The organism is Paraburkholderia sp. SARCC-3016, from assembly GCF_031119615.1.
Taxonomy (GTDB): Bacteria; Pseudomonadota; Gammaproteobacteria; order Burkholderiales; family Burkholderiaceae; genus Paraburkholderia.
In genome coordinates this window covers 1-57,671 of the sequence record NZ_JAVHZD010000007.1, presented here as the reverse complement: position 1 = coordinate 57,671, position 57,671 = coordinate 1, and the positions used below count along the sequence as shown (strand labels likewise).

Below are 57,671 nucleotides of genomic sequence, written 5' to 3'. Positions count from 1 at the left end.
GCACGCCGTAAACGTTGCCCGTGCAACTTGCGCGACGCGCGAGCGCACCCGGGCCGTGCGCCGCGGCGCACCGGTCAAGCGGGTAAGGAAAGGGAGTCGCGCCGTCCGCGCGTCGACTGCGCGGCATGGCAATGGAGCACGGCGCACGCGCCGTCTGCATCGAAAACAGTCTACGGACGGGCCGGCGTGTTTAGAACGATTTTTTCGAGCTTAGGTTTTGCGCATTCGTGATTTGACGCATTCGCACGGTATGTCGAGTGTCGATGACGACAGCCCGCCGCACGCTTGCATTTATGCAACACCACGCGCCGCAAATCGCGTCGAATCGGACCGGATAGCGAGGCACCGTCTATATAATGACGCTCGTTTTGCGACGATCCCGCTGGTCCCGCTCGCTGTTTCCGCTTTCAATACCGCCTGGCCGCACCGGCCTTGCGTTTCGCGCGTGTGCGATAGATGCAAAAACTCATACTGCCGTTCGTGTCCGGATTTCTCGCCGCGCTGTTTTTCCATGACGCGACACTGGGCCTGCTGCACGCGGCCGGCGTGATCGACCTGAGCGGTTTTTCGACCGCGCCGTTCGCGCCGCTCGACATACCCGAATTCATCGCCAATGCGATCTGGAGCGCCGTATGGGGCGTACTGATGGCGTGGCTGCTGCGCGTCTCGCCGGAACGCACGGCGCCGTGGGTGCCCGCGTTCCTGTTCGGCGGCATCGTGTTGACGGCGGGCAGCGTGTTCGTCGTCGATCCGATCCGCGGCATCTGGCCCGCCGGCAATATGCTGCCGCGCCTTGCGGTCGGCTTTGCGGCCAATGCGATGTGGGGCTGGGGCGCGCTCGTTTTCATGCGCGCGTTCATGGCCCGCGACAGCGAATCGTAGCGCGAGGCTCGCTGGCTCGCGCTCGCCGCTTCGCTTCAGCCGACGAGGTCGCGTAACGGATGCTCGTTCGCCGGCCACGGGCTCTCGAACATGCCTGCCACATACTCGGCCGGTACATCCTCGACCCGCGCGAAACGCCAGTTCGGCCGGTTGTCCTTGTCGATGATGCGCGCGCGGATGCCTTCGCTGACATCGCCGCGCTCGAACGTCGAGCGCGTCAGATCGAGGTCGCGGCGCAGGCAATCGGCCATCGTGCCTTCCGCGCGCGTGACCACTTCGAGCGAAACCGCCATCGCAAGCGGCGAGCGCTCGCGCAACACGCCGCCGATCTGCTCGGCCCAATCCGCATTCGCGCAATCGCCTTCCGCATCGAGCGACGCGATGATTTGCGCGACGTCGGGCAGCGCGAAGTGCCGGTCGATCAGCGCACGCGCGTCGGCGATCGGCGATGTATCGGGCGTCGGCACAACCCTGTACGCGGCCGCTTCGCGCGCGACGCAACTCACGACGTCTGCGCCGCGCTCGAACGCTTCGGTCTTCAGACGGTCGACGAGCGCGGCTAGCGCCTCATCCTCGAGATAGGCATCGGCCAATCCCGCATAGAGCGCGTCGGCCGGCCCCAACGACTCGCCCGTGACTGCGAGATAACGCCCGATCGCACCCGGCGTGCGGGCGAGAAACCAGCCGACACCGACATCGGGAAACAGCCCGATGCGCGTCTCGGGCATCGCCATGCGCGTCGACGCGGTCACGACGCGCAGGCCGCCCGTGCGATATGCGCCCTGCGAAATGCCCATGCCGCCGCCCATCACGATGCCGTTCATCAGCGCGATATACGGCTTCGGATACGTGAAGATCGCATGGTTGAGCCGGTATTCCTCGATGAAAAACGTATCGAGCGCATCGCGCTCGCCGCGCTGCTGCGCGTCGTACAGGAAGCGGATGTCGCCGCCCGCGCAGAACGCGCGCGGGTTCGCACTGCGCACGACGATCGCGAGCACCTCCGGATCGTCGCGCCAGCGGTCGAGCGCGGCGTGCATCGCGCGAATCATGGCGGTCGACAGCGCGTTCAACGCCTTGGGACGGTCGAGTTCGATGAAGCCGATGCGATTCGCGACATAGGTCGCGACGTCTTCGCCAGCGGCTAGCGGTGAGTGAGTCGACATGGGAATAATGCAGATAATAGTGACAAGCGACAGGGTGAACGGTAACACGTACCGATGTCATGCAACGTGACGCGCGGCTTTCGGCGTTAGGTTTTACGCGTCGCGCGTTTGCGCGCCGGCTTCGCGATTTCCGCAGCGCGCGCAGAGCGTTCGCCGAGCCATGCATCGAGCGCCGCGTCTACCACCGTATCAAGCGACGTGCGGGGAAAAACCGGACAGGTCAGCCGTAACGCGACAATGCCGTGCATCGTCGCCCACAACGCTTCGGTCCACACGTCGCTATCGGCCGACGCGGGCAAACGGCCCTGCGCCTTCATTTCGTGGAGCGCATCGGCAACGAGCCGGAACGTGGCTTCGCCCGTATCGTCGCCGGCCTGTGCGGCGCTTTCGAAGGCGGCGCCGACGTAAGTCGGATCTTCCATGAAAATCAGCCGGTACGTTTGCTGATGTTCGATGCCGAATGCCACGTATGCGCGCCAGATCGCCTTCAGGCGTTCCGCAGGATCGGTGACGGACATATGCGGCTTGAGCGTCTCGATCAGCTGCGCAAAACCTTCCATGCACAGCGCCCGCGCGATTTCGTCGCGATTCTCGAAGTGCAGATAGAGCGTGGCCGGTGAATATTCGATCGCGTCGGCGATCTTGCGCATCGACAGCGCAGCAAATCCCTCGCGCATCACGATGCGGCGCGATGCCTCGAGGATGCGCTCGCGCAGTACCTGCTTTTCGCGGGTTTTTCGTTCGGCAATTCCCATGCGCTGCATTTTCGGATTGACAAACTGAAATGTCAAATTAAACTGAACATCGTTTACTGAACAGTGTTCACCGAAACCATTCCCGAGAGTTCTGATGGAAAACGATCGCACCCTTCCCGCTCGCATCGGCCTATTCGGCGCTGCCGGCGCGGCGGGCCGCAGCATCGCCGCGGCGCTGCGCGCACGAGGCATGCGCTTTCGCGCTATCGGCCGTTCGCGGCAGGCGCTCGAGGCCGCGTTCGGCAACGATCCGGGCGCGGACATCGTGATCTGGGATCCCGACAACCCGTCGTCGGTCGCAACGGCAGCCGCGGGACTGCAAGCCGCGGTCTATCTCGTCGGCGTGCCTTACGACCGCTTTGCGACGCATCCGCCATTGATGCGCAACACGCTGGCAGGACTCAATGCGGCCGGTGTCGAGCGATTGATCCTGATCGGCACGGTCTATCCGTACGGGCGCCCGCGGCAGCGACCGGTTACCGAAGCGCATCCGCGCGAACCGCATACGTTCAAGGGCCGCATGCGACGCGAGCAGGAGGATCTCGTGCTCGATGCGCACGGGCGCAACGGCCTGTCGACGCTCGTATTGCGCCTGCCCGATTTCTACGGCCCGGGTGTCGAACGCAGCTTCCTGCACGGCGTTTTCGAAGGCGCGGCGCGCGGCGGCCGCGCTCAGATGATCGGGCCAATCGACATGCCGCACGAATTCATTTTCATGCCCGACCTCGGACCCATCGTCGCCACGCTTGCGCAAACGCCGGCAGCCTATGGCCGCGTGCTTCATCTCGCGGGTGCAGGCACGATCACGCCGCGCGAGGTCGCGACGCGCGCGTATGCGCTGGCGGGCCGCGAACCGAAGCTGATGGTCGCCGGCAAGACAATGCTGCGCGCGATGGGCCTCTTCAATCCGCTGATGCGCGAGCTGGTCGAAATGCACTATCTGCTGACGGACCCGGTCATCCTCGACGACTCGGCGCTCGAGGCGCTAATCGGTCCGATCAGCAAAACGCCATATGACGAAGGGATTCGACTGTCTTTCGAAGCCGCGCAGCGGGCACTGGATCTGCAGGGCCGCATGCCGCAAGGCCGATGAGGAAGTCGCTTGGGATCCATTCGCTCAACGCGATGTCTCGCGACGCGGCGCAAACGAATCGATCACACGGCGATCACGCGGCGCGTGAAATCTGCCTGCGCCCCCCGCCTGCACCCCGGTACGCGGGGCAAGACCCGCATTCACGACCGCACGTTGTCGCCGGGTGGAAAATGACCGCTCTTGAGCAGCACCGGCGTGCCCTTGCTGATCTGCAAGTGCTCGCGCGCAACCGCCTCGATGCGTGGCCGGCCATTGTCGAATGCGCGCATCCAGCCGTCGCGATCGTAAGACGGCGCACCGAAGTGATCTTCGAGCGCTTCGACCGAAATCGCGCACGGCACGGGCTCGCCGTCCACCAGCGCGCGAAAGACGACGGTCAGATTCGAATCGCGGTACGCGGGCGCGTCCGCGGGAAAGCGGATGTCCATGTTCGCCTCATCATCTGAATGATCGTGCAAAAGCCGACACGGCCGCACGGCGACGCAGCTCGAGCTGCTTGGGCCGATCGGGCATTGTCGGGCTGATGGGGAGCTATGGTACTCGTCCCCGCAATCGTCAGTCCAGCCGGGCGCCGCGACCGCGCCCACCCGCGCCCGGCCGCTCGGCGCCCACAGCCGCTAGCCATTGCGGCTAAAGCGTATTTACGCCGACGATACCTGCAACAGACGATCGATATAGGCACGCGCGGCTCGCTCGACGTGCTCGAGGGCGGCCGCTTCGGTCGCGAATCGCTGTCCGTCGCCGAGATCGAGCAAGGTCTCGATGCGATGCACGTCGTCCGGTCCGCGCTGCGACAGACTGACCGAGCCTACATAGATTCCGCCCGTGCTTCCGGCGGCCGTACCCGGCGACGGCGCCGATTCGTTCGCATGGACGAGCCGCGCGGCCGCGCTGATGTAGTAGCCGCGATAGGGTCCGCTGACGCGTTCTGCCATTTCAACCTCCGTGTGACGCTCTTGCATCGACGCTCGTGCGTATGGATATAAGGCGCCTGCAAGGAAAATTAGTTCTGTGGACCTGCTTGCGCCACCTGCGCGCCGCTGTCACGCGACGCGCAGGCCGGGCCGCGACGTGTCCGTTGCGCAATGCACTTATTCGCCGCACATCGGTCGAACCCCGCGTGCCGATCCGGCATACGACAATTCAGCGCCGCACGGCCGACCAGCAACGTCAGTCGTGCATATTCGTCAACCGGAACTAGCGATATGGGAAAATATTTCCTTCGGAACACGGAAGTGGCCGAGCCCGATGCGGCAAACGCGTGGTTTTCCTATGCGGGAGAACACGGCATCGATATGCCGAAAGCGATCAGCATCTGGGAAGACGCGTCAAGCGAAGAAGGCGGCGACAGCCGGCGGGCGGTCGGAAAGGCGGGTATCCGCATCGAACCGGGCGTGGGCTGATGCGCGACGCGATCTTTTCCCCGCGGGCGCAAATCGTCGACCCGTCGACATACACGTTTCGATGCTTGCCGATCCGTGCATCGGCTCGAGGCATCGCGTTGTCGCCAGCCACGAATTCATCACAAGAGGACATGCCATGAAGTACCTCACGACGCGCTTGCGTTCGTCACGATCTGCGTTTGACCCGGCGCTTTCGCCGCGCACGGCATCGCACGCCACGCGTCCGAGTGCCGCGCACGTACGCGCCGCGCTGTTGCCCGGCATTGCGCTGGTCGCTGCGAGCCTCGCCGCGTGCGCGTCGTCGAACACGACGTCGTTGATCAATCTGCCGAACGGCGAGACCGGCTTCGCGGTCAATTGCAGCGGCGCCGATGCGGGATCGAGCTGGGCTTCGTGTTACGTGCAGGCGGGCAAGGCTTGCGGACCGACGGGGTACGACATCGTCTCGAAGGACAACGACGAAGGCGGCACGGCGGGCGGCGGTATCACCAATGTCGTGTCGGCCAACGTGAAGAACCGCTCGATGATCATTCGTTGCAAGTAAGGGCGACGCAGTGCAATGCGCCGCCGCGACGCCCGCGCGATGGCGGCTTTCGCTGCGTCCGTCGATCGGGATTCACGCGTCAGTGCATCTGCATCTTCGAAAACAGATTGAGCACGACCACACCGGCGACGATGAGCCCGAGTCCCGCCACCGCGGGCAGATCGGGCACCTGCCTGTACATCACGAGCGCCACGAGTGTGATCAGCACAATGCCGACGCCCGACCATATCGCATAGACGACACCGACCGGAATGCTTTTCAGCGTGAGCGACAGCAGGTAGAACGACACGCCGTACCCGAGCACGACGACGACGGCCGGCAACCATCGCGTGAAGCCATCGGATGCGCGCAGCGCGGACGTGGCGATCACTTCCGCGGCGATCGCAATCGCGAGTAACGCATAAGGCGGCAAGCGCATCGCTTCAGGCCTTCGCGAGCGCGAGCCTGCTATAGTCCTGATCGAGTTGAGCGCAAAGCGCCTCGACGACGAGCTCGTGATCGGAGCGTTGCGGCAAGCCCGATACGGTGACCGAGCCGATCACGCCGGCGCCTGTCACCGCCAGTGGAAATGCACCGCCATGCGTGGCGTAGTCGGCAACGGCGAGCCCATGTTTGTCGGCCAGTGTCGCGCCCGATTGCTGCAGCTTGAGCCCGACTGCGTACGAGCTACGCCGGAAGTGCGCAACGACGTTGCCTTTGCGGCGTGCCCACTCGACGTTGTCCGGCGTCGCGCCGTCGAGCGCACTGAAGAACAGCAACTGGCCGAACGTGCGTATATCGATGACAAGTGCGAGCCCGCGCGCCTTGGCGATTTCATGCAGGTACGCGCCGAGTTGCCATGCGCGATCGGGATCGAATTGCGCGAACACCAGCGCCTTTTCCTGAGCGGCGATCGCTTGCAGATCGTGAACGATGTCCATGTGCGATTGATTGGCAGAGAGAGGGAGAAAGAACGCTACGGCGACGAGGCGCCGCTGCACAGATCGAATAGCGATTCTAGCGCAGCCGCTTGCGATATCCGCGGTGTCGGACGCGAGATGGGCGCGGCGATATGTGCTTTGAAACGTGTGTGCAGATTGCGCGTCGCTCGATGCGCAAACATGTCGAAGCGAACAAAGGTGTTGCGCGGGAAGAGGGCTTGCCCTATAATCTTTTCTTCGACGGACGCGGGGTGGAGCAGTCTGGCAGCTCGTCGGGCTCATAACCCGAAGGTCGTAGGTTCAAATCCTACCCCCGCAACCAAGTGCAGTAAGGCTTCTAGTCCGTGGCAGTTGCCCTGATTTGTCGCTAGGACATTCTCAGGACAATGCCTGCGCATTTTAGGCGAACTGTCGCCGCTCTGGAACCCGCTACGGCGGGTTTTTTATTGCCCGCGTGCTTTGCGGCATCGTCGCGTGCCACCCTCTCCGATCAGTTCGCGATCCTTATGGATTGCGTTGCCTCGCGTCATCGCGCTAAGGCCTCGCGACGCACACCGTCGCGATCGTCATCACATACGCGCTCGCGAGACAACCGATACGCCCCCCTTTCGAATCAGAACGCCCCTTGCGGCGTCACACCGTAACGATCGCGCCCAATCCATCCCGATTCGCCCCGGACAGCACCTTTGCACGAACCAGAATTTCGCTTTGCCGTGCAAGGTGCAACCACCGCGCGCGGCGGCGTGCTGCGCGACGCGTGACATGTAATCTTGACGTTCAGGGCCTTTGTTGCCCCGCCGGGCGCGTTGGCGATTCCATCCAGTATCGCGACGGTACAAACGCGCGCATCGTTACGGGCATCGGTAAGCCGGGCGATAACGCAAACAGCTTTGTGATCGCGCAGCATGCTGGATAACGGCGACTGGTTACGGATAGCCCGCACCGCGAGGCCAAAACGATATCCGGCCATGTTGCCGTTAGCGAATGGCGGCGCATCGCTTAATTGTCTATGTCCCGGAAGACGGATTCGCTATACACCGAAGCGGATCACTCTCACGATAGCGCGCAATTCGTTGAAGACGCAACGAACGTACAGACGGGAACGGAATACCTTGCACTGTTAGTGAGAAACGCGCAGGGCACCGCCGCGACCGATGCTGTCGCAGCAGCATACATAAAGTATCGCGGCGTCTCTAACGGCATCTATTACAGGAAGATAAAGGCGTGCGCCGACAGGCTAAAGGATGACCCCGAAAACATGCAGCTTCTCAGGGACATGGTGAGATGAGCGCGTGTACCAGGAACATACTTTTCATGCTTGCGCTGGGTGTCTTTCATCACACAGCGTTTGGCATGGAAGTCGTTGCCGACTGTCGGCTTGGTACAGATCGAGGCCATAGCGTTCGGCTAATGCGCGATAGGCCGATTGGTAGCACCGCCCTCTACTACCTCAGCTACGACGGCAGTACGCCGCAACGCATCTATGAGGGTGAAGAAGAACAGGCGCGCGGCGACTCCGTCGAGACGGCATGCGCCGGCACGAGGGAGCGGGTTCTGGTGATATCGGGCGAATTCGGTTCTAACTACGTGCAAGGCGTCGCGCTTCGCTACAACACGCGGGCCCAGAGAAACGAGCGGATCGGCTTTGCCGAACGCTACCGCCCATCAGCTGTATATCTGTGCCAACCGCAACGATGGTCCTGATTCCAAACCCGGGGAGAAATGAGTCGGCCAGGCGATACATCATCTACCGGTATGCGGCTGGAAAAGGTGGTATTTCGGAACAGGCCTATTCGGATCGTTTGCCAGGCCCAACGTTCAAGCGGATTGCAGTTCCTTGGGGCGCGCCGATGGCGCACCAGGCGCAGTGAGCACGCATGTCCTTGCTTCGGCGGGGCTCCCCTGGCAACGCATTCAGGCCGCGCCACGATGGCGAACTGCATCGAATTGAGGCAGCAATGCAAGACCTCAAGCGTGATCCTGTGAACGTGTCGCGATAGGTACAGACAGCCAGCACCGCCTCCGCTCGACCGCTACACATACCTCTCGCAAGCACCGCGCGTCCCGGAATTTCGACCCGGTGATAAACTCCCATCACCGATTCCCGTCCCTGTTTCCATGAAATTCTGTTCTGTCTGCGGCCACGCGGTCAGCGTGAGCATTCCGCCCGGCGACAACCGCGAGCGCTTCGTCTGCGCGAATTGCGGCACCGTGCATTATCAGAATCCGCGCAATGTGGTCGGCACCGTCCCGGTTTGGGACGACAAGGTGCTGCTGTGCCGTCGCGCAATCGAACCGCGCTACGGTTACTGGACCCTGCCCGCGGGTTTCATGGAGATGGGCGAAACCACCGCGGAAGCGGCGGCGCGCGAAACGCTCGAGGAGGCCGGCGCGCGCGTCGAGGTGCAAAGCCTCTACACGCTTCTGAATGTGCCGCACGTGCATCAGGTGCATCTGTTCTACCTCGCGCGCCTGCTCGATCTCGATATCGCCGCCGGCGAAGAAAGCCTCGAAGTGAAGCTCTTCGAAGAACGCGACATCCCGTGGGACGACATCGCATTCCCCACTGTCGGGCAGACGCTGCGCTTCTTCTTCGCCGACCGGAATTCGGGCAGCTTCGGCCTTCACACCGGCGACATCTTCCGCTCGTTGCGCGAAGGCTGAGCGGCCGCATGGTCCCCTGGCTTGGCCCCGATGACCCGTTTCCCTCCGTCGACCGCGCGCTCGGCGAGACGAGCGGCGCGCCGGGCCTGCTCGCCGCGAGTGCCGATCTGCTGCCGTCGCGCCTTATCGAAGCGTACCGCCGCGGCATCTTTCCGTGGTACTCGGACGGTCAACCGGTGCTGTGGTGGAGTCCCGACCCGCGGATGATCCTGCGGCCGCGCGAATTCAAAGTGTCGCCGTCGCTTCGCAAGACGCTCAAGCGCGTCGTGCGCGACGACACATGGGAAGTGCGCGTCGATCACGACTTCGCGGCCGTGATGCGCGCCTGCGCGCAGGCGCCGCGCCGCGGGCAGCGCGGCACATGGATCACCGCCGATGTGATCGATGCCTATACGTCGCTGCACCGGCGCGGGGATGCACACAGCATCGAGACCTGGCGCAATGGCATGCGTATCGGCGGATTGTATGGCGTGTCGTTCGGCCGGATGTTCTTCGGCGAATCGATGTTTGCCGAAGCGACCGATGCATCGAAAATAGCGCTGGCCGCACTCGTCGCGCACTTGCAACGCCATGAAATAGAAATGATAGACTGCCAGCAGAACACGTCGCATCTGGCGTCGCTGGGCGGCCGCGAGATCGCGCGCAAGGCGTTTGTCGCGCATGTCCGCGCATCGGTCGATGCGCCGCCGATTCCCTGGCGCTTCGACAAATCGGTGCTGCTCGATCTCACCCGCCGCGAAGCGAATTCGTGACACGAAGCCGCGAAGCGAATTCGTGACGCGAATCAAGCCGCCACTCAGCGCCGCCGAACAGCGCAATCAGGTGCAACTGGAACACCGATGCGAAGAACACCCCGGCCCGCAATTGCGGATGTGCCCGTGATAGAGACGCTTCGAGAGCTGCCAACGTGACTCACCCGAACGAGCTGCCGCTTTCACCGCTTTCCGCGCTGCAATTTTATGCAACGGCGCCGTATCCCTGCAGCTACCTGGAAGGGCGCATCGCGCGCTCGCAGGTCGCGACGCCGAGCCACCTGATCAATTCCGACGTCTATACCGACCTCGTCAAGGCAGGCTTTCGCCGCTCCGGCGTATTTACCTATCGGCCCTACTGCGACGGCTGCCGCGCCTGCATTCCCGTGCGCGTGCCGGTCGAGCGGTTTGCGCCGAACCGCACACAGCGGCGCATCGGCAAGCTGCACAGCGGGCTCGTCGCGAAGGTCACGCCACTTCATTACGACGAAGAGCACTACGCGCTCTATATGCGCTACCAGTCGGCGCGCCACGCGGGCGGCGGCATGGATCGCGACAGCCGCGACCAGTACGAGCAGTTTCTGCTGCAAAGCAGGATCAACTCACGGCTCGTCGAGTTCCGCGAACCGGCGCCGGACCAGGGCGGATACCCGGGCGCGGGACAACTGGGCACGAGCCCGCACGAAGCCGGCCGCCAGGGCGCGCTGCGCATGATCAGCATGATCGACATCCTCGGTGACGGCCTGTCCTCGGTCTATACGTTTTTCGATCCGGATCAGCCGCGCAGCAGCTTCGGCACTTACAACATTCTGTGGCAGATCGAGCAGGCAAAAAGCCTGCATCTGCCGTTCGTCTATCTCGGCTACTGGATCCGCGAAAGCCCGAAGATGGCGTACAAGTCGAACTATCGGCCGCTCGAAGGACTCGTCGACGGCAACTGGAAGGTGCTCGATCCCTCGAATCCGGTTGAGTCGGCCATCGATGCCGCGACACACGGCCGCCGCGGCCCGGTCTACCTGTAGACGCCGGCGCCCGAAAGCGCCCGGCGCGTCGTCGTAAAATAGCGGGTTACCATCTTCGGCGCCGCCCTTTCGTGTTCAGTTCCCTTTACCCGCTCGTACGCGCCCAACTCTTTCGCATGGACGCGGAAGATGCCCACCATCTGACGCTTCGCATGCTCGGCGCCGCCGGCCGCACCGGCATGGCGAGCGCGCTTGCCGCGCGCGTGCCCGACGCGCCGCGCACCGTGATGGGCCTCGAATTTCGCAATCCCGTCGGTCTCGCGGCAGGTCTCGACAAAGATGGCGCCTGCATCGACGGACTTGCCGCACTGGGTTTCGGCTTTATCGAAGTCGGCACCGTCACGCCGCGTCCGCAGCCGGGCAATCCGCGACCGCGCATGTTCCGGCTGCCGCAGGCGAATGCGCTGATCAACCGCATGGGGTTCAACAACGCCGGCGTCGATCAGTTCGTGAAGAACGTGCAAGCCGCGCGCTATCGCGGCGTGCTGGGCCTCAACATCGGCAAGAACGCCGATACGCCGATCGAGCGCGCCGCGGAAGATTATCTTTACTGTCTCGAGCGCGTGTACCCGTTCGCGAGCTACGTGACGATCAACATCTCTTCGCCGAATACCAAGAACCTGCGCCAGTTGCAGGGCGCGGGCGAACTGGATGCGCTGCTGGCTGCGCTGAAGGACAAGCAGCAGCGCCTCGCCGATCTGCACGGCAAGCTCGTCCCGCTCGCGCTGAAAATTGCGCCGGATCTCGACGACGAGCAGATCAGGTCGATTGCCGATACCCTGCTGCGCCATAAGATCGAAGGCGTGATAGCGACCAACACCACGCTGTCGCGCAGCGCGGTCGCCGGTCTGCCGCACGCCGACGAGGCCGGCGGCCTGTCAGGCAAGCCGGTGTTCGACGCGTCGAATCAGGTGATCCGCAAATTGCGCAACGAGCTCGGCGACGCGCTGCCGATTATCGGCGTCGGCGGCATTTTCTCGGGCGCCGACGCGCTCGCGAAGATCGCGGCCGGCGCATCGCTCGTGCAGTTGTACACGGGCTTCGTTTATCGCGGGCCGTCGCTCGTCGCCGAGTGTGCGGACGCGTTGGCGCGAGTACACGCCGTGTAGCGCGGCAGCGAACGCGTCGCATCGAACCGCGCCCTACCCGCGCCGATCTCCATCGCCAGCTCGCTTGCCCCGCTCGCTTGCCCCGCTTATTCGCCGCGCTTATTCACCCGCAAAGCGCAATCCAAGCGCTTCGCGCGCCGCATCGGCCATCGCGATCATATGGCGCGACGTCGCGTGGGGCATCACCGGGCTTTCCAGTTGCCCCGCGCGGATCAGTTCGCAGAAGTGCGCGGTCTCGTAGTTGAGCCCGCCGCCCTCGAACGGCGCGTCCAGCTCGACGACCCGCCCATCGACATAACGCACGGTCGCCCGCACCGGATTCCACCAGTTCTCGTGAATCGTCACGTGGCCATCGCTTGCCGCGATAAACGCATCGCCCTTGCCGTGCAGATCGAGGCCGCAGAACAGTTGCGCGATACCGCGCTCGTGCCGGCAATTGAGGCTCGCGAACGTATCGACGCCAGTCGGCCCGAGGCGGCCGAGCGTCTGCACGTCGAGCGGCGCACCGAGCCAGTCGACCGCGAGAAAGAATTCATAGATGCCGATATCGAGCAGCGCGCCGCCCGCATGTTCGAATGAAAAGGCCGGATGATCGGCCGGCGCATTCGCAATCGAACAGCCGGCGCGCACGAAGCCCACCTTGCCGATCGGGTCCGCCGCAAGCTGCGCGCGCAGCTTGCGATAGAGCGGATAGAACGGCGGCTTCATCGCCTCCATGAACAGCCGCCGGGCATCGCGCGCAGCGCGCAAGACGTCGTCGAGTTGCGCCGCGTTGATCGTCGCGGGCTTCTCGCACAGCACGTGGCGCCCTGCCCGCAGCGCGGCGTGCGCGTATTGCGCGTGGCTGTCCTGCAGCGTGGCGATGTATACGGCGTCGATATCGCTGTCGAGCAATGCGTCGAGGCTCGCGCACGGCACGCAAGCCGCGCCGCCATACTCCCGCGCAAACGCTTCAGTCGCCTCGGCGCGCCGCGACCATAGCGCGCCCAGTTCGGCGCCCGGCACGAAGGCCAGGCTCTGTGCGAAGCGCTGCGCAATACGCCCCGCGCCCACGACGCCCCAGCGAACGACAGTATCGTGACTCATCGGTTGTTCGGATCCGGTCCGGTTGTGCGAAAGCGCTATTGTCGCGCACGCGCGGACGTTTGCCGAACCGGTCAGCCGGGACGCGACCTCTTCGTCACTCGTGACTGCCGTTCGGTGCTTTCCTGTCGCCCATCTCGTCAGCCGCGAACTCGATCAGGTCGCGCGAGGCCGCCTCGGCTTCGGCCGCATCGTGACGCTCGATCGCTTCGACCACACGCGTGTGCTTGCGGATCACCTCGTCCCACACTGCCTCGTCCGCGTTCACGAACTGGGTCGACGCCGATAAGGCGCCACGCACGATCGCAGCCATCTGCTGGAAGAACTGGTTGCCACTGGCAATGACTATCCGCGTGTGCAACAGTTCGTCGGCCGCCTGGTGACCCGGGTCGTCCGGCCGCATGACGCGGAAGCTCTCGAACGCCTCGCGGATCGCCGCGATATCCGCCGCGTTGCCGCGTTTGGCCGCCTGGGCGGATGCGCGCGGCTCGATCAGCATCCTGAACTCGATGACGTCGCGCAGGAACTCGGGATCGGGCTTCGCGCGAAACCGCCAGCTCACGACGTCTTCGTCGATCATCCGCCAGTCGCGCATCGGCCTGATGCGCGTGCCGATCTTCGGACGCACATCGAGCATGTGACGCGCGAGCAGCATCGACAGTGCCTCGCGCATCACGGTGCGGCTCACGTCGAACTCTTTCGACAGCACGTCTTGCGGAGGCAATACAGCACCGTATTTTTCTTCGACGATCCCCGTCACGAGACCGTCCATTACCTTGCTGACGAGCGACCGCTCCTTCGTTGCCTGTTCCATATCTTTCTCCCCGACTCGGCGTTTGGTACCCGTTGATCACGCGCTTCATGTGCCGTGTAGTCGTACTAATTTCGACACGTTGCTTGCTTCGATACGCATGCGCCAGTTAGGAAACTTCCTAACAGGGTTATCCCTCTTACGAATTGTTTCGTTCGTGCAACGCGAGATGAAGCGAAGCACGCCTGGCAGCGATACCACACACGCCGAGCTGGAAATTTTGCATTGCCTGGCGTCCCCGACAGCAAAGTTCATGCAGTACCCGCAATCGATTGGAACAGACGATTAACCGCAAATTCTGTGCGAGGGAGCACACAGCCAAGCGTGATTGCTCGTACAACCCACGTAACGTGTGACGTATTTCTCTCGGTGCTGTGCATGCGTGCGAATCGGACACTGCTCGTGAGTTCATGGCGCGCCTGAAAACCCGGCTCGTTATGCGCTACATACGCCACATCCGGCGTCTGAGAATTTATTCGTTATCCTAGCTATTCATGAGTTGTATGCGCAACGAGGGCGCCTGAAGGCCGGGCGAAGATACGAACCGGACACCCTCATTGCTCTGTTTAAAGTTGACGATACAAGTGCGACACCGCACGTCCGGAGGACTGCCGATACTGCCATTCGATGCGAACAGTGCGGCACTGAACGCCGGATACTCGCATGCAGCCGCAAGATCGGCCTGTGGTGAGCGTAGCGCCTCGCGTCGCACGCTTCGAGTGTCGTAGCGGGTCCAACAGCCGGATTTTTTCCGACGCTGCAAGCGCAGTTCGCGCCGCTGTTGTGTTCGCCAACGCACGCAAGCGATAGAACACAACTGAATCATTTCTGGCACAACCCGGTCGCGTGCGCAAAACCACTCGAATCACGCGCCCGGACCCGGCGCGGACTCTGCCTGCAAACACGATAAAGTTAGATAAATCTAATATTATCAATCACTTGCATCATACGAAATTGGATTCCGGAGCCAATATCACGCGCAGATTGCGTTTTACAGAATTGAAACAAAAACAGACATTTCGACCGCTCGAGGACACTCGCCTGGCTCGCTGCATCGCATCAGCGCTCGTTGTGTGACCGGTTGGCATAGTCCTCGCTAAAAGTGAGGCGCAACACACATGCACGGACGCAAATGGCGCTTGACGCTCGACGCGCACCGCATTACGGGGCCGTTCCCGCCCCCTCGGCCGCCCGCCAGGCGGCGCAGCGCGAGGCGACGGAAACGGAATACAACAGAAGCCGCAAGCGGCTTCGATGCGAGGACCGATTATGCTCACCCTTCAATCCGATCTGCACGGCAACCACCTGCTCGGGGCTCTTCCGTCGCATGAGTGGCAGGCGCTGGCGCCCCATCTCGAACTCGTTCATCTGCGCGCCGAGCAACTGCTGTGCGACTCCGCGCAGCGCATTCACCATGTGTACTTTCCGACCACCGCGATCATCTCGATGCTCTCGACGATGGAAGACGGCGGCTCGGTCGAGATCGCCGCTGTGGGCCGCGAAGGGATGACGGGCGTACCGATTCTGACCGGCGGCGAAACGATGCCGAGCCGCGTGCAGGTTCAATCGGCCGGCTTCGCCTACCGCATGACCGCACAGTGCCTCAAGCAGCAGTTTGCACGTTCGGACTTCCTGCGCCGCCTGATGCTGCTCTACATGCACGTGCTGCTCACGCAAGTCGCGCAAACGGCGGCGTGCAACCGGCACCATTCGCTGAACCAGCAGTTGTGCCGCTGGCTTCTCATCGAAGTGGACCGCACCGCGTCGAACGAGCTGACCGTCACGCAGCAGCTGATCGCGGACATGCTCGGCGTGCGCCGTGAAGGGATCACCGAAGCGGCCGGCAAGCTCCATAACGAAGGGCTCATTCATCACAGCCGCGGCCATATCAAGGTGCTCAATCGCCTGGGACTCGAAGCAAAGGCATGCGAATGCTACGGACTCGTGCGGCGCGAATTCGACCGTCTGCTGCCGCGTCTGCGCCAGGCCGAAGCGGTCAGCTGATCGGGTCGCGATAAGACCGTCGCAGCAGGCCGTCATGCGGGCCATCGCGTCGTACCGGTTCAAAACAACGACAACAGCAGTCTTCGACTTCCCAGGCACTGCGCGCCGCCTGGACGCACGCCGCCAGCGTGCGGGCGCGTGGATCGCGGCGTGGAAGCGCTTCTCGCAACAACGCAAGAACAGAAGAACGGGGAAACGGGCGGGCGGCGGCCGCGTGTGCGGCTCCTGCCTTGCCGGTCTGGCGCAGATGCCTGATCGCCGGCCACGTCGAATCACGTTGCGCACGCAACGTTTCACGACGCGAGATCAGGCCGCCGTCAGTTGAATCGAGGCTTTCCATGTCTGCTTTCCTGACACCGCCATCTGCACACGAAGTGCATGTCTGGCAGTGGCATCTCGATGTCGGCGATGACGATATCGACCGGTACTGGCAAACCCTATCGACGCAGGAGCGCGAACGCACCAACCAGTTCCGCTTCGACAGGCATCGCCGCCGTTACGTCGCAGGACGAGGCGAACTGAGGCAGCTGCTCGGCCGCTATCTCGGGTTGCCGGCGCATGCTGTCTCCATCGAATATGGTTCGGACGGCAAACCTTTCTGCACATCCGCGCCGCGCGGACGGGCGATCTGCTTCAATCTCAGTCATAGCGAGCATACGGCGGCGCTTGCCGTCTCGAGCGGTTTCGAAGTCGGCATCGATGTGGAGCATGTGCGCCCGATCGAAGCGTGCGTGCCGGTCGAAGTATTTTCCGTTCGGGAGCACGCGGAATTCAGCGCAATGCCGGACGCGCAACAGCAAGCGGTCTTCTTCGAAAGCTGGGCGCGCAAAGAGGCCTGCCTGAAAGCGCTCGGCACCGGCTTCACCTTGCCACCGGATCATTTCGAATTCGATCTCTCCGTTCGCGGCGATACCGTGCCGCGCTTCGTCGGCGGCGACGCCGGAGAGGCGGCGCATTGGCGTATCGGCGACCTCTCTTTGAGTCCGGCGTGCGCGGGAGCGGTGGCTGCCCGCCGCACCGACTGGTCGATTGTCAGGATGAATTGACCGTCGGCGCGGCGGCGCGGCGGCGCACTCGACCGGATGCGTGCGAACCGGCCGACCGTGCGCGGCATTCACGACCACGGCACTCACCGCGTTACACATGAAAGCTTCGGTACCCGCTCGAGCACGGCGGCCATTTTCCGCCCGGCATGCCGTGCTTCGTCCAACGCGGATAGACGCCCTGCGCACGGGCGTTCGCGGGTGTTGCGTTGTTGCATCGTTCGTGCGACGGCGTACGGATAGCGAGGCCGCGGAAGACTAACTTTCACTTGCGGCAGATTTCGCGCTCGAGACACGGGGGTCGGGCGCGCAAAGTCTCCTGCCGCTTGCCTCCCGTGACCGCCGCCGTTGTGTGTGCTCGCTGCGCGCTTATCGCCAGACGTAGCCAGGTACAAGGCTTTCATCGAAATAATTGGAGAGCGGCAAATGTCACACAGAGATGGATTTCCAGGCGACACGCCTGGCTGGGCCGCTCATGGACCTGGCGTCGCAGCGCGCTTCGATGCCGTATGTGCGGAATTTGGCCATCATCTTGCTGTGATCGACGCAACCGGTAGCGAAACGTATGCCGCCCTCGGCGTTCGTTCGGCCCGCATCGCAACGGTCCTGCGCGACATGGGTCTTGCGCGCGGCGATCGTTGCGCGATCATGGTTCCGCGCAGCGCGGACACGCTCGCATTGATGCTTGCGATCCTGCGTCTTGACGCGGTCTATGTGCCGCTCGATCCGGCCTACCCGAAAGCGCAGCTCGAATTCATCGTGGCCGATTGCGCGCCGAAGCTCGTCATCGCGCAAGCCGCGGCGCTCGCCAGCATCGGCGAGCTCGACGCAGCGGTGATCGATCTCGCCGATGTCGTCGGCTCGTCGCAGGCAGCCGCTCCCGCTGCGCTCGGGACGTGCAATGCCGACGACCCGGCCTACGTCATGTACACATCGGGCTCGACCGGCAAGCCCAAGGGCGTGATCGTGCCGCACCGCGCGATTGTGCGCCTCGTGCGCGGCCAGAGCTTCGCCGCGCTGTCGACAGGCACGCGCTTTCTCAATCTTGCGCCACTCGCGTTCGATGCAAGCACGCTCGAAATCTGGGGGCCGCTGCTGAACGGCGGCTGCGCCGCCATCATCAACGAAGTTCAGCCTTCGCTCGATACGATCGCCGCCGAAATGGCGCGACTCGACGTCACGAGCGCGTGGCTGACGGCCGGCCTCTTCAACGCACTCGCCGACTATCGGCTCGAAGCGTTCATGCCGCTCAAGGAGGTGCTGACGGGCGGCGACGTGCTCTCGCCTGCGCACGTGCGCAAGGTCATGCAGGCGCATCCGGGCCTGCAGATCGTCAATGGCTACGGCCCGACCGAGAACACGACCTTCACCTGCTGCTACCGCATTCCGCGCGACGGCGACGCGCTCGCAAACGGCGAGGCCATTCCGATCGGCGACGCGATCGCCGGCACGCGCGTCTACATCGTCGACGACAAGCTTGCGCCCGTCGTCGACGGGGAAATCGGCGAGCTCGTCACCGGCGGCGACGGCGTCGCGCTCGGCTACCTGAATCGCAGCGAACTGACGATGGAAAAATTCATCGACGACGTGTTCGCGCCCGGCGGCAAGCTCTATCGCACCGGCGACCTCGTCCGGCGGCGCCCCGACGGCGCCATCGATTTCCTCGGCCGCAACGACCGCCAGATCAAGATCGCCGGCAAGCGCATCGAACTCGACGAGATCGAGCATGCGCTGCGTGCGGCGCCCGGCGTCGCCGATGCGGCCGTGGCCGCATTCGAAGGCCGCCGGGGCAAGTCCATCGCGGGCTTCGTGAAGGCGCGCGCGGCCGATGCCAAAGCTGCGGCCGTCTTCGTCGACGGTCTGCGCGCCCATCTGAAGGCTGCGGTACCCGACTACATGGTGCCGGCCGAACTGCGTGTCCTGGCGGAGTTTCCGCTGACGCCGAACGGCAAGGTCGACCGCAAAGCGCTGCTTGCGAGCCTCGATACGCCTGCCGCCGCACAGGCGACACCGGTAGACAACGATGCGGCGGACAACGATTTCGCCGGCAAGCTCGCATCAGTGTTCGAAGGATTGCTCGGCCAACCCGTCGAGCGCCGCTCGAACTTCTTCGATCTCGGATTGCGCTCGCTCGATCTGATGCGCGCGCACGCGATCATCGTTCGAGACGTGGCGGCGAGCGTCGCGCTCGTCGATCTGTTCCGGCATCCGAATGTCGAGGCGCTGGCCGCCCATCTGCGCACCACGCTCGAGTTGAACAGCAATGAAACATTCCGGCGCAGCCGAAATACGCGCGGCAGCGCACATAGCGGTGCGATCGCCGTGGTCGGCATGTCCGGACGGTTTCCCGGCGCACGCAATGTCGCCGAGCTCTGGGCCAATATTCTCGCGGGCCGCGACTGCATCACGCATTTCGACGCAAGCGAGCTCGAGGACACGTTCGACGAACGTTCACGCCGCGAAGCGCATTACGTGAAGGCGCGGCCGATCCTCGCCGACGTCGACCGCTTCGATGCGGGCTTTTTCGGCATGCTGTCGCGCGAGGCGGCGCTGACCGATCCGCAACAGCGCCTGTTCCTCGAGATCGCGTGGGAAGCATTCGAAGACGCCGGCTATGACCCGGCCACGATCGCCGGTGCGGTCGGCGTGTTCGCCGGCACGTCGATGAACACGTACTTCCTCAAACATGTGCTGTCCGATCGTGGCGTCATCGACGAATTCACGAGCCAGTTCCAGATCGGCGAGTATCAGAAGCTGGTCGGCGCCGGCGATTTCGTCGCTACGCGCACCGCGTACAAGCTCGGCCTCACGGGGCCCGCCGTTTCGGTACAGACCGCATGCTCGACCTCGATGACCGCGATCGGCATGGCCGTCGAGAATCTTCGCTCGGGACGCTGCGACATGGCGCTGGCCGGCGGCGTGTCGGTGACGTTCCCGCAAAAGCGCGGCTACTTCTACGAGGAAGGCGGAATGGGCTCGCCCGACGGCGTGTGCCGGCCGTTCGATGCCAACGCGCAAGGCACGGTGTTCGGCTGCGGCGCCGGCGTTGTCCTGCTCAAGCGTCTCGAGGACGCGCTCGCCGACGCGGATTCGATCTATGCGGTGATCCGCGGTGTCGGCATCAACAACGACGGCGCCGACAAGGTCGGCTTCACTGCGCCGAGCGTCGATGCGCAGGCGCGCGCGATTGCGATCGCGCACGCCGAAGCCGGCATCGATCCGGCCTCGATCGGCTATATCGAGGCCCACGGCACGGCGACGCCGCTTGGCGACCCGATCGAATTCGCCGGCCTCGTGCAGGCGTTCAGCCTCGGCGGCGTCGAAGGCGGCCAGTACTGCGCGCTCGGTTCGGCCAAGGCCAACGTCGGACATCTCGACGCGGCCGCCGGCGTGACCGGATTTATCGCGGCGTCGCTTGCGCTGCGCGACCGCGTCTTGCCGCCGCTGCTGCACTTCGGCGCGCCGAATCCGGCCATTGATGTCGCGAACAGCCCGTTCTTCTTCAACACGGCAGCGCGTCCGTGGGCCGATGGTCCGACGCCGCGCCGGGCCGGCGTCAGTTCGTTCGGCGTCGGCGGCACCAACGTCCATGTGCTGCTCGAGGAAGCGCCCCGCCCTGTCGATGCATGCATGCGTGCACCCGAATCCGGTCTGCAGATCCTGCCGCTGTCGGCACGCAGCGCGGCCGCGCTCGAACGCGCGAAGGCCAATCTTGCGCAGCACCTCGCAACGAATCCCGGGCTCTCGCTCGCCGACGTGGCCGCGACACTGCAAACGGGCCGCCGTGCTTTCCCGCACCGCGCCGTCGTGATCGCCGACAGCGTCGAGCAGGCGCAGGCCAAACTCGGCAAAGGCGCAATCGAAGCGCAGGCGCAGCAGGCCGCCCCTCCGGTCGTCTTCATGTTTCCGGGACAAGGCGCGCAGTATCCGGGCATGGGCGACGCGCTCTACCGCAGCGAGCCCGTTTATCGCCACTGGATCGATAAGGGTGCCGAAGCATTGGCCGCGCATGTCGGGCTCGATATCCGCACCCTGCTGTTCAGCGAGACGCCCGAAGGCGACGACACGCCGCACCCGATCCGTTCGACGATCTATGCGCAGCCCGCGCTGTTCCTCGTCGAATATGCGCTGGCGCAACTGTGGATCTCGCGCGGCATCAAGCCGGCCGCGATGATCGGCCATAGCGTCGGCGAACTCGTTGCGGCCTGCGTGGCCGAAGCGATCTCATTCGAGGACGCGCTGTATCTGATCGCGCGGCGCGGTGCGCTCATGCAGTCGGCCGAGCCGGGCGCGATGCTGGTCGTGCGCCTGCCGGAGGCCGAACTCGTGCCCGTGCTGCCCGATGACGTCGACCTCGCGGCCATCAATGCGCCGTCGCTGAGCGTCGTGGCGGGTCCGTTCGCGGCCATCGAAGCGTTCGAGGCACAGCTCAAGGCCAGCGACATCGAGCATCGCCGTCTGCACACGTCGCATGCGTTTCACTCGCGCATGATGTCCGGCGTCGTCGAAGATCTCGCCAAAGTCGCCGATACGCTCGCCTTTGCACCGCCGAAAATTCCGTATGTGTCGTCGGTCACCGGACAGTGGGCATCGATGGACGAGCCCGTGCAAGGACATTACTGGGCGAGCCACTGCCGCAACGTCGTGCGCTTCAGCGACGCACTGGCCACGGTGACGGCGCAAAGCAAGCCGCTCCTGCTCGAAATCGGCCCCGGCCGGACGCTATCGACGTTCGTCATGCAGGGCTTGCCCAAAGACCGCCATCAAGGCGCGATTGCCTCGTTGCCCGACTTCGCCACGCGCGAGCGCGAACTTGCGGTGCTTGCCGAGGCGACCGGGCGGCTGTGGCTGAACGGCGTCACGCCGGACTGGAAAACAGTCCAGACCGCAGGCGCGCGCCGCATCTCGCTGCCCACCTATCCATTCGAACCGGAACGGCATTGGATCGATGCCCCGGCCGCCGCTTCTTCACGTCAACCGGTAACGACCGCCGCGGCAACGACCGCAGCGGCGATTGCCGCTCCCGCATCAGCCGACGCAATCACCGAGACCGCCCAGACCGCCATGTCCCAGACCGTTCAAATCGACCGCAAACCGCGCCTTATCGCCGAACTCGCTTCACTGCTTGCCGAGATGTCCGGCGAGGCGCCCGATACGTCCAATCCTGACGTGACCTTCTGGGATCTCGGTTACGACTCCCTGTTCATGGGGCAAGTCTCGCGGCAACTGCGTCGCCGCTACGACGTCACGATCAGCTTCCGGCAGATCATGAGCGACTATCCGACGCTGCCGACGCTCGCGCAGTTCCTCGATGGCGCGTTGCCGCCCGATCCGGAGCAGCCGGCGGTGGCCGCGGCTCCTGCCGCAACCGAAGCCGCGCCCGCCGCTGCGCCGGTCGTCGTTGCAGCCGCGGCTGCTCCAGTCGCGACCGCACCGGCCGCCATCATGGCGTCGGCCGCCCCGAGGACGGCCGCGCCGTTCGCCTCGGTCCCGGCGACGGGGGAGATCCAGTCCGTGTTTCGCGACCAGCTTGCCGCGATGCAGTCGCTGATGTCGCGTCAGCTCGAGTTGCTGCAAGGCGCACCGCTGGCCGCCGCGCAGCCCGTAGCGGCGATTCTGGCTTCCGCGCCGGGCGCCGTGCCTGCATCGATCGCCGCGCCGGCTGCGGCGGCCGCCCTGCCCGCACCTGCCGCACCTGCCCGCGCCGCCGGCCCCGAAATCAGATTCGACGAAAACCGGCCGTCGCGCTTCGCCGCCTACAAGCCCGGCGCAACGAGTTCCGCGCAGATGACGGACGGACAGAAAGCGTTCATCGAGGATCTGTCGGCGCGTTACTCGGCGAAAACGCCGACCTCCAAGGCCCGCACGCAATCGTATCGCGCCGTGCTGGCCGATCCGCGCACCGCGAGCGGCTTCCGCGAGGAATGGAAGGAACTCGTCTATCCGATTGTCGCCCAGCGTTCCAAAGGCTCGAAAATCTGGGACGTCGACGGCAACGAATACATCGATCTCGTCAACGGCTACGGACAGACCGCGTTCGGCCATACGCCCGATTTCGTCGTCGACGCCGTCAACGCGCAGATGCAGGAAGGTTTCGCGATCGGCCCGCAATCGCCGCTCGCGGGCGAAGTCGCGCGCCTGTTCGCCGAGATCACGGGGCATCAGCGCGTCACTTTCTGCAATACGGGCTCCGAAGCCGTGATGGCCGCGATGCGTCTCGCGCGTACGGTCACCGGCAAGGAAAAAGTAGTCTGCTTCGACGGCGACTACCACGGTCAGTTCGACGAAGTACTCGTCAAGCCGGGCAGCGAAGCCGGTGTGCCGCGCGCGTTCCCGATCGCCCCGGGAATTCCGCAGAACTCCGTCGGCAATATGGTCGTGCTGCCGTATGCGCGGCCCGAAAGCCTCGAGTGGATCAAGGCCAACATCGACGACATCGCGGCGGTGCTGATCGAGCCCGTGCAATCGCGCCATCCGAACCTGCGTCCCAAGGAATTCGTGCAGCAGCTGCGCGACGTCACGGCGGCCAATGAGTCGGCGCTGATCGTCGACGAGGTCGTGACGGGCTTTCGCGTCCACCCGGCCGGCATGCAGGGCTACTGGGGCATCAAGGGCGACATGGCGACCTACGGCAAGGTGGTCGGCGGCGGCCTGCCCGTCGGCGTGCTCGCGGGCAGCGCCCAGTATATGGACGCGCTCGACGGCGGCCAGTGGCAATTTGGCGATGCTTCGGTACCCGAAGTACCGCCGACCTTCTTTGCGGGCACGTTCGTGCGCCATCCGCTCGTGCTCGCCGCAATGAAGTCCGTGCTGCTGCATCTGAAGGAAGCCGGCCCGGCGCTGCAGGAATCGCTGAGCGGCCGCATGGCCGGCCTTGTGCAACGCATCAATGCGCATCTGGAGAAAGTCGGTATCGCCACGCGGGCCGAAACGTTCTCGAGCTGGTTCTATGTCAGCTTCGCGGGCGAAGACCGCCTCGGCAGTCTGTTCTACGCGTACATGCGCTACCTCGGCATCCACATCATGGAAGGCTTCCCGTGCTTCCTGACGACGAGCCATTCGGACGAGGACATCCGCAGAATCGGCGACGCCTTCGTCGAAAGCATCGACGCACTGCAGCGCGTGGGCATTCTCGGCGGCACGCATGAAGCCGCCGCTGTCGCGGCGCCGGCCGCGGCGCAGCCGCACGCCCAGCGGCAGCCGCAGCAACCGCAACTCACGCAGTCGCCGCTCACCGAACCGCAGAAGGAAATCTGGATGTCGGCCCAGGTCGGCGACGAAGCCTCGCTCGCGTTCAACGAGTCGTTCACGCTCGAATTGATGGGCAACCTGGACGAAGCCGCGTTCGAACGCGCGTTCGCCGCTACCGTTGCGCGTCACGATGCGTTGCGCGTTCGCTTCTCGCGTGTCGGCGACACGATGTTCGCCGATGCGGCGGCGAGCGTGCCGCTCGTCCATATCGATCTGTCGGGCCACGCCGACGCGGCCGCGGAACTCAAGGCCCTCGTCGACGGCGAAGCGCGCGAACCGTTCGATCTCACCGTCGCGCCGCTCGCGCGCGCCGCGCTGATCCGTCTCGACGCGCAGAAGTGGGCGTTCGTTTTCACCGCTCATCACATCGTGTGCGACGGATGGTCGATCAACATCATCCTGCGCGATCTGCAAGCGCTCTATTCGGCCGAGGTGTCGGGCAAAGAAGCCGAGCTCGACGAGGTGCAAAGCTTCCTCGCTTTCGCCAAAGCGCAGGACGAGGCCGGCGTCGACGCGGCCACGCGCGAGTTCTGGCTGAATCTGCATCGCGACCCCGCGCCGCAGGCCGATTTGCCCGGCGATCGGCCGCGCCCCGAGATCAAGAGCTTCAGCGGCGCATCGACGACGCGCCACATCGGCGCCGATCTTCTGAAGCAGGTGAAGACCGCTGCGTCGAAACAGGGCTGCTCGCTGTTCGCCGCGCTGTTCGGCGCCGCCCAGGTGCTGTTCGGGCGTCTGTCGGGCAACGACGATGTCGTGATCGCCGCGCCGATGGCGGGCCAGTCGCAGGCCGGCGAAGCGCTGCTCGTCGGGCACTGCGTCAACTTCCTGCCGCTGCGCGTGCGGTTCGACCGCAATCAGCCGTTCGCCGTGCATATGAAGGCGGTACGCGATCACCTGTTCGACGCCGGCGACCGGCAGAACTACACATATGGCGCGCTGGTACGCGACCTCGGCATCAAGCGCGATCTGAACCGGCTGCCGCTGACCGACCTGCAGTTCAATCTCGAGAAAGTCGACGCACAGCTCGAGATGGCCGGCGGCGTCACCACGCGCTTTGCGCCGAACGCAAAGGCGTTCAGCAACTTCGATCTGTTCCTCAACGTGATCGAATCGGCGCAGGGGCTTCGTCTCGATTGCGACTTCAACACCGACGTCTATGACGAAACGACGATCCAGCGTTGGCTCGGCCACTATGAAACCTTGTTGGGCGCGATCGCGCGGAATCCCGAAGCGACCGTGGCCGCGCTGCCGCTGCTGAACGAAGACGAGATCCGTCATCTTCGCGACGAACTGAACGCGTCCGAACGCGCCTACGATCTGTCGCGGACCACGCCCGCGATGATCGCCGCGCAGGCGCGTCAAACGCCCAATGCGATGGCCGTATCGGATGAAACGGTGCGGCTCACTTATGGCGAACTCGACGAATACGCGAACCGGATCGCGCGTCGGCTCGTGGCGGCGGGGATCGCGCCGCATGGACGCATCGCCGTCGCGATGGACCGCACGGTGATGACGGTGGCCGCGATGATCGGCGTGTGGCGAGCGGGCTGCGCCTACGTGCCGCTCGACATGACGATGCCGCCCGCGCGTCTGCGCCAGATTCTCGATGGCGCCGGCATCGCCGCAATCGTCAGCGACGCTGCAGGCCGGAGTGTGCTGGAAGCGGGCGCGCATCGCGTGCTGGAGGTCGAATTGCTGCTCGCGCAAGGGGACCACGAGCCCGTGCGGCTGCCGGTCGTGTCGGACGCCGATGCGGCCTACGTGATCTTCACCTCGGGCTCGACGGGCCAACCCAAGGGCGTGGAAATTCCGCATCGCGCATTGAGCAACTTCCTGCTGTCGATGGCGCAGACGCCGGGCTTCACGGCCAGCGATCGCATCGTCGCGGTCACGACGTTCTCGTTCGATATTTCCGGTCTCGAGCTGTTCCTGCCGCTTGTCGTCGGCGGGCAGACCTTTATCGCGGGCCACACGGAAGTGCGCACCGGCTATGAGCTCGTGACGCGCCTGAAGGAGCAGTCCGCCACCGTTCTGCAAGCGACGCCGTCGCTGTGGCGCATGCTGCTCGAGGCCGGCTTCAAGGCGCCGCGCGGCTTCAAGATCCTGTGCGGCGGCGAAGCGTTGCCGCGCGATCTCGCAGACGCGCTGCTTGCGACGGGCGCCGAGGTGTGGAACCTCTATGGCCCGACCGAGACGACGATCTGGTCTTCCGCCTCGCGCGTCGAAGCGAACGGCCCGGTGGTGATCGGCGCGCCGCTCGCCAACACGCAACTGCATGTGCTGACCGACGACCTGCGTCTCGCGCCGCAAGGCGTGAGCGGCGAACTGTGGATCGGCGGCGAAGGCCTCGCCAAGGGCTATTTCAATCGCCCCGATCTCACCGATGCGGCGTTCCGATCGGTGGCGATCGAGGGCGCCGCGCCGTGCCGTCTCTATCGTACGGGCGACCTCGCAAGGCGGCTTGCCGACGGTTCGCTGCAACATCTGGGCCGCCGCGACCAGCAGATCAAACTGCGCGGCTTTCGCATCGAGATCGAGGATATCGAAGCGGCATTGCGCAAAGCGCCGAGCGTGGCCGCGGCCGCCGTCGCACTGCACACCGTGAGCGGCAGCCCTCGCCTCGTGGGCTACATCGTCGAGGCCGTCGCGGGCAAAACCGACCAGGGCGCGGTTGCCGCCCACGTTGCCGCGCAGTTGCCGGCCTATATGGTGCCCACGCTGTGGATGACGCTCGACGCGTTGCCGCAGACCGGCAACGGCAAGCTCGACCGCAAGGCGCTGCCCGTGCCGACCGCGGACATGGTGGCCGCCCCCATGCGCCAGCCGCAAGCAGCGCTCAAGGCGGTTGCGCAAATCACCGTGCCCGCCGAACGCTCGGCCGCGCCGATCGAGCCTGCTGCCATGACGCCTACCGAGGCCACGCTCGCGGCGATCTGGGGCGACGTGCTCGGCCTGCCGCACGTCGGCACCGACCAGCAGTTCTTCAGCCTCGGTGCGGACAGTCTGCAACTGTTCCGCATCGTCGCGCGGATGAACGAGCGCGGCCTCGGCGTCGATGCGCGTCAGCTGATGAAGAACGTGACGATCGCCGAACTGGCGGCGAGCCTCGACGGCACGCAGGCGCAGACGCTGATCGAAGTCCCGGCCGTGGCGCGGCCCTCGATCCTCAACTTCAAGCGCAGGAATGCAGGGGGACTGTGAGCGATGAACTCGATAGCGTTGGATATCGCCCCGGCTCAGGTAGTCGATCAGGTAGTCGATCAGGCGGTCGAAGCCGGTTATGCGCTGTTCCCGGCGACCGCCTGCCAGATCCGCTTCTGGCATGAGCAGAAGGCTTCGCCGAAGGCCACCGCGCTGAACATCGCGCTGCGCCTGCAATTGTCGGGGCCGCTCGACGCCGCCAGCATCGAACATGTGCTCGGCGAACTCGTCGCCCGCCACGAGATCCTGCGCACGGGCTTTCTGATGACGGGCGCGGGTTTGCGTCAGCAGGTCTGGAGCCGCGCCGCTTTCCGGCTCGAGGTGGTCGATCTGACCGGTCTCGACGACAAGGCTGCCGTCGCCGAGGCCGAACGTGTCGGCGGGCAGCAGGCACGCACGCCGTTCGACCTGTCGTCGTCGTCGTTTTTCCGGGCCGTGTGGCTGCCGAGGTCGGGCACGCAGGGCGAACTGCAACTGACCTTCCATTCGCTCGTGATGGACGGCTGGTCTTTCGCGATCGTCACGCGCGAACTCGTCGAAGGACTGGCCGCGTTGCATGCGGGCCACGATCCCGATTACCCCGACGTCGAACTTCACCACGGCGACTACGCGCTGTGGAAGCAGGAGTTTCTCGGCAGCGGCGCACTCGATCGCGCGCGCGCTCACTGGCGCGAGGAGCTTCGGGGCTTTACGCGCTTCGATGTGCCAGGCGATCGTCCGCGCGCGCACGAACGGCGCTTCCAGGGCGCGATCCGCTCGATCCTGTTGCCCAACGCGTTGAGCGAGCGCCTGATTGCGGCCGCCAAGGCCCAGGGCGTGACGCTCTTCAGCGTGGCCGTCGCGGGCCTCGCCATGGCGCTGCAAGCGGCGGCCGGCCAGAGCAAAGCCGCCAACGTGGCGATCGGCACGCAGATGTCGTTGCGCGATCAGCAGGAACTCGAGGGCGTGGTCGGTCCGCTCATCAACACGGTGATCCTGCGCCTCGACATTCGCGAAGGCAGCACGATCGCCTCCGTCATCGCGCAATGCGGCGCCAAGCTCAGCGACGCGATCGAGCATCTGCACGTGCCGTTCGAAGAGATGATGGACATGGCGGGCGAGGTGGCCGACGTCAACCGGCCGCCATTGTGTTCGGTCAATTTCGCCCTGCAGCAAAGCTTCGTCGGCGTGGGCGACGAGGTGCGCCGCGACGGATTCGCCGCAACGACTTCGCCGTCTTTCAACGCGGGCGCGCTCTACGATCTGAACTTCTTCATGGTGCGGCGCCCGGACGGCTGGCGCATCTCGTGTGAAGGCGATACGGACCTCTACGACATCGGCACGATCGACCGGCATCTGGCGACGTGGCGCGACATGCTGGAAACCGTCGAGATCGTAGCCGCACAGCCGCAGGCGCCGACGCCCGGCAAAACAGCCGCGACGTTCGCGGGCGGCGTCGGCCCGAGCGGTTTTCTGAGTCAGGCCCAGCTCGAGGCGAAGGCGCGCAATATCGTGAAGTTCAACGAGCATGCGCCGGGCACGCCGATCATCGCGCTCAACAACACGGCCGTGTTCTACGAACTGGCGCGGCAAATCGGCGACGAGCGGCCTGTTATCGATATCCCGATGGTGCCGGAGGGGCCGCCGCGTGAATTCCCGCCGCGCGCCTACGAAGATATCGCCGCGGACGCCGTGCGGCTCATCAGGCTGGCGCGGCCGACGGGCCCGTATATCCTGATGGGCCACTGCGTGCTCGGCGCACTGGCGATCGAAGCGGCGCATCAGCTGCGACGCGATGGCGAAACCGTCGAACTCGTTATCCTCAACGATTCGTGGTGCCCCGGATATCGCGAAACGATGCCGTGGTACGACCGTCTGCTGCGCAAGCTGCGCGTGCGCGCCTACGATATTCCGCGCGACTTCCGCGCGGCCCGGCGGCGCGAGACCTCGATGGTGGTTTTCCTCAAGCAGTTCCGCACGGTTCGCTGGTTCCATCTGATCGAGCTCGGTCTCAAGCTCGGTCTGTTCAAAAACGATGGGCCGAACAACGAGCTTGCCGAGAACCTCTGGTATATCGGCCATCTGCGCATGCAACAGGTGCGGTACCGGGCGGCGCCGTATGACGGCGACGTGCAGATTTTCCGCAGCGGTCAGGCGCTCAAGGGGCGCCTGTTCGCCCACGACCTCGGATGGCATCAGGTGGTGACGGGCAAGCTCGTCGTCACCGAGATTCCGGGCATGCATGACCAGATGTTTCGCGCCAACGGCGCGGCGATCATTGGCAAGCAACTGCGTGAGCGCCTCGCCGCCATCGAAGGAAAGAGCGTGGCGGCCGGCTCCGGCGAAGAGAACGCTGCCGCAGCGGTCATGAGCCGTGCCGAGGCTTAGATCGGAGATGGACTGGATAAGGTGGCTCGATGATGTCCCGTTTGCGTATCGTGTTGCTGGCCGGGCTTTGCGGTCTTCTGACGGCAGCCGGCCTGATGTTCGCCGGCGCGGCCATGCCTGACTGGCTTGGCCGCCCGTTCGCCGCAACTGACGCCGTCGCTGCCGGGCCGGCACCGCCATCGGCGCGGATCCGGTTTGCCGTGCTCGGCGATTCCGACAGCCAGTCGTATCACGACACGCAGATGCTCGGCAATCCGAGCCTGCGCGGCGGCGCGTGGCGCGCCACCACCTGGCAGTGGACCGAGGTCCTCGCCCGGCTGCGCGGCGACCAGATCGATCTCGGCGAATGGGGCGCATGGGGAACCGGCAAGTATCGCGCGCGCTTCGACAGGGTTTTCGGCGTAGTCGCACGCACGCCCGCGAAAGACGACTATCGCTACGATTTCGCCGCAAGCGGCGCGTGGTGCAATCAATTGCTCGGATCCCCGCAGCATCAGGCCGTCAATCTCGTCGATTTGATGGACCGCGAACCGCAGGCGTGGAAAGGCGGCATCGTGCTGATCCGCATCGGTATCAACGATGTCGGCGGGCATGGCGTGCTCGACGAGCTGTCGCACGATCCGAGCGCATCGCATCCGATGTCGTTGATCAATGGGTGTATCGATGCAATCGGCGAGACAGTCGCGTTGATCCACAAGCGGCACCCGCAGACCCGTGTCGTACTGGTCGGCGTGCTCAGCAATGCGGACTGGGCGGTCGAGTTCGACCACTGGCAATCGGCGCAGGCAATCGCCAATATCGATGCCGGCATGGATGTGTTCGACAACGGCTTGCGCAAAATTGCCGCGACCCATCGCGATGTCTACTTCCTCGACGATCGCGCGTGGTTCAGAAGCGTGTGGGGATCGCGCGACGAGCAAGGCCGTCCGCTTTACAAGACCGTGCGTCTGCAGCCCGGTTGGGCGATCACCAATTCATCGGGCGACGATCCGCACAACGCCGTGCTCTCCGATGGCCATGCGGGCGTCGTGTGGAACACGCTGTGGGCGCAACATCTCGTCGCTTCGTTGAATGCCGCGTTCGGTTTGCATCTGAGACCGATCACGGATGCCGAGGTTGTCGGTTTTCTCGAACCGAGCTTTGCTGCGAAGCATCAGTGATTGCCGAAGTGCAACGGGCTTCCGAGGAACGAGGTCTGCGCGAGCGTCAGCGGTTCGGCAACACTACGTGTCGCGTCCTTCGGTTCGCGGACGCTCCCGGCGAAGCGTTTCGCCATCACCACCGGCGGACCATCGCTATCCCGTCATAGCGTTCCGGCGCTTGTCGAGCGGGTCTCTTTGCAAGGCTCAGCCAATCCGCTCGACGAGATGCCGCCAGCTCTCGAGGATCGGTTCACGCGCGAAATTGGCGAGATGCGTGCGAGCCTGAGCCATCCGGCGTGACCGCTCGTCGTCAGGCAGGCAGGCCAGCGACCTCATGCCGGCCGCGATCGATTCCGTATCGAGCGGATCGGCATCGATCATTGCTTCGCCGCCGATTTCCGTCAGGATGCTCGACCTCGAGACGAGGCACGGCAAGTCATACTCGATCGCCTCGATAACCGGCATGCCGAATCCTTCCAGCAGACTCATCAGCACAAAGCCCGATGCATTGCGGTAGAGCCAGCGAAGCTGAGCGTCACTCGTATATCCGGGCATGATCACACCTTGGGTCTGCTTTGCGAGTTCGATCGCGGCCTCGGCACCGGGCTCGCACTGCCCGACGATGACGTACTGCCAGCCCTCTTGTGCAAGCCCGCTTGCCGCGAACGCCTCGATGCAACGAGCCTGATTCTTCCGGTCGCCGACACTTCCCACGGTCAGCAGAAAACGGGAAGCAACGCCATCCACGGCACGCGCCTCTCCTTCCTTCACGCCCAGGCGAGTCGGGTTATAGATCACGCTCGACGATGCGTAGTCTTCACCGTACAGCCGGTGAAACTCCTGCTGGGTCGTCTTGCTGACAAACACCATGTGCGGCTTGATGCGTCGAATCTGATCGTAGGCAAGCACATAGAATTCGTGCACGCCCGGCGCGAAATATTGCGGATGCGTGATCGGACCGACGTCATGGCACAGCACGATATCGCGCGCCTCAAGGCGATGACGCACGACGCTGAGCGGATCGAGATGCAGCGTCGGGCGAGGATCGCGGATGACGGGCAGCAAAGACGATAGCCGCGGTCTGAATACGCGCGCCACGGTTTCCTTGAGCGTCAGACGGCCCGCCACGCGGCGCATGAGATCGCTATGCGGAAACTCGTGAAATCGTCCATAGCGGACCCGCGTCACCCTGCTGCCGAGCGTCGAAATAATATCTTTCCCCAGAAACAGCTTGCCGGTCCGATCGTTAAGCGCCAGCGAGAAATCGACATCGATAGACATGGTTCGCCCTCAGTCTCTTTGTTCAGGGAATCAGCGGGAATCAGCGGGACACGGCGCTCACGGCGTCGAACAGATGGCGCGCCGCCTGCTTCCAGGTGAAGTTGCCGGCCCGTTCGCGTCCGGCCGAGATCAGCGATTGGCGCACCGCTTCGTCATTGAGCGCCGCCAGAATATTCAGGCTCCAGGCCTGCGGACTGAACGGGTCCGCATAAAGCGCCGCCTTACCGCATACTTCCGGAAGCGCGCCATACGGCGCGGCGACCACCGGGCAACCGAGCGCCATCGCCTCGAGCGGCGGCAAACCGAACCCTTCGGTTAGCGAAGGAAACGCGAGCGCGCCGGCGTTGCGCATCAGCCCGACGAGTTCAGGATCGGTAATGCGGCCCGCGAACCGGACGTTCGGCGGCACGACGTGCCCGAGATTTTCGAAATCGGTACGCGTCGCGCCGCCGAACAGCACCAGCTCGACATCGCTCATTTCCGCATCGGCGAAGGCCTTGAGCAGCACGCCGATATTCTTGTGCTTCTGCGTATTCGCAAGCGCGAGCACATAACGACGCGGTTCGAGATTCAAGACCGCGAGCTGCCGCTCGTCGGGCCGGATCTGCAAGACATGGTCGCAACCGTTGTGCACGACCACGATCTTGTCGGCGCTCGCAATGCCGTAACGCACAAGTTCGCTCTTCGAGAATTCCGAAACGGTCAGAATGACCTTGTGCCGCTTGCCGATAAAAAAGAACAGGAACTTGTACCGCAGCCGGAACGGCAACGAATACGATTCGGGCGCGGAATACACCTGCGCGTCGTGAATCATCGTCGCGCAGTCGCGATGTAACAACGGCCCGAGATTGCAGAGGTTGAGAATGAAATCTTTTCTGCGGGCCATCGGCAGATACAGCTGCTCCCACGCGGTCCTGTGAATCTTTCGAACCCACGGATCCTCGCGGACACACGAAATGTTGCGATAAGGCGGCACCTTGGCGCTGTCTCTGACCACAACGGCATAGTCGACGCCATCGGCGGCTTGCCCCGCGATCAGCGCATCGGTCGCCGCGACAAGCTGCTCGGCAACCCTGAGCACACCGGTCGGCGCTGAACCGAAAAACTTGCCATTGAACGCTATCGTTTTCGATGCGATCGATTTCATCATCGTCCCGTCCGCCCAAGCGTCAATCTTCTTCGCAGTTATTTGCGGAATCCGACCAGATTGCCACTTAAACTACCCCCAACCCTCAATGCAACGCTCCGGCGCCCGACGCGCCGTACAGCATGCGCGCCATGCGCGGGCGATGCGATTTTCTATGCAGCGATCGTAACGACGCGGCGCACGCGCCACTGCTGCCTACCGCACGCAAGCATCGACATTGAATGCGGCGTGCGCCGACGAACAAACTGCGTAGCGCGCCTCGGCCAGAATGCCAGGACGGCATACCGGACCATTCCATGAGCACTAAACCGAGTCTCAAACGCAGCGCCACCATCAACCTCGTCGGCAGCATCCTGCCGATATTGGTCACGCTCGCAACCACACCCATCTATCTGCACCATATCGGCACCGCGCGTTACGGCGTGCTCGCGATCGTCTGGATGGTGCAGGGTTATTTCGGCTTTTTCGACCTGGGGTTGTCTCAGGCGACGTCCAACCGCATCGCGCAACTCGACGACGCGCCGCATAGCGAGCGTCAGGCCGTCGTGTGGACCGCGCTGATCCTGAACGCCGGCCTGGGTATTGCCGGCGGCGTCGTGCTGTTTGCGCTCATGCACGCGCTGCTCGCATTCTTCGACATCGGCGAGTCGCTCTCCGCCGAACTGCTGCCCGCGCTGCCCTACGTTGCCTGTCTCGTGGCGCTCTCGAATCTGATCAGCGTGTTCAACGGCGCGCTCGTCGGACGCGAGCGCTTCGGCGCGCTCAACGCAGTACAGCTCGCGGTCGCGATTCTGTATCAGCTCGCGCCGCTCGGCATGGCGTTCGTGTTCGGGCCCCACCTGCGCTATCTGGTGTTCGGTACGCTCGGCGCCGGCATCGTAGCGCTGGTGCTGACGGCAATCGTGGTCTGGCGGGTATTTCCGCTGTCGCTTGCGAACGGCCCGCGCCGCGATCTGGTCCGCCCGCTCTTTTCGTACGGCGCATGGATCAGTCTGACTCGCCTCGCCACGCCCGTACTGGAAACGGCCGACCGCCTTCTGATCGGCCACGCGCTCGGGCCGCAGGCGGTCACCTACTACCAGGTTCCGTTCAATCTCGCGCAGCGCGTGCGGCTCTTTCCGTTTGTCATTATCCGCACGCTATTTCCGCGTCTGTCGTCACTCGATGCCGCAAGCGCCGCAACACTCTCCTTCGGTGCAATACGCGGCCTCGCCGCCGTCCTTACGCCGATGATCGTGTTCGGCATCTTTTTCATGCACCCGTTTCTCTCGCTGTGGCTGGGCCGGGAATTCGCGTCGCGCGCCACATCGGTCGGAGAGGCGATTCTGCTCGGCATATGGATCAATTCGCTCACGATGATCGTCGCCTGTCATCTGCAGGCAACCGGGAAGCCCGGCATCGTCGCGCGTCTGCAGACCTACGAAATACTGCCGTTCCTCGCATTGCTGTGGTGGATGATGCAGCACTTCGGCGTGCTCGGCGCGGCGCTCGCCTGGAGCGTGCGCAGCCTCGTCGACGGGCTGCTGCTGTTTTACGCCGCGCGCCTCGATGCGCGGCCGATACGCATGCTGATCCCGCCTGCGCTGATCGTCGCGGCAGCCTATGTCGGGACACTCGTGTTCGCTCCGCTCACGTGGCCGAGCATCGCGGTGTGGCTCGGCATGACGGGCATCGCGCTCGTATGGAGTGCGCACACCGAACCGCGGGCCCGGGTGCGCGTGATCGAACTGTGCGCGTCGATGCGCAACTACACGCGGCGTTCGGCACAAAGCCAATAGGATCGCCAAGCATTGCCGCTCGCACTCGCGCACTCTCCTGGGCAAGGCGGCAATGCGCTGCATACAACCATCCGCCTTCGCGTCGGCGCGCGTCTATCACGCATACGTCGCCGGCGCCTCGACAATCGGCGGTTAGCGACTGGTGGGCCACGCCTCGACCGCAATGTCCCGCATGAGCCATCCGCCGACGTATCGCGATCCATCGGAAGTCAAATGATCGCGGTCCGTGTAGATGAACTCGTCACCCTGACGCGCGTAGCAATTCTGCTTGCCGCACAGAAGCGGAACCGGGTTGAACACCTTCACATCGGGAAATCTGGCCAGCGCCGCGAGAATTTTCTTTTGCGTGCCTGACAGCCGTTGCTCCACTTTCGCACGCGGGACCGCGCAAGGCGAGCGCACCGAAATCTGCACGGGGCGACGCACACAGGTGCTCGGATCGAAGTCGAGTTCCGGCGTGTCGAGAACGAAAATCACGCGCTTGCCTGCCGCGCGAAGCCGGGTCAACGTGCGTTCGAGACCGGCGAGATAAACCTCCATATTGCTCTCGTCGCTGCGCCGGGCCATGTCGCGCGCGGTCTCGACATCGCGTGCGGCCACGAGGCGGATATAGTCGCCCCCGGCGTAGTCGAAATCGCCCGCGATCGACGAAATCGCATAGCTCGACAGTATCACCGTATCGATATCGCGCGACTTCACCACGTAATCGAGCACGCCGTCGAACAGTGCCGCGCAATGTTTGACGTACGTGCCAAGATAAATATCGACGCCGGAAAACGGTGGACAGTTGCCGGCGCCGACCGCAAAGAGTCCCGTTCCGCGCGCCGCCAAACCCCGTCGCAGCCCTTCGTAAAAGTGATTGGCATGACTGTCGCCGAGCAGCGCCACTTCGGGCCGCCCGTCGGGCGTGGGCATCATGCAGAATTCGGCGCCCGGAAAGGCTTTCTTGCAGGCGTCGGTGTAGACCCAATGCTCCTGATGTTCGTTGAAGCTCGCGTCGGGAAAGCGGTTCGGCAGGCCGTTGTCGCGCGAGATCGCGTAGCTGGACACACCGATGCCGGCCATCATCGCAAACAGAACACTCGCCATGCGCACGGGGTGGCTCCGTGCGATACGGCTGAAGCGCACAGGCGCTTCGATGCACTTGAATGTGAGCACGGACAGCACGAGGGCGACGCCGATGGCGGCAAGACGCATCGTCGCCGTCGGCGCGCCGCCGCTCGATAGACGAAGAAAGACGAGTATCGGCCAATGCCAAAGATAGAGCGGGTAGCTGATCAGGCCGACGTAAGTCATCGGTCTCAATGCAAGTACGCGGCGGTTGAGCCACGCTGTCGGGCCAGCGGCAATCACGAGCGTGGCACCGCCGGCGGGCAGCGCCGCGCGCCAGCCCGGAAACACGTTAGCCGGATCGTACAGCGCGAGGCTCAGCACGATCAGCGCGACACCCGCGAACGAGGCGAGCTCACGCAGCGGCACGCGCCGCGTCCAGGCGAGGACCGTCGTACCTGCACGCACGCTGCGATATGCGCCCGCGTGAAACTCCGCCCACGCCAGCGCGGAGCCGAATAACAGCTCCCAGCAGCGCGTCACCGGCAGATAGAACGCAGCGACGGCGTGCGTACCGCTCAAAACAATGCTGCTTGCGAAAGACAGCACGATTACCGCGGCGATCGCGAACGTCGCCACGCGCCGGCTCGTATATCGCCACAGTACAAAGAGCGCGACCGGCCAGACGATGTAGTACTGCTCCTCCACGCCAAGCGACCACAGATGCAGCAGCGCGCTCGCGCCCGCACCTTGCGAAAAGTAATCGCGCGTCGTGTAGAAATACAGGTTCGCGACAAACGCAACGCTCGCGAGCGCATCGGATGCAAGCTGCTCGAGTTCGCCCGATGCCATCATCACGATGCCCGCCGCGAGACAGGCCGCCATCACCGTGATAAGTGCCGGATAGATGCGCTTGATACGTCTCGCGTAGAAACCCACGATGCTGAACCGCTGCTGATCGAGCGTCTCGATGATGTGCTGCGATATCAGGTAGCCCGAGATCGCGAAGAAGATATCGACGCCGGCGAATCCGCCCGCGAGCGCCGCCGGGAATGCATGAAAAACGACCACCGCGATCACCGCAACCGCACGTAATCCGTCTATGTCAGGCCGATAGCCCTGCACGGGCTTGCGTAAAGTTGCGCTCACCGGAGTATCCCCTTCACACGTATATATTGGCCGTGGATTTGAAACGACGGCTCCTGCGCTCGATCGAGGATGCGCCAGACGATCCTCAGTTCGATTCGCCCGATCATGGTATCGGCTCGGCAAACACGCACTGCGGCCTATCCCACGCAGTATGCATAACACGCGCATGCGTACGCTTGCGTATGCGCTTCCATGTGCGCTAGGTAGCAGTGCCGCGTCGGCCGCGGCAATACCATGCCTCCTGTATGAAGGCTGCATGGCTCGCGAAGAGCCAAGACGCTCAGCCGAGGACTAGATAGCGGTATCGGGGCAAGGCATGGAGGCCGGGGATGGAAGCAGTGGAAACAAGCGTCAAAAGCGGCGTATCTGTTCGCAAGCAACCTAAAGTCTGTCTGATCTTCGCGACGCGCAACCGCGCCGAGCTGCTGGGGAAAGCCATTTCGTTCGTCGACATACAGACGGTGAAACCCGATCTGATCATCGTCTCGTGCGTCACGGACGAGGACGTCGGCGGCCTTGCAAGCCGACCTGGACTGCTGGTGGTCAAGGGCCGGCCCGGTCTGACCGCGCAGCGTAACAATGGCTTGAATCATGTGCCGGCCGGCTTCGACGTTCTGATCTTTCTCGACGACGACTTCCTCATGCATCGCACGTGGGTCGCCGCGGTCCTCGACGCCTTCGATAGCGATCCATCCATTGCCTGCGTGACAGGAATGACGCTCGCCGACGGCATCAACGGGCCCGGCTATTCCTTCGAGGAAGGGAGAAAAATCCTCGCCGAAACGAACCACGTTCCGCAAACGATGATCGCGGCGGCAACCGGCGGTCCCTACGGCTGCAACATGGCTTTCCGCGCCCGCAGCATCGCGGGCCTGCGTTTCGACGAGCGGCTCGTGCTCTACGGCTGGCAGGAAGATCGCGATTTCGGCGGCCAGATCTGGAACCGCGGCGATCGGGTCGTGCGCATCAATACGGCGCTCGGCGTGCATCTCGGCACCAAGGGCGGACGGATGTCAGGGCGCAGACTCGGATATTCGCAAGTCATCAATCCGCTCTATCTGGCCAAAAAGAAGACGATGCCGTTGCGCGACGCGCTCGATCACGTTCTACGCAACGTATTCAGCAATATCACACGCAGCATTTCGCCCGAGTCCTGGGTCGACCGTCGGGGCCGGCTGAACGGCAATCTGATTGGCGTCTGGGATTTTCTACGCGGAAGACTGACGCCTGAACGAGCCGAGAAGCTCTGACGAAGGCTGTTTCCTGGGGGCCCTGTGTCAGGGGGCCCCGTTGCAAGGGCCTGTTTCAAGGAACTGCTTCAAGGCCTTGCTTCAAGACCCTGTCCCTCAGTCTTGTTCCAGCCCCTCGCGACGGCCCCGGCGACCGCGCCTTGACGACGTCTCGACGCGCGCCTTGGCGCGCGCGCCGAGAGCGCTCCGGCGGCGGCCGCGAACAGATAGAAGCACGAACCGAGTTCGAAAACCGAACCCGAAATCGATACGACGATCAACGCCGCCATCACAGCATGCCGCGCCGCATAGCACACGGCGCGCTCCGTGAATGGATAATCGGCCGACACCGGCGAAAGCAACGATTTGCCGACGAACATCGCATAGCAGAACGTCCCCACGACTCCGAGGCTCCCAAGCAAGACCACCAGAAAGCTCGACGCGCGAATACTGCCGAGTCCGACGCCTATCCCGTAGGTATCGAAGAAGTTGGTCATTCCCTGCGCATTCCATCCCATCCGTTCGACGCCGGACGAGCTGCCGGCTTTGCTCATGACCGTGATGTCGACAAAGTCGCTGAGTGCCTTCACGACCCCCGGCAGGAACAGGACGACGTACAGCACGCCGAGCACGCCCATGCACGTGGCCATGATCCACATGCGATGCTTGCGCGCGGCGGCCGCTCGCGTGACGAGGCTGGGTCTGCTGAACAGCAGGATGACCAGATACCCGGCCAAGCCGACATAGGCGCTTCCGGAAGTCGAGATCAGCAACAGCCCGGCCGTCGCGAAAGCAAGCGCGCCGGCCAGTTTCGGGCGCCACCCGAGTATCCAGAGATTGAGACAGAACACGAACAGCGGCAGCGAGAAAGTCGAGAACGCGGAGGTTTCGCTGAAGGTGCCGCTGATGCGCACGAGTCCGCCGAGTTCCTCGCCGGTCAGGTCGGCGAACTGTGCGGTCTTGGTAAACGCGAGCGCATCGACGCCGACTGCGTGCGAAGCAAAGTCGACCACGCCGGAGAGCACGTTAAGCGCGGTGAGCACGAGCAGCGCGTTCGCGAGGGTCCGGTATGCGCCGCGATATTTCAGGAACGCAGCCATGCAGCAATACACGATGACGTCGCCGATGCAATACACGACCTGCGAGACATTGCCCGATACGGGAGCGAGCGGTTGCAGCATGATCTCGTCGACGCTGCGATCGACGGGAAACACGAGCGTCGAACCGTGCAGCAGACGCGGCAGCACGATGGCGCCCATACATGCCCAGACGCTGGTGCAGAACAGCCAGAAACCCGGCGTGTCCAGCGAGAACGCATCGGCGAGCTTCTTTCCGCCGACGAGGTTGAACGCCCTTAGCGCGAAGAAGGCAAGAAACAGTTGCGGCGGCAGGATACCCATGCCGCCCAGGCCCAACGCAAGCGCACACCCGAACAGCGAGTACACGGCCATTCCATAGATCGCGGCGCGATACGACATGTATAGCACCGCCAGCCCCGTGAGGATCACCGCGATCCCGAATATCGACAGTTCCACTTGCTACGCCCCCTTCCGGTCAGCTGCTCTGATGTGCCGTCTCACGCGGAACGCCGGTAAAGCACCGCCGGCGGCGTATCGTCGGCCAACCCGTTGTCCTGCGCTATCGCGCGTTCCACGGCAGCGAAGAACTCATGTTTAAAACGTTCCGCCGAGAAGCGCATCGCATTGCGGCGGCAGACCTCCGCGCGCAACGGCGGGCGCGCTTCGAAACGCCCCACCGCATCGACGATCGACGCCACCGTCTGTGCACCGAAGAAAAGCCCGGTGCCGCGCTCGGGATCGGCCGAATCGACGACGATCTCGCGCACGCCTCCGCGGCCGAACGCGATCACCGGCGCGCCGCACGCCTGCGCTTCGACCACCGAGATGCCGAAGTCTTCCTCCGCGGCAAAGACGAACGCGCGCGCGCGTTGCATGTAGTCCACCAGCACCGCGTCGGGCTGATAGCCGAGCAGCGTCACGTTAGGCGTCGCGCATGCCTTGGCGCGGGCGAAATCGGGGCCTTCGCCGATCACGACGAGACGCCGCGACGGCATCGCCGCAAACGCCTCGACGATCAGCGGAATGCGCTTGTAGGGCACCATGCGCGACGCAATCAGGTAGAAGTCTTCATGCTGCGTGCCGAGTTCGAAGCGCTCGACATCGACCGGCGGATAGATCACGGCGGCGTCGCTGCCATACGCCTTCCTGATGCGCCTTGCGACAAAGGCCGAATTGGCGAGCAGCGCGTCCACGCCATGTGCGGTTCGCTGGTCCCAGATACGCATGTAGTGCAGCAGCGCGCGTACGATCCAGCTCTTGATGCCGCGCTGCATGCCGGCTTCGGCCAGATACTGATGCTGCAGATCCCACGCGTAACGGATCGGCGAATGCACATAGCTCACATGCACCTGATGCGGTCCGGTCAGCACGCCCTTTGCCACCGCATGGCTCGACGAAATCACGAGATCGTAGGAGGACAGATCGAACTGTTCGATCGCGAGCGGCATCAGCGGAAGGTAGTGGCGAAATGCCCGGCGCGCCCACGGCAGATGTTGAATGAACGACGTATGCGCATGCTTTCCGCCGAGCGCGGCGCGCTGCGACTCCGGAAAAAAATCGACGATGCTGTAGAGGTCGGCTTGCGGAAACAGTTGCAGAATCTGCTCCACCACCTTTTCCGAACCCGCATACGCTGCGAGCCAGTCATGCACGACGGCGACCCGGCCAAAACGACTGGCGTCGTTCGCCACAGCGGCGGCAAGCGTCACATTAGCCACGGCGAGATCTCCTCGATCAGCTTGACTGCCGTGGCGCGCCACGTCAGTTCCGCGGTGCGCGCGCGGCCCCGCTCGCGCAGGCTCGCACGCAACGTGTCGTCGCCGGTAATCTGCTCGAGCAGGCGCGCGAGCTCGGCGGGATCGTCGGGCGAGGTATAGAGCACGGCGTCGCCGCACGCTTCCTGCACAGCCGGCAACCGCGATGCGATAACGGGACAGCCGAGCGCCAGCGCCTCGACGGGCGGCAATCCGAAACCCTCGTAGCGCGACGGATAGACGAAACAGGCCGCACGCCGGTACAGCGCCGCCAGTTCGCCGTCGCTCACATAGCCGACGTGCTTCACGAATGCGGGTAACGCCTGCTGGCCCGTTCCGTATACGCGCGCATCGCCGCCGCCGACCACGACGATGTCGAACTGCGCATCGCGAATCAGGCGCGCGGCTTCGGCCACCAGACGAAAATTCTTGTGCCGGTTGAGGCTTCCGACCGCCAGCACGAATGGACGTCCGTGCAGCGTCTGCGCCACCGTGCCTTCATCCTGTTGCACACGCAACATATGCTCGCCGCTCTCGGGCACGACGCCGATCTTGCCGGCCGGAATCCGGTAAGCGTCGCTCAACTCGCGCCGCGAGAATTCCGAAACGGTGATCACGCGCTGCGAAACACGGCCGATGCGCGGCGCCATCAGGCGATACCACGCGACGAACGAGCGGCTGTAGCTGTCGGGCACGCGCGCCGGTGCTGCATCGTGCAGCACCGTCACCTGACGGCGGTACATCAGCGGACCGGAATTGCAGAGATTGAGCAGTAACTGGCCGCTTGCCGCCTGCGGCAACGCGAGCTGTTCCCAGCGCAAACCGCCGCCTTTGCCGCTCGCCCGCAGCCTGATGTGCCGGAACGGGTTGGACACGCAGGCCAGTGCCTGAGGCACGACGATCTCAGTCCTGAGACCGGCCACAAGCGGATCGCACAGTTCGACCAGCTGATCGAGCGCGCGCAAGGTTTCGAAGGCGAAGCGATCGACACCCGTGGCGCGGCGTCCAAGAAAGCGGCCGTTGATCAGCAGATTGGGAGCATGTTTCATCGACGAGGGTCCGGGATATCGCTCATGGCGGGACGTCGTCCGCGCGCGATATCACCGCAACCGCGCGAACGGAACCGACCTGCCAGGCAATTTAGTTCACATGTTTTCCAGTGTGACCAGTCTTCGCGTCGAAGAATGTTCGCCGTCGCCCATAGCTGCGCCGATCTGCATGCGCTCTCGGGTCAAGCTCGATCCGATCGCTTCACCGGCGACTTGACGTGCCGCAGGCCGTTTTTCGGCGCGCCTTTCGAGCGGTCGACGACAACTGGTTTCGCTGGCAGCCGAGGTTTCGATTCCGAACTGCACGGATAATGGTGAGCGCGCCAGGTACGGCCACAGCGCCGCGCCAACTCCGTATCGAGACCGGAATCACGCATACATCTCGTGCAAGAGCCAGCGACACATCTGCGCGGCGCTGCTTATTGCCGTATCAACGCTTGGCCGGATCGCTGCATCAGCGATCCGGGCAGTGATGCTTTCCCTAGTCGGCAGTCGCCGTTCTCCCTTCCTTCACTACGCCGTAGCTCGCATAACCATAAGCGGCGTATGCATCGCCATAGCGCCCGGGACGCGACACCATATCGTTGAAAATCACGCCGCGAATCGGCACGCCAACCTGTTCGAAACGGCGCACGGATTCGCGCAGTTCGGATACGCTCGTGGCGCCCTGCCGCGCAATCACGAATACCGTGCCTGCCAGCTTCCCGATAATTCCTGCATCCGCGACCGGCAGCACCGGCGGTGCGTCGATCAGCACGAGGTCGTAGGCCTCGTTGGCCCACGCCACGAACTCCCTGAAGCTGCCTTCGCGCAGCAGTTCGCTTGCATTGGTCACATAGCCGCCCGTCGCCACGAAGTCGACGCCCGGCATCACCTCGCGATACACCACCTGGTCGTAATCCTGGTTCAGCTCGAAGAGATTGGTGACGCCGGGAGTGCTCGGCACGCCCATGTGCTGGTTCAACGAGCCGCGCCGCAGATCCGCGTCGATCAGCAGCACACGCTTGCCCGACGCGCCGAATACGGCGGCCAGATTGACCGAGACGAACGATTTGCCCACCATCGGCGTCGGCCCGGCCAGCAGCACGACGCGGTTGGCGGCATCCTCGAGCGAATGTTCGAGCGCGCTGCGGAAGCTGCGCAGGCTCTCGACAGCGGGGTCGAATACGGCCTTATGCGCAAGTACCATGTTCGTGCCCGGCGCACCGCGCGGCACGCGGCGCGTCAGCGAATGCTGGATGCGGCTGCGCGGCACGGCCGCGAAGACCGCGAGCCCCGTCCCCACTTCGATCTCGTCCACGAGCGAAACGCCACGATTCAACCGGTGACGCAACAGCACGATCGCCGAACCGATCAACATCCCGGTGAAGAACGCCGCGAGCAACAGAACGACGCGCTTTGGCCGAACCGGGCTTTCCCCCGGCACCGCGGCGTCGATCATGCGCACGTTCGACACGCGGCCGGCCTTGAGCAGACGCATCTGCTCGCGGCTATTCAGCAGATTCGTGTAGATATTCGTATCGACGGTCACTTCGCGCTGCAAACGCACGAGGTGCTGTTCCAGCGGCGGCAGCGCGCGCGTCTGTCCCGCGAGATCTTTCAGCGACTTCTCCGCTTCGGCGACCTGCCCGTTCACGGCGACGAGCGCGGGGTTGTCCTCGGTGAAGCGTGCCATCAACATGGCGCGCTGCTGCCGCAGGTCGGCGATACGCTGCTGCGCGATAGCGGAACTCTGCAGCAGCGCCGTCGCTTCGGCACCCAGGTTGACGGCCCCATGCTCGGAGCGGAACGTGTTGTACTCGTTCTCGGCTTTCTCGAGTTGTTCCTTCAGCACCGGCAGTTGCTGATCGAGGAAGGCAATCGATTTTTCCGCTTCTTCCTGCGTGCGCTTCGCGTTCTGCCGCAGATATTCGCTGCCGATCGCGTTGAGGATCGTGGCGGTCAGAACCGGATCTTCGCCGTCCAGCACGACGCCGATGACATCGGACTCCTTGCCCTTCTCCGAAATCGCCAACGCGGTCTGCAGCGACTTGATCGCCGTCAGTTCCGAACTGCGCGACAGATCGAAGTCCGTGCCCGGCTGCGCGTCGATGCGGTTCACGAGCAGATCGATCGTGCCGTCCGCGGCCGGCGCATGCAGCTTCTCGCCCACATGTCCCTCGAGCGCGATGCCGCGATACTCGAGCGTGTAGGCGCCGTTGCCCCGGTAGGTCAGGACGAACGGCTTGCCGAGCAGCTGCGGCGGGACGTCGAATTGCGCCACGTCGATCGCTTCGTCGCCCCATGCATAGCCCTGCCACCCTGACCAGCCGGCGAGGTTCAGATGCTGCGCGGCCCAGCGGCCGACAACCGGGAAATAGCGCGGCGTCGCGTGAATATAGAGCTTCGTCGCATTCACGGCCGACGAGACGACGAGCCGCGAACGCAGCACCTCGATTTCCGCCGTCGCACCGGTCTTGATCGCGAATTGCGCGGAGATATCGGCAAGCGCCGTTTTCGCGGGATTCGGGTTTTCTTCCACCTGAATGAGCATATCCGACTGATACACCGGGCGCGCCAGCAACGCGTACATGCCGCCCAATAGCGTACAGACCGCCGCGACGATCAGGATCGTCTTGCGGCCCGAGTACAGCGTATCGAGCAGATTCCCCATATGTCCGCCGTCGGGCGCGATCGGCATGATCGTTTCGATGGGCCCTTCCAGCAGATAGTCACGCTGATTCATCTTGTTCTCCAGGTGGCGTGCGCGCTGAGTGTCGTAGCTTCGGTTCATGCGGGTTTCAGTACCCAACCGCGCGGCTCGCGGCGGCGGCTTGGGTAGTCGGCAAGATCAGGCTGATGACGCGGCTCCACTTGACGAGCGTGGACGTATCGACAAACACGACATCGTTGGGCTGCAATGCGAACGAATCCGCCATGGCCATCGCGGACGCACTGCTCGCGTCGAGATGGAACACGACCGGATTTGCGCTGTCCTGTCCGCGCACGACATAGACCTGAGACGCATCGGCCGACGCCTGGGCGATCCCGCCCGCGTTGCCGAGCGCCTGGTTCAGCGACATATGTCCGTTGTTGAACGCTACGCCGCCGGGGCGCTCGACCTCGCCGACCACGAAGACCTTGCTGTCCGCCGCCGCGTAGACGCGTACGAGGTCGCCGTCGCGCAACACGATGCGATCGGGATTGAAGCCCTTGCGGATCATCTCCGGCATATCGACCGCCACGGTCGTATCGCCGCGCGTCACGGCGACGCGCGAGCGGTCGGCGAGGCTCGTGAAGCCGCCGGCCCGGTTGATCGCTTCAGGCAGCGTCATCGGCCTGTCGTTGAGCACTTCGACGCCCGGCGTCTTGACCTCGCCGTCCACGTAGACGCGCTTGCTGCGGTACGTCTGGATGCGCACCGTGACCTGCGGCTTGCGCACGTAGCGCGCGAGCTTTTCGGAGAGCGCATCGCGCACCCCCATCTCCGACATGCCTTCGACCTTCAGCGGGCCAATATAGGCATACTGAATGAAGCCGTCGTTATCGACCGTGTAGCCCGGAGACACGGAACGGTCTCCCGCGGCGCTGTCGTTGCCGCTGCTCGAGGTCGGCAGGTTGAGCTCGGGATGATCCCAGACCACGATGCTGAGAATATCGCCGGGCCCGATCTGGTATGGCGTGGCTTTGGCGAACAGCTTCTCCACGTCTGTGGGAACGCCTTTGGGCCGCGCGGCCAGTTCCTTTTGCACGAGCTCGCTCGTGATCTCGACGAGTTGGGCGTTTGCCGCGCCCGGAATGCCCCTGGTCGCCACGCTGTCGGGCACGCCCCCGCCCGATGCGCCGCCCGTCGCCGCGGCTGCGTTGCTCGCCGCTGCGGCGCCGCCGCTGGTAGCGGAATTCGACCCCGGACCGCCGTAGGTCATGCCAGGCGCCATCGCGCAGCCGCTCAGCACCACGAGCGCGAGCCACGCGGCGCACACGGCGCCGCGGCGCAATGTTCGCGTTACGCCGGCATGCCGCGCGCCACGCGCGCACGCATCGATCGATTTCATCGCATAGAGTCCCATTGCAATACCCCCAATTTCGTTACAAGGCTCCGGGTCATGCCGTGTGGCCCGGATACCCGACGTGTCGGCGTATTCCCGCTCAATACGCCCCGCTACGGCGAATCACCACGAAAAACGTCTTGAACAGAATCCCGATGTCTTTGCGGAAGGTCCAGTTCGTGACATAAGTGACGTCGAGCGAAACGCGTGTCGCGTAATCGACGTCGTTGCGTCCGCTCACCTGCCAGAGACCCGTGATGCCAGGCGTCGCCATCAGGTAGTACTTGCTCGCGTCGCCGTAACGCTCGAGTTCCTGATCGACAATCGGGCGCGGGCCGACAAAGCTCATCTCGCCGCGCAGGACGTTCCAGATCTGCGGCAATTCGTCGAGACTCGAGCGCCGCAGGAAGTGACCGATCCGCGTCACGCGCACGTCGTTCTTGAGCTTGAATTCGCGTTCCCACTCGGCGCGCGCCTCGGGATCGCGCGCAAGCAGATCCTTGAGCGCCTGCTCCGAATTCACGACCATCGAACGAAACTTCAAACAGCGAAATTTCTTTCCATGCCGGCCGACGCGCGTGTGTCCGTATAACGCCGGACCGCCGTCGCGCTTGACCATCAATGCGATGACGAGGAAGACGGGCGCGAGCAGAACGAGCGCGCTTGCCGCTGCAACGATGTCGAAGAGGCGCTTGAGCGCATGCCCCACGACAGGGCTGCGCACCACGCTGCGGCGCGCCGCGACCTCGAGCGGCTCGCGGGTCCACCATGCCCGCGCGAGACGCAGCACGCTGAACTCCGAAAAGAACAAGGTGTGCGACAGCAGCAGCGAAATACCTGTCGTGAGCGTCCAGTAGATAAACCACGGCAACGGCAGCAGGCGGTCGTGATGAATCGCGTAAAGCAGCACGAGTCCGCACAGTTGCACGGCAAGCCACGCGAACGCCGTGCGGCCTGCCACGTTGAAAATCGATCGGCTGCCGCGCGTGCCGTAGGTGCCGCAAGCGGGAAACACCGACAACGCAAGCGCCGCACAAAACGCCACCAGGGCGGGATCGGGATGACGCGCTTCGCCCATCATCGCGAAGTTCAGGTTAAGGTGTGCGCCGCATACGGCGCCCAGCACGATCAGCACAATATCGACCGTACGTTGCGTTAGCTCAGACATGTCCCCTACCTCAGCGCGTATCGTGTCCATCAGACGTTCGTGCTCCGGCGCGGTCGTCAACGCGAAGCGAACATGCGGATCACTCTGCCCCGGGAGATCCACGCGTTCGCATCGCCCGCCCCGATAAGCCATGGCGACACATTAAGGTTTGAGCAACGGCGAATCCGTGCGCAATCCCACCAACCATGGGCGGTCGTCGCAGACTTGCCGTGTGCGCCGCGTGCGAGCGGCATGACAGGACATCGGTAAACGTCGCGTTGTGCGCGCTCGCGCACATAAGGTCTTGTCTTTTGCGAAACGGCCGGTTTTCACCGAGCCGGATTGATAGAGAGGATTCCGTATCTTACGGTTGACGATCTGTTCACTGCCGGCTTCGTTCCCGCTTGCGAACGCGTAATGCCTTGCAAGCGAAATTTAATCTTCCATGGAAATTCCGGACCGTTCGCCGACGCACACATGAACGACGCACCGGCGCGTCAGAATGGCGTTCGCATGACTCTCTCAAGGAGGGGCTGCCATCGAGAGGCCGGGCTCAGGCAGATCGCGCGGAACCGGCAACTTTCCCACGCGAGGAGTACGCCGTGAAGCATTCCGTAGCCACCGCCGCCGTTCTGCTTTCCGTACTCGCGGGCGCATCGACGGCACAAGCAGGCGATGCCGTGCGAGCGATGCCGGCCGACGCGTTCATCGACACGCTCGGTGTCGGCATCCACCTCACCTATATGGATACCGCCTACACCAATGTGCGCAACGTCTACGACGATCTGAAGTGGCTCGGCATCCGGCACGTTCGCGACTATCCGCCCGGCGACAGGCCGCCGTTTTCGACCTATGTCTTTCTCGCGCAGCTCGGCATCAAGTTCAACGTGCTGACGAACCCGGACTTCGCGTGGTCGGTCGGCGCGGCGGCGCGGTTGAACGCCGCGGTGCCCGGCAGCGTCGTGGCCGTCGAAGGGTCGAACGAGATCGATAACTGGCCGGTCTCGTACCACGGCCTGACGGGTGCCGCTGCCGGCCTTGCCCAGCAACGCGATATCTATGCGCGCGTGCACGCCGCACCTGCGCTCGCGGGTGTCCCGGTCTACGATCTGACCGGCTTCGACACGCGGAAAGTCGAGTCGCGCGCGGGGTCGGCCAATTACGCGAACCAGCACGTCTACCCGCAGAACGGCGAACAACCGACCTATAACTCGAACGGCGACCGGTGGATGCCGGCGGCCATCGATGCCGTCAAGAAATACCAGTTGCCGATGGTCATCACGGAATTCGGCTATTTCTCGATGCCGCAGTCGGGCTGGTACATGATCGGCGTCGACGAGCCGACGCAAGCCAAGGGCGTTCTGAACGGCTATATGGATGCGGCGGCGGCCGGCGTGAAGCGGACTTACGTCTACGAACTGCTCGACGAAAAGCCCGACCCTCAGAACAAGGACAGCGGGATGCACTTCGGGCTCTTTCGCAACGACAACAGCCCAAAGCCGGTCGCCCACGCGATCCGCAATCTCACGACGATCCTGAATGCGGGCAAGACACGTCGCGCAAACGCCGCGGCGACGCGCGGCTCGCTCGCTTATACGCTGTCGGACATGCCCGTGTCGGCGAACAGCCTGTTACTGCAGAAGAAGGACGGCCGCTTCGTGCTCGCGCTATGGAACGAGACGCCGATCTGGGACCGGGCGATCGGCAAACCGGTCGAGAGCCCGCCCGCGCGCGTCGGCATCGACTTCGGCGCAACAGCAAGCCGTGTCGATGTGTACGATCCACTCGTTTCGACGACGCCGTCGGCGAGCCATCGTGACGTGAGCCAGCTTGCCGTCGATGTGCCCGACCACGTGATCCTGCTCGAAATCACCGCTGCGGGCACGCCGCGCATGTAAGCATCGGCGCGCACGCGCAGCGCGCCTTGCGGCGCGCCGTTGCGACCCGCTGTTGCGGCCTTATCCGCGTCCGTAGCTGTCGTCGAAACGCACGATATCGTCTTCGCCGAGATACGCGCCGGACTGCACCTCGATCACTTCGAGCGGCAGCTTGCCGGGGTTTTCGAGGCGATGTTGCACACCGAGCGGAATGAAGGTCGATTCGTTTTCGCCGAGCAGGAACTGCTCGTCGCCGCGCGTCACGCGCGCGGTGCCGCGCACGACGATCCAGTGCTCGGCGCGATGGTGATGCAACTGCAACGACAGCCGCGCGCCCGGCTGCACGACGATCCGCTTCACCTGGAAGCGCTCGCCGCGATCGAGCGAATCGAAGAAGCCCCATGGGCGGCGCACCTTGCGATGCTGATCGGCTTCAGGCGCATGTTCGGCCTTGATCCGCGCGACCAGGCCCTTGACGTCCTGCACGCGCGAGCGGTCCGCGACGAGCACCGCATCGGCCGTTTCGACCACCACCACATTGGTCGTGCCGACGCATGCGACGAGGCGCCCCTCCGAATGCGCGTAGCTCGCGGTCGCGCCTTCGAACATGACACGGCCGCGCGCGACGTTGCCGTCGGCGTCCTTTGCGTGCGCGTCCCACACGGCGTCCCACGAACCGAGGTCGGACCAGCCCGCTTCGAGCGGCACGACCACGCCCTGGCACGGCAGTTCGTCGGTGCCCAGATGCTCCATCACCGCATAGTCGATCGAATCGGACGGACTCCGTTCGAACTGCGCGGCGCCCGGGCGCAGAAATGCGCCGTCGTTGCGGCTTTCCGCGAACGAGGCGACGCACGCGTCGTACATGGCCGGCTGCAGGCGCCTGACCGCCTCGAGCCAGATCGATGCGCGCACCACGAAAATGCCGCTGTTCCACCAGTACTGGCCGCTCGCCAGGTATTGCGACGCGAGCTCCTGCGCGGGCTTCTCGACGAAGCATTCGATATGGTGCGCGCCGTCCTGCAGCGCCGCGCCGATCCTGATATAGCCGAAGCCCGTATCCGGCCGCGTCGGCGGCACGCCGAGCGTGACGATCGCGCCGCCCTCGGCGTGGCAGGCAGCGGAGAGAATCGCGCGCTGGAACGCATCGACATCGGCGATCGAGTGATCGGCCGGCATCGCGACGAGAATCACGTCCTCGCCGTGCGCCGACGCCACCGCCGCCGCGAGCGTCAGCGCCGGCGCGGTGTCGCGGCGCGCCGGCTCGACCACGAGCCGCGCGTCGACTCCGTTCGCATGCAACTGTTCGATCGCGACAAAGCCGTGCTCTTCGCCGCACATGATGATCGGCGCGCCGGCCACCGTGCGCTCGGCGGGAAAGTTCGACATGCGCCGCACCGTCGTCTGCAACAGCGAGTCGGGGCCGACGATGTCGAGCAACTGCTTCGGACAGTTTGCGCGCGACATCGGCCACAGCCGCGTGCCGGAGCCGCCCGCGAGCACGACCGGCGCGAGTGCGAGCGTCTGCGAAGGCGGCAGCTTTCCCGCGAGACAGGCGCGCGAACGTTCGTCGAGGGTGTGGGCGATTGCTTCAGTCTGTTCGCTATCCAACATTTTAGATTCCTGAATATGTAGACGTCTGATTCGCCGAATCGTCGGCAAACAATCCCTTGCGTCCGATGGCGTTCAGTTTCTCTTTAGCGAAATCGAAGTACGGTGCGCCAGCACGCGTAGCGATGCATGTGGCGGCCGGGCCCATGTCGCGCCCGCCGCCGCAAAAGAAAGACGCCGTGCGCAGCAAGTGCTGCGCACGGCGTCCTGAAGATCCGATCGCGATCTGGAGCGCGATGGAATCAGTGCGAGACCCGCCTCAACGCGTCGGGTAGTCGATGCGCTCCACGCCCGTTTCGGTGCCGAGCAGACAGACGTTCGCGCCACGGCTCGCGAATAGCCCGACCGTCACGACGCCGGGCCACGCATTGATCTGCGCTTCGAACGCGAGCGGGTCGCCGATCTTCAGACCTTTGACGTCGATGATCTCGTTGCCGTTGTCGGTAATGTACGGCGTGCCCTCTTTCGTCACGCGCACGACCGGTACGCCGCCCAGCGCCGTCACGCGACGGCCGATCGCGGTGCGCGCCATCGGCACGACTTCGATTGGCAGCGGAAACTGGCCGAGCACATCGACGCGCTTGCTCGCATCGACAATACAGACGAATACATCGGACACCGACGCGACGATCTTCTCGCGCGTGAGCGCACCGCCGCCGCCTTTGATCATCGCGCCGCAGCGATCGATTTCGTCGGCGCCGTCGACATATACAGGCAGCGAGTCGATCTCGTTCAGATCGAACACCTTTATGCCGAGCGCCTGCAAACGCGCGGTGCTCGCCACGGAACTCGATACCGCGCCGCGATATCGACCCTTGTGGGCCGCGAGCGCATCGATGAAGCAGTTCGCCGTGGAGCCGGTGCCGACGCCGATGACCGAGCCCTCCGGCACATTGGCGTTCACGTAGTCGGCGGCGGCCTGGCCGACCAGTTGCTTGAGTTCGTCTTGAGTCATGGAAGTCCGGATGCTGGCGTGCGGAGAAACAGCCAGTTTACCGGACTCGCGCCGGCGCCGGATGAGCATGCGTGGCGGCTGCTCAGAAGGGGCGCCGGCCAGCGGCGATGGGTGGCCTGCGGCCGCTCACGGCAGCTGCTTCGTCTCGCCGGCCGCGGCAGGCATATATTTGTCGAGCAGCGCCTGCGCGATCGCATCGGTTTGCGCATCCGGGTTGCCCGCATAGTCGCGCGGCCGGAAATGCATCTGGAACGCCGCGAATACGCGCCGGGTTTTCTCGTCGAGCACGCCGTCGGTGGCGACGTCGTAGCCGTAGCGCGCGAGTTTCTGTTGCAGGCCGCGCACGTCGGCAGGCGCGTCGGGCGCGCGGCCCGCGAGTTCCGCGGCAACGGTCGCCGCATCGGGCCAGGCGCCTACACCGGCATCGTAGAGTTGCTTCCACGGAAAAAGCGGACCGGGGTCCGTCTTGCGTTGCGGCGCGATATCGCTGTGGCCGACCACGCGCGTCGGCGGGATGCCGTAGCGCGCGACGATGTCCTTCGACAGACGGATCAACGCGTCGACCTGCGCAGGCGGATACGGCTGCCACGTGCGGCCCTGCGGCGTATCGATCGGGCCGAGGTTCACGTTTTCAATGCCGATCGATGCGGCGTTGAGCTCGGTCGTGCCCTGCCAGTAGCTGACGCCCGCATGCCACGCGCGCTGCGATTCCGGCACGAGTTGCCGGACGACGGGCTCGCCGTTCCTGACCGGCGGCGCCGCCGGCACGAGGTAATGCGCGCTGACCTGTTCGGTGGTCAGCACGTTCAGCGACTGCGCTTCGTCGATTTCCGTGTAATGCATGACAAGGAAACGGATGCGCGTGTCCGCGTAGTGCGCATGATGGCTCGTATCGGCGTAATAGGTTCCGCGGTCGATCGTCGTGGTCGTGCAGGCGGCAAGCAACACGGCTGCGAAGGCGAACGCAACACGCATGGATGGGCGCACGAGCGCCGGTCCAGGTCGGCAAATGCGGGCGAGAGGGCGGGCGAAGATCATCGTGACGGTTCTTGTTCTCGAAGCACCGGTGAGAAGCCGCGCAGCAAGGAAGCCGCGCGGCGAATCGGACTATTTCGCCGCGGCCCTCTGCCGCACCGCTTCGAACAGACACACCCCGCTCGCCACCGACACATTGAGGCTCTCGACGCTCCCCGCCATCGGAATATGCATGACCTCGTCGCAGGTATCGCGCGTGAGGCGGCGCATGCCCTCGCCTTCCGCACCCATCACGAGCGCAACGGGCCCGTCGAGTTTCGTCTGATAGAGGCTCGCGGGCGCATCGCCGGCCGTGCCGACGACCCAGACTCCCGCATCCTTCAGTTCGCGCAGCGCGCGAGCGAGATTCGTGACGGTGATATACGGCACCGTGTCCGCCGCGCCGCTCGCTACCTTCGCGGCGGTCGCATTGAGGCCGACCGCCCGGTCGCGCGGCGCGATCACCGCATGTGCACCGGCCGCGTCGGCCACGCGCAGACACGCGCCCAGATTGTGCGGATCCGTCACGCCGTCGAGCACGAGCAGCAGTGCCGGCCCGCTCAGGCCGTCGAGCAGTTCGGCGAGATTCTGCGCGAGCGGCAAATCGGTTGCGCGCGCAACCACGCCCTGGTGACGCTCGGTATGCGCCAATCCCCACAGCCGCGTTTCGTCGGCGGCGATCACGCGCACACCGGCTTCTTTCGCGAGGTGCAGGAATTCGTTCATGCGACGGTCGCGCCGCGTCTGATCGTAGTAAACATCTTCGATCGTCGACGCGTCGTGCCGCATCCGGGCGATTACCGCATGAAACCCGTATAGAACCTTAAGACGTGACATGACTGAAACTACCTTTTATTAGCGAACGCCATTAGCGCATCAACGCTTTTTTCTGGACTGGCCCTTCGCCGATTTCGCCGACGCCGAACGTTTCCTCGCCGCGCCACGCGCCGCGCGCGCTTCTTTCACCGCGACGCCCGGCGCTGGCGCGGCCTTCTTGCGATGCGCGCCGTCACCCGGCGCCAGCGAGCGCACGCGCGGTCCGCCGTCGCCGCGCTCGCCGCCCGATTTCTCGAGCGCCGCGGCGCGGCTCGACGGAGGCTTGATCGGCGTGTCGCGCACGAGACGGAAATCGATCTTGCGCGCGTCGAGGTCGACGCGGCTCACCTGCACGCGCACGCGGTCCGATAGCCGGTAGCGGATGCCCGTGCGTTCGCCGCGCAGTTCATTGCGGATTTCGTCGTACTGGAAGTAATCGGAACCGAGCTCGGTCACATGCACGAGCCCTTCGATAAAGAGCGCGTCGAGCTGCACGAAGATGCCGAACGACGTCACGCCGCTCACCATCCCGCCGTACTCTTCGCCGAGCTTGTCGCGCATGAAGTAGCACTTGAGCCATGCTTCGACGTCACGCGAGGCTTCGTCCGCCCGCCGTTCGTTCGACGAGCAATGCAGCCCGAGCTCTTCCCAGATCGCGGTGTTTTCGCCGCGGCGGCCCGCGCGCTTTTCGTCGTCGGCCTGCATCGCACGCGCGCGCGGCGACAACGCGGTGTTCAGCACCACGCCTTCGGGCGCTGCCGGCTGGTACTTGCGCCCTTGCAGGATCGCGTAGATCGCGCGGTGCGTGAGCAGATCCGGGTAGCGGCGAATCGGGCTCGTGAAGTGTGCGTAGGCCTCGTACGCAAGGCCGAAGTGACCGATGTTATCGGGGCTGTAGACGGCCTGCTGCATCGAACGCAACAGCATGGTCTGCAGCATCTGCGCGTCGGGCCGGTCGCGGATGTGCGCCATCAGCGCCGCGTAGTCGCTCGCGTGCGGCGTCTCGCCGCCGGTCAGCGTCAGGCCCATGCCGCGCAGGAAGGTGCGCAGGTTTTCGAGCCGCTCCGCCGTCGGTCCCGCGTGCACGCGGTAAAGCCCCGCATGCCGGTTGCGCTTCATGAAGTCGGCCGCGCAGACGTTCGCGGCCAGCATGCATTCCTCGATCAGCTTGTGCGCGTCGTTGCGATGGCGCGGCACGATCTGCTCGATCTTGCCCTGCGCGTTGCAGACGATATACGTTTCGGTCGTGTCGAAATCGATCGCGCCGCGCTTCTGGCGCGCCGCGAACAGCGCCTTGTAGACGCCGTACAGGTTCTGCAGATACGGCAACAGCGCCGCACGGCGCGCGGCCTCGGGGCCCTTCGTATTCGCGAGCACCGCGGCGACCTCGGTGTAGGTGAGACGCGCGGCCGAGTGCATGACGCCCGGATAGAACTGATACGCCTTGATCTCGCCGCGCGCGGTGATCACCATGTCGCAGACGAGCACGCAGCGGTCGACGTGCGGATTCAGCGAGCACAACCCGTTCGACAGCTTTTCCGGCAGCATCGGAATCACGCGGCGCGGGAAATAGACGGACGTGCTGCGCTCGATCGCATCGACATCGAGGCCGCTGCCCGGCATCACGTAGTGCGATACGTCGGCGATCGCGACGATCAGGCGGAAGCCGTCCCCGCGGCCAACCTTCATCGGCTCGCAGTACACGGCGTCGTCGAAGTCGCGTGCGTCTTCGCCGTCGATCGTGACGAGCGGCACGTCGCGCAGATCGATGCGGTGGCGCAGATCCGCGGGCCGTACTTCGTCGGGCAGCTTCGCGGCGGCCTCGAGCGCCGCATCGCTGAACTCGTGCGGCACGCCGTATTTGCGCACCGCGATTTCGATTTCCATGCCGGGATCGTCGATATCGCCGAGCACTTCGACGACGCGTCCAAGCGGCTGCGAATGGCGGCTTGGGAAGTCGGTGAGTTCGACCACGACCACCTGTCCCACCTTCGCCTTCTTCGTGTTCTGGGTGATCAGGATGTCGTGGCCGATGCGCTTGTCTTCGGGCGCGACGATCAGCGCGCCGTTTTCGTTGAGCAGGCGCCCGATCACACGTTTGTTCGCGCGGTCCGTGACCTCGACAATATGGCCTTCGGGTCTCCCGCGCCGGTCGTAGCCGACGATGCGCGCGAGCACGCGGTCGTTATGCATGACCTTCTGCATTTCGCCGTTCGGCAGGAACAGGTCGTCCTGACCGTCGTCGCGCACGAGAAAACCATAGCCGTCGCGATGGCCCTGCACGCGGCCCGCAACGAAATTCGACGGATGGGTCAGCTGATAATGCCCGCGCGGATCGAGCCGGATCTGGCCGTCGCGTTCCATCGCGGCCAGCCGTTTGAAGAAGCCTTCGCGTTCCTGGCGCTTGATCGAAAGCGCCTCCGCAATGTCGTTCGCAGCAAGCGGCGTTTCGCTCGTACGCAGCACGCCGAGGATTTCTTCGCGGCTCGGGATGGGATACGGATATTTGCTCAAGGGCTTATCGATGGTTTTTCTCGGTGCGTGGACGTCGCGGATCAGGTGCCGGGCTTACACTGCGCGGCGCTAACGCTGCGTCGGGCTTGCCCTGCTGTCAACGTACTGCTGCGGGCCATTCTATCATCCGTCTCTTAATGCAAACCGCGTCGCGAGGCGCATACGCAAGGCTTTGCAGCCCGCTTTGTGACCACTTTGAAGCCGGCTTCGAAGCCCGTTCGGCGCGGCGCGAACGGCTTCTGCCGAACGCTTGACAGAACCCGTCAGGTCGCTATAATTGCGGTCTTTGCTGTTTCGCGTGTGTGTTTCCTTCACCGGAGCGGCGGAAAAGACACCTTGCCCAGGTGGCGAAATTGGTAGACGCACTAGGTTCAGGTCCTAGCGGTGGCAACACCGTGGAGGTTCGAGTCCTCTCTTGGGCACCAAAGATTCAAAAAAGGCCAGCATTTGCTGGCCTTTTTAGTTTTCGGCGCGGCTTGAATATGGCCGCCGTCTTTTAAACTTTCATTGACACAATGCCTTATGCCGCTACAATAGCGGTCTAGCTTGAGACGTGCCCAGGTGGCGGAATTGGTAGACGCACTAGGTTCAGGTCCTAGCGGTGGCAACACCGTGGAGGTTCGAGTCCTCTCCTGGGCACCAGCAGATTCAAAAGAAGGCCGGCAAAATTGCCGGCCTTTTTCATTTCCCCTTCCTCATTTCGGCCTCGCACCATCTGCACCGTCGGTCAGGCAAGCCGAAAAGCGCCCGACATCTGCTGCTGCTCACGCGGCGCGATACCGAGCGGCGCCGCAATCTTGCGCCACTGAGCCACGATCCGCCGCTGCCGCTCGACGATCTCAGCCGCCGCTTTCGCGCGCACGCGAAAATAAGGCGCTACCTCGAACGCCAGTTGCAGATCCATAAGTCGGATCGTAGCCATGTCGTTCTGTGAGCCAAGGAGTTGGTAGAATGTTTTGTCTTCCTAAGACCGCTTGG

At 64.2% G+C, this 57,671-nt stretch carries 40 protein-coding genes, 3 tRNA genes and 1 pseudogene; 21 read left to right on the top strand and 23 right to left on the bottom strand.

Annotated elements, in window-relative coordinates:
* The first annotated feature begins 456 nt into the window (after positions 1-456).
* Positions 457-882, top strand: coding sequence for a hypothetical protein (locus QYH69_RS09020; RefSeq protein WP_075157380.1), 426 nt, complete (start codon positions 457-459; stop codon positions 880-882).
* 35 nt (positions 883-917) lie between these two features.
* Here the strand turns inward: QYH69_RS09020 and QYH69_RS09015 are convergent, their stop codons facing one another.
* Both QYH69_RS09015 and QYH69_RS09010 read right to left on the bottom strand, forming a co-directional pair.
* Entirely contained in the window at positions 918-2,048 is a 1,131-nt protein-coding gene (locus QYH69_RS09015; protein WP_308831542.1) for an enoyl-CoA hydratase/isomerase family protein, read from the bottom strand.
* 131 nt (positions 2,049-2,179) lie between these two features.
* A pseudogene (locus QYH69_RS09010) lies at positions 2,180-2,803 on the bottom strand (TetR/AcrR family transcriptional regulator); the annotation flags it as partial.
* Between the two features lie 94 nt (positions 2,804-2,897).
* On the opposite strand from QYH69_RS09010, the gene QYH69_RS09005 reads away from it, so the two are divergent.
* Positions 2,898-3,896: an NAD-dependent epimerase/dehydratase family protein gene (locus QYH69_RS09005; RefSeq protein ID WP_308831540.1), complete on the top strand. Its 999-nt coding sequence runs from the start codon at positions 2,898-2,900 to the stop codon at positions 3,894-3,896.
* Positions 3,897-4,036: 140 nt separating this feature from the next.
* On the opposite strand, the gene QYH69_RS09000 is transcribed toward QYH69_RS09005, so the two are convergent.
* On the bottom strand, positions 4,037-4,324 hold the full coding sequence (locus QYH69_RS09000; RefSeq protein ID WP_308831539.1) for a DUF1488 domain-containing protein: 288 nt from the start codon (positions 4,322-4,324) through the stop codon (positions 4,037-4,039).
* Between the two features lie 213 nt (positions 4,325-4,537).
* Positions 4,538-4,831: a hypothetical protein gene (locus tag QYH69_RS08995; RefSeq protein WP_308831538.1), complete on the bottom strand. Its 294-nt coding sequence runs from the start codon at positions 4,829-4,831 to the stop codon at positions 4,538-4,540.
* Positions 4,832-5,101: 270 nt separating this feature from the next.
* On the opposite strand from QYH69_RS08995, the gene QYH69_RS08990 reads away from it, so the two are divergent.
* Together QYH69_RS08990 and QYH69_RS08985 are read left to right on the top strand one after the other, a co-directional pair.
* Positions 5,102-5,299, top strand: coding sequence for a hypothetical protein (locus QYH69_RS08990; protein WP_075157384.1), 198 nt, complete (start codon positions 5,102-5,104; stop codon positions 5,297-5,299).
* Positions 5,300-5,435: 136 nt separating this feature from the next.
* On the top strand, positions 5,436-5,843 hold the full coding sequence (locus QYH69_RS08985) for a hypothetical protein (protein WP_308831537.1): 408 nt from the start codon (positions 5,436-5,438) through the stop codon (positions 5,841-5,843).
* A gap of 79 nt (positions 5,844-5,922) precedes the next feature.
* Here the strand turns inward: QYH69_RS08985 and QYH69_RS08980 are convergent, their stop codons facing one another.
* A complete protein-coding gene (locus QYH69_RS08980; protein ID WP_374992376.1) occupies positions 5,923-6,255 on the bottom strand; it encodes a DMT family transporter in 333 nt (110 codons plus the stop codon).
* 10 nt (positions 6,256-6,265) lie between these two features.
* Positions 6,266-6,763, bottom strand: a complete 498-nt coding sequence (locus QYH69_RS08975; RefSeq protein ID WP_308831535.1) for a heme-degrading domain-containing protein — start codon at positions 6,761-6,763, stop codon at positions 6,266-6,268.
* A 245-nt stretch (positions 6,764-7,008) separates the two neighbouring features.
* Between QYH69_RS08975 and QYH69_RS08970 the strand changes: the two genes are divergently transcribed.
* The 6 genes from QYH69_RS08970 to QYH69_RS08945 all read left to right on the top strand — a co-directional run bounded on the left by QYH69_RS08970 (position 7,009) and on the right by QYH69_RS08945 (position 12,310).
* Positions 7,009-7,085 (top strand) — tRNA-Met (locus QYH69_RS08970).
* A gap of 992 nt (positions 7,086-8,077) precedes the next feature.
* The gene (locus tag QYH69_RS08965) at positions 8,078-8,467 is read left to right on the top strand and encodes a hypothetical protein (RefSeq protein ID WP_308831534.1); all 390 of its coding nucleotides are present in this window, start codon (positions 8,078-8,080) and stop codon (positions 8,465-8,467) included.
* 414 nt (positions 8,468-8,881) lie between these two features.
* Positions 8,882-9,427: an NUDIX hydrolase gene (locus tag QYH69_RS08960; RefSeq protein ID WP_308831533.1), complete on the top strand. Its 546-nt coding sequence runs from the start codon at positions 8,882-8,884 to the stop codon at positions 9,425-9,427.
* Between the two features lie 8 nt (positions 9,428-9,435).
* Positions 9,436-10,179: a leucyl/phenylalanyl-tRNA--protein transferase gene (aat, locus tag QYH69_RS08955; RefSeq protein WP_308831532.1), complete on the top strand. Its 744-nt coding sequence runs from the start codon at positions 9,436-9,438 to the stop codon at positions 10,177-10,179.
* A 155-nt stretch (positions 10,180-10,334) separates the two neighbouring features.
* Positions 10,335-11,201, top strand: coding sequence for an arginyltransferase (locus QYH69_RS08950; RefSeq protein WP_308831531.1), 867 nt, complete (start codon positions 10,335-10,337; stop codon positions 11,199-11,201).
* 71 nt (positions 11,202-11,272) lie between these two features.
* Positions 11,273-12,310 carry a quinone-dependent dihydroorotate dehydrogenase gene (locus QYH69_RS08945; protein ID WP_308831530.1) on the top strand — a complete coding sequence of 346 codons (1,038 nt, stop codon included), beginning with the start codon at positions 11,273-11,275 and terminating at the stop codon, positions 12,308-12,310.
* Positions 12,311-12,409: 99 nt separating this feature from the next.
* On the opposite strand, the gene QYH69_RS08940 is transcribed toward QYH69_RS08945, so the two are convergent.
* Positions 12,410-13,396: a Gfo/Idh/MocA family oxidoreductase gene (locus tag QYH69_RS08940; protein ID WP_308831529.1), complete on the bottom strand. Its 987-nt coding sequence runs from the start codon at positions 13,394-13,396 to the stop codon at positions 12,410-12,412.
* Between the two features lie 94 nt (positions 13,397-13,490).
* A complete protein-coding gene (locus tag QYH69_RS08935; protein WP_308831528.1) occupies positions 13,491-14,207 on the bottom strand; it encodes a FadR/GntR family transcriptional regulator in 717 nt (238 codons plus the stop codon).
* Between the two features lie 1,266 nt (positions 14,208-15,473).
* Between QYH69_RS08935 and QYH69_RS08930 the strand changes: the two genes are divergently transcribed.
* A complete protein-coding gene (locus tag QYH69_RS08930; protein ID WP_308831527.1) occupies positions 15,474-16,208 on the top strand; it encodes a Crp/Fnr family transcriptional regulator in 735 nt (244 codons plus the stop codon).
* On the opposite strand, the gene QYH69_RS08925 is transcribed toward QYH69_RS08930, so the two are convergent.
* Entirely contained in the window at positions 16,201-16,548 is a 348-nt protein-coding gene (locus QYH69_RS08925; protein ID WP_308831526.1) for a hypothetical protein, read from the bottom strand. The two genes, QYH69_RS08930 and QYH69_RS08925, sit on opposite strands and share 8 nt — an antisense overlap.
* On the opposite strand from QYH69_RS08925, the gene QYH69_RS08920 reads away from it, so the two are divergent.
* The 4 genes from QYH69_RS08920 to QYH69_RS08905 all read left to right on the top strand — a co-directional run bounded on the left by QYH69_RS08920 (position 16,547) and on the right by QYH69_RS08905 (position 31,233).
* Positions 16,547-17,254 carry a 4'-phosphopantetheinyl transferase superfamily protein gene (locus QYH69_RS08920; RefSeq protein WP_308831525.1) on the top strand — a complete coding sequence of 236 codons (708 nt, stop codon included), beginning with the start codon at positions 16,547-16,549 and terminating at the stop codon, positions 17,252-17,254. The two genes, QYH69_RS08925 and QYH69_RS08920, sit on opposite strands and share 2 nt — an antisense overlap.
* A 423-nt stretch (positions 17,255-17,677) precedes the next feature.
* Positions 17,678-27,706 carry a non-ribosomal peptide synthetase/type I polyketide synthase gene (locus QYH69_RS08915; protein WP_308831524.1) on the top strand — a complete coding sequence of 3,343 codons (10,029 nt, stop codon included), beginning with the start codon at positions 17,678-17,680 and terminating at the stop codon, positions 27,704-27,706.
* Positions 27,707-27,709: 3 nt separating this feature from the next.
* On the top strand, positions 27,710-30,073 hold the full coding sequence (locus QYH69_RS08910) for a condensation domain-containing protein (RefSeq protein ID WP_308831523.1): 2,364 nt from the start codon (positions 27,710-27,712) through the stop codon (positions 30,071-30,073).
* 29 nt (positions 30,074-30,102) lie between these two features.
* Positions 30,103-31,233 (top strand): SGNH/GDSL hydrolase family protein, encoded by a 1,131-nt coding sequence (locus QYH69_RS08905; RefSeq protein ID WP_308831522.1) that lies wholly within the window; start codon positions 30,103-30,105, stop codon positions 31,231-31,233.
* Between the two features lie 186 nt (positions 31,234-31,419).
* Here QYH69_RS08905 and QYH69_RS08900 read toward each other — a convergent pair whose 3' ends face one another.
* Entirely contained in the window at positions 31,420-32,496 is a 1,077-nt protein-coding gene (locus QYH69_RS08900) for a glycosyltransferase (RefSeq protein WP_308831521.1), read from the bottom strand.
* A 40-nt stretch (positions 32,497-32,536) separates the two neighbouring features.
* On the bottom strand, positions 32,537-33,646 hold the full coding sequence (locus tag QYH69_RS08895; protein WP_308831520.1) for a glycosyltransferase family 1 protein: 1,110 nt from the start codon (positions 33,644-33,646) through the stop codon (positions 32,537-32,539).
* 293 nt (positions 33,647-33,939) lie between these two features.
* Here QYH69_RS08895 and QYH69_RS08890 point away from each other — a divergent pair, with 293 nt between their 5' ends.
* On the top strand, positions 33,940-35,421 hold the full coding sequence (locus QYH69_RS08890; RefSeq protein ID WP_308831519.1) for a flippase: 1,482 nt from the start codon (positions 33,940-33,942) through the stop codon (positions 35,419-35,421).
* A 132-nt stretch (positions 35,422-35,553) separates the two neighbouring features.
* On the opposite strand, the gene QYH69_RS08885 is transcribed toward QYH69_RS08890, so the two are convergent.
* On the bottom strand, positions 35,554-37,620 hold the full coding sequence (locus tag QYH69_RS08885; RefSeq protein WP_308831518.1) for an acyltransferase family protein: 2,067 nt from the start codon (positions 37,618-37,620) through the stop codon (positions 35,554-35,556).
* A gap of 329 nt (positions 37,621-37,949) precedes the next feature.
* Here QYH69_RS08885 and QYH69_RS08880 point away from each other — a divergent pair, with 329 nt between their 5' ends.
* Complete coding sequence (locus tag QYH69_RS08880) at positions 37,950-38,870, top strand: glycosyltransferase (RefSeq protein WP_308831517.1); 921 nt, start codon at positions 37,950-37,952, stop codon at positions 38,868-38,870.
* A gap of 68 nt (positions 38,871-38,938) precedes the next feature.
* On the opposite strand, the gene QYH69_RS08875 is transcribed toward QYH69_RS08880, so the two are convergent.
* The 6 genes from QYH69_RS08875 to QYH69_RS08850 all read right to left on the bottom strand — a co-directional run bounded on the left by QYH69_RS08875 (position 38,939) and on the right by QYH69_RS08850 (position 47,927).
* Positions 38,939-40,384, bottom strand: coding sequence for a hypothetical protein (locus tag QYH69_RS08875; protein WP_308831516.1), 1,446 nt, complete (start codon positions 40,382-40,384; stop codon positions 38,939-38,941).
* A 41-nt stretch (positions 40,385-40,425) separates the two neighbouring features.
* Complete coding sequence (locus QYH69_RS08870) at positions 40,426-41,646, bottom strand: glycosyltransferase family 4 protein (RefSeq protein WP_308831515.1); 1,221 nt, start codon at positions 41,644-41,646, stop codon at positions 40,426-40,428.
* On the bottom strand, positions 41,634-42,731 hold the full coding sequence (locus QYH69_RS08865) for a glycosyltransferase family 1 protein (RefSeq protein ID WP_308831514.1): 1,098 nt from the start codon (positions 42,729-42,731) through the stop codon (positions 41,634-41,636). The genes QYH69_RS08870 and QYH69_RS08865 overlap by 13 nt, the downstream gene beginning before the upstream one ends.
* 481 nt (positions 42,732-43,212) lie before the next feature.
* Positions 43,213-45,456 carry a GNVR domain-containing protein gene (locus tag QYH69_RS08860; RefSeq protein ID WP_308831513.1) on the bottom strand — a complete coding sequence of 748 codons (2,244 nt, stop codon included), beginning with the start codon at positions 45,454-45,456 and terminating at the stop codon, positions 43,213-43,215.
* A gap of 55 nt (positions 45,457-45,511) precedes the next feature.
* Positions 45,512-46,765 carry a polysaccharide biosynthesis/export family protein gene (locus tag QYH69_RS08855; protein WP_308831512.1) on the bottom strand — a complete coding sequence of 418 codons (1,254 nt, stop codon included), beginning with the start codon at positions 46,763-46,765 and terminating at the stop codon, positions 45,512-45,514.
* Positions 46,766-46,859: 94 nt separating this feature from the next.
* Positions 46,860-47,927 (bottom strand): sugar transferase, encoded by a 1,068-nt coding sequence (locus QYH69_RS08850; RefSeq protein WP_308831511.1) that lies wholly within the window; start codon positions 47,925-47,927, stop codon positions 46,860-46,862.
* Between the two features lie 581 nt (positions 47,928-48,508).
* Between QYH69_RS08850 and QYH69_RS08845 the strand changes: the two genes are divergently transcribed.
* A complete protein-coding gene (locus tag QYH69_RS08845) occupies positions 48,509-49,804 on the top strand; it encodes a calcium-binding protein (RefSeq protein ID WP_308831510.1) in 1,296 nt (431 codons plus the stop codon).
* Positions 49,805-49,864: 60 nt separating this feature from the next.
* On the opposite strand, the gene QYH69_RS08840 is transcribed toward QYH69_RS08845, so the two are convergent.
* From QYH69_RS08840 to rnr, 5 genes are all read right to left on the bottom strand, one after another.
* Positions 49,865-51,397 carry a mannose-1-phosphate guanylyltransferase/mannose-6-phosphate isomerase gene (locus QYH69_RS08840; RefSeq protein ID WP_308831509.1) on the bottom strand — a complete coding sequence of 511 codons (1,533 nt, stop codon included), beginning with the start codon at positions 51,395-51,397 and terminating at the stop codon, positions 49,865-49,867.
* Positions 51,398-51,653: 256 nt separating this feature from the next.
* Complete coding sequence (rpiA, locus tag QYH69_RS08835; RefSeq protein ID WP_308831508.1) at positions 51,654-52,349, bottom strand: ribose-5-phosphate isomerase RpiA; 696 nt, start codon at positions 52,347-52,349, stop codon at positions 51,654-51,656.
* A gap of 126 nt (positions 52,350-52,475) precedes the next feature.
* Entirely contained in the window at positions 52,476-53,324 is an 849-nt protein-coding gene (locus QYH69_RS08830) for an N-acetylmuramoyl-L-alanine amidase (protein ID WP_308831507.1), read from the bottom strand.
* A gap of 132 nt (positions 53,325-53,456) precedes the next feature.
* On the bottom strand, positions 53,457-54,200 hold the full coding sequence (gene rlmB, locus QYH69_RS08825; protein WP_308831506.1) for a 23S rRNA (guanosine(2251)-2'-O)-methyltransferase RlmB: 744 nt from the start codon (positions 54,198-54,200) through the stop codon (positions 53,457-53,459).
* A gap of 39 nt (positions 54,201-54,239) precedes the next feature.
* On the bottom strand, positions 54,240-56,693 hold the full coding sequence (gene rnr, locus QYH69_RS08820) for a ribonuclease R (protein ID WP_308831505.1): 2,454 nt from the start codon (positions 56,691-56,693) through the stop codon (positions 54,240-54,242).
* Between the two features lie 338 nt (positions 56,694-57,031).
* Between rnr and QYH69_RS08815 the strand changes: the two genes are divergently transcribed.
* The 3 genes from QYH69_RS08815 to QYH69_RS08805 all read left to right on the top strand — a co-directional run bounded on the left by QYH69_RS08815 (position 57,032) and on the right by QYH69_RS08805 (position 57,627).
* Positions 57,032-57,118: transfer RNA gene (locus tag QYH69_RS08815), tRNA-Leu, on the top strand.
* A gap of 130 nt (positions 57,119-57,248) precedes the next feature.
* A tRNA-Leu gene (locus QYH69_RS08810) sits at positions 57,249-57,335 on the top strand.
* Complete coding sequence (locus tag QYH69_RS08805) at positions 57,295-57,627, top strand: hypothetical protein (RefSeq protein WP_308831504.1); 333 nt, start codon at positions 57,295-57,297, stop codon at positions 57,625-57,627. The genes QYH69_RS08810 and QYH69_RS08805 overlap by 41 nt, the downstream gene beginning before the upstream one ends.
* Positions 57,628-57,671 lie beyond the last annotated feature (44 nt).

Bases quoted from the DNA above. Each gene is read 5' to 3' on its own strand.
- QYH69_RS09020 (WP_075157380.1), top strand. From the start codon at position 457: ATGCAAAAACTCATACTGCCGTTCGTGTCCGGATTTCTCGCCGCGCTG.
- QYH69_RS09015 (WP_308831542.1), bottom strand. From the start codon at position 2,048: ATGTCGACTCACTCACCGCTAGCCGCTGGCGAAGACGTCGCGACCTAT.
- QYH69_RS09005 (WP_308831540.1), top strand. From the start codon at position 2,898: ATGGAAAACGATCGCACCCTTCCCGCTCGCATCGGCCTATTCGGCGCT.
- QYH69_RS09000 (WP_308831539.1), bottom strand. From the start codon at position 4,324: ATGGACATCCGCTTTCCCGCGGACGCGCCCGCGTACCGCGATTCGAAT.
- QYH69_RS08995 (WP_308831538.1), bottom strand. From the start codon at position 4,831: ATGGCAGAACGCGTCAGCGGACCCTATCGCGGCTACTACATCAGCGCG.
- QYH69_RS08990 (WP_075157384.1), top strand. From the start codon at position 5,102: ATGGGAAAATATTTCCTTCGGAACACGGAAGTGGCCGAGCCCGATGCG.
- QYH69_RS08985 (WP_308831537.1), top strand. From the start codon at position 5,436: ATGAAGTACCTCACGACGCGCTTGCGTTCGTCACGATCTGCGTTTGAC.
- QYH69_RS08975 (WP_308831535.1), bottom strand. From the start codon at position 6,763: ATGGACATCGTTCACGATCTGCAAGCGATCGCCGCTCAGGAAAAGGCG.
- QYH69_RS08965 (WP_308831534.1), top strand. From the start codon at position 8,078: ATGCTTGCGCTGGGTGTCTTTCATCACACAGCGTTTGGCATGGAAGTC.
- QYH69_RS08960 (WP_308831533.1), top strand. From the start codon at position 8,882: ATGAAATTCTGTTCTGTCTGCGGCCACGCGGTCAGCGTGAGCATTCCG.
- aat (WP_308831532.1), top strand. From the start codon at position 9,436: ATGGTCCCCTGGCTTGGCCCCGATGACCCGTTTCCCTCCGTCGACCGC.
- QYH69_RS08940 (WP_308831529.1), bottom strand. From the start codon at position 13,396: ATGAGTCACGATACTGTCGTTCGCTGGGGCGTCGTGGGCGCGGGGCGT.
- QYH69_RS08935 (WP_308831528.1), bottom strand. From the start codon at position 14,207: ATGGAACAGGCAACGAAGGAGCGGTCGCTCGTCAGCAAGGTAATGGAC.
- QYH69_RS08930 (WP_308831527.1), top strand. From the start codon at position 15,474: ATGCTCACCCTTCAATCCGATCTGCACGGCAACCACCTGCTCGGGGCT.
- QYH69_RS08920 (WP_308831525.1), top strand. From the start codon at position 16,547: ATGTCTGCTTTCCTGACACCGCCATCTGCACACGAAGTGCATGTCTGG.
- QYH69_RS08925 (WP_308831526.1), bottom strand. From the start codon at position 16,548: ATGGAAAGCCTCGATTCAACTGACGGCGGCCTGATCTCGCGTCGTGAA.
- QYH69_RS08915 (WP_308831524.1), top strand. From the start codon at position 17,678: ATGTCACACAGAGATGGATTTCCAGGCGACACGCCTGGCTGGGCCGCT.
- QYH69_RS08910 (WP_308831523.1), top strand. From the start codon at position 27,710: ATGAACTCGATAGCGTTGGATATCGCCCCGGCTCAGGTAGTCGATCAG.
- QYH69_RS08905 (WP_308831522.1), top strand. From the start codon at position 30,103: ATGATGTCCCGTTTGCGTATCGTGTTGCTGGCCGGGCTTTGCGGTCTT.
- QYH69_RS08900 (WP_308831521.1), bottom strand. From the start codon at position 32,496: ATGTCTATCGATGTCGATTTCTCGCTGGCGCTTAACGATCGGACCGGC.
- QYH69_RS08895 (WP_308831520.1), bottom strand. From the start codon at position 33,646: ATGATGAAATCGATCGCATCGAAAACGATAGCGTTCAATGGCAAGTTT.
- QYH69_RS08890 (WP_308831519.1), top strand. From the start codon at position 33,940: ATGAGCACTAAACCGAGTCTCAAACGCAGCGCCACCATCAACCTCGTC.
- QYH69_RS08880 (WP_308831517.1), top strand. From the start codon at position 37,950: ATGGAAGCAGTGGAAACAAGCGTCAAAAGCGGCGTATCTGTTCGCAAG.
- QYH69_RS08865 (WP_308831514.1), bottom strand. From the start codon at position 42,731: ATGAAACATGCTCCCAATCTGCTGATCAACGGCCGCTTTCTTGGACGC.
- QYH69_RS08860 (WP_308831513.1), bottom strand. From the start codon at position 45,456: ATGAATCAGCGTGACTATCTGCTGGAAGGGCCCATCGAAACGATCATG.
- QYH69_RS08855 (WP_308831512.1), bottom strand. From the start codon at position 46,765: ATGAAATCGATCGATGCGTGCGCGCGTGGCGCGCGGCATGCCGGCGTA.
- QYH69_RS08850 (WP_308831511.1), bottom strand. From the start codon at position 47,927: ATGTCTGAGCTAACGCAACGTACGGTCGATATTGTGCTGATCGTGCTG.
- QYH69_RS08840 (WP_308831509.1), bottom strand. From the start codon at position 51,397: ATGTTGGATAGCGAACAGACTGAAGCAATCGCCCACACCCTCGACGAA.
- rpiA (WP_308831508.1), bottom strand. From the start codon at position 52,349: ATGACTCAAGACGAACTCAAGCAACTGGTCGGCCAGGCCGCCGCCGAC.
- QYH69_RS08830 (WP_308831507.1), bottom strand. From the start codon at position 53,324: ATGCGTGTTGCGTTCGCCTTCGCAGCCGTGTTGCTTGCCGCCTGCACG.
- rlmB (WP_308831506.1), bottom strand. From the start codon at position 54,200: ATGTCACGTCTTAAGGTTCTATACGGGTTTCATGCGGTAATCGCCCGG.